The 57,671-nt window shown below is 68.2% G+C and carries 50 protein-coding genes and 1 tRNA gene (1 of these 51 cut by a window edge); 28 read left to right on the forward strand and 23 right to left on the reverse strand.

Annotated features, from left to right (window positions below; translation table 11 throughout):
* Positions 1–68 precede the first annotated feature (68 nt).
* The 4 genes from B4920_RS16560 (at position 69) to B4920_RS16575 (ending at position 2,767) form a co-directional block, all read left to right on the forward strand.
* Positions 69–710 carry a hypothetical protein gene (locus tag B4920_RS16560; protein WP_139379538.1) on the forward strand — a complete coding sequence of 214 codons (642 nt, stop codon included), beginning with the start codon at positions 69–71 and terminating at the stop codon, positions 708–710.
* 541 nt (positions 711–1,251) lie between these two features.
* Positions 1,252–1,746: a GNAT family N-acetyltransferase gene (locus B4920_RS16565; RefSeq protein WP_079435743.1), complete on the forward strand. Its 495-nt coding sequence runs from the start codon at positions 1,252–1,254 to the stop codon at positions 1,744–1,746.
* 79 nt (positions 1,747–1,825) lie between these two features.
* Positions 1,826–2,179: a hypothetical protein gene (locus tag B4920_RS16570; RefSeq protein WP_079435744.1), complete on the forward strand. Its 354-nt coding sequence runs from the start codon at positions 1,826–1,828 to the stop codon at positions 2,177–2,179.
* Between the two features lie 36 nt (positions 2,180–2,215).
* The gene (locus tag B4920_RS16575) at positions 2,216–2,767 is read left to right on the forward strand and encodes a metal-dependent hydrolase (protein WP_079435745.1); all 552 of its coding nucleotides are present in this window, start codon (positions 2,216–2,218) and stop codon (positions 2,765–2,767) included.
* A gap of 115 nt (positions 2,768–2,882) precedes the next feature.
* Here B4920_RS16575 and B4920_RS16580 read toward each other — a convergent pair whose 3' ends face one another.
* Positions 2,883–4,649, reverse strand: coding sequence for a PQQ-dependent methanol/ethanol family dehydrogenase (locus B4920_RS16580; protein WP_305847119.1), 1,767 nt, complete (start codon positions 4,647–4,649; stop codon positions 2,883–2,885).
* 594 nt (positions 4,650–5,243) lie between these two features.
* Between B4920_RS16580 and B4920_RS16585 the strand changes: the two genes are divergently transcribed.
* From B4920_RS16585 to nifM, 18 genes are all read left to right on the forward strand, one after another.
* Positions 5,244–6,035 (forward strand): quinoprotein dehydrogenase-associated SoxYZ-like carrier, encoded by a 792-nt coding sequence (locus B4920_RS16585; protein WP_079435747.1) that lies wholly within the window; start codon positions 5,244–5,246, stop codon positions 6,033–6,035.
* Complete coding sequence (locus B4920_RS16590; protein ID WP_079435748.1) at positions 6,032–6,991, forward strand: quinoprotein relay system zinc metallohydrolase 1; 960 nt, start codon at positions 6,032–6,034, stop codon at positions 6,989–6,991. Before B4920_RS16585 ends, B4920_RS16590 begins: the two co-directional genes overlap by 4 nt.
* Entirely contained in the window at positions 6,988–7,800 is an 813-nt protein-coding gene (locus tag B4920_RS16595; RefSeq protein ID WP_079435749.1) for an energy transducer TonB, read from the forward strand. Before B4920_RS16590 ends, B4920_RS16595 begins: the two co-directional genes overlap by 4 nt.
* Positions 7,797–9,254, forward strand: coding sequence for a histidine kinase (locus tag B4920_RS16600; protein WP_079435750.1), 1,458 nt, complete (start codon positions 7,797–7,799; stop codon positions 9,252–9,254). The genes B4920_RS16595 and B4920_RS16600 overlap by 4 nt, the downstream gene beginning before the upstream one ends.
* Positions 9,251–9,892 carry a response regulator transcription factor gene (locus tag B4920_RS16605; RefSeq protein WP_079435751.1) on the forward strand — a complete coding sequence of 214 codons (642 nt, stop codon included), beginning with the start codon at positions 9,251–9,253 and terminating at the stop codon, positions 9,890–9,892. Before B4920_RS16600 ends, B4920_RS16605 begins: the two co-directional genes overlap by 4 nt.
* Before the next feature lie 46 nt (positions 9,893–9,938).
* Positions 9,939–10,457 carry an SRPBCC family protein gene (locus B4920_RS16610; protein WP_079435752.1) on the forward strand — a complete coding sequence of 173 codons (519 nt, stop codon included), beginning with the start codon at positions 9,939–9,941 and terminating at the stop codon, positions 10,455–10,457.
* 8 nt (positions 10,458–10,465) lie between these two features.
* Positions 10,466–12,580 (forward strand): 4Fe-4S binding protein, encoded by a 2,115-nt coding sequence (locus B4920_RS16615; RefSeq protein ID WP_079435753.1) that lies wholly within the window; start codon positions 10,466–10,468, stop codon positions 12,578–12,580.
* A gap of 54 nt (positions 12,581–12,634) precedes the next feature.
* Positions 12,635–13,975 carry an amidohydrolase gene (locus B4920_RS16620; RefSeq protein ID WP_079435754.1) on the forward strand — a complete coding sequence of 447 codons (1,341 nt, stop codon included), beginning with the start codon at positions 12,635–12,637 and terminating at the stop codon, positions 13,973–13,975.
* A 123-nt stretch (positions 13,976–14,098) separates the two neighbouring features.
* Positions 14,099–14,902 (forward strand): peptidyl-prolyl cis-trans isomerase, encoded by an 804-nt coding sequence (locus B4920_RS16625; protein WP_079435755.1) that lies wholly within the window; start codon positions 14,099–14,101, stop codon positions 14,900–14,902.
* Between the two features lie 271 nt (positions 14,903–15,173).
* Positions 15,174–15,497 carry an iron-sulfur cluster assembly accessory protein gene (locus tag B4920_RS16630; RefSeq protein WP_079435756.1) on the forward strand — a complete coding sequence of 108 codons (324 nt, stop codon included), beginning with the start codon at positions 15,174–15,176 and terminating at the stop codon, positions 15,495–15,497.
* A gap of 15 nt (positions 15,498–15,512) precedes the next feature.
* Positions 15,513–16,427 carry a Fe-S cluster assembly protein NifU gene (gene nifU / locus B4920_RS16635; RefSeq protein WP_079435757.1) on the forward strand — a complete coding sequence of 305 codons (915 nt, stop codon included), beginning with the start codon at positions 15,513–15,515 and terminating at the stop codon, positions 16,425–16,427.
* A gap of 5 nt (positions 16,428–16,432) precedes the next feature.
* Positions 16,433–17,650, forward strand: a complete 1,218-nt coding sequence (gene nifS, locus B4920_RS16640) for a cysteine desulfurase NifS (protein ID WP_079435797.1) — start codon at positions 16,433–16,435, stop codon at positions 17,648–17,650.
* Entirely contained in the window at positions 17,643–18,836 is a 1,194-nt protein-coding gene (nifV, locus tag B4920_RS16645; RefSeq protein ID WP_079435758.1) for a homocitrate synthase, read from the forward strand. Before nifS ends, nifV begins: the two co-directional genes overlap by 8 nt.
* Before the next feature lie 73 nt (positions 18,837–18,909).
* The gene (gene cysE / locus B4920_RS16650) at positions 18,910–19,626 is read left to right on the forward strand and encodes a serine O-acetyltransferase (RefSeq protein ID WP_216819911.1); all 717 of its coding nucleotides are present in this window, start codon (positions 18,910–18,912) and stop codon (positions 19,624–19,626) included.
* 7 nt (positions 19,627–19,633) lie between these two features.
* A complete protein-coding gene (locus B4920_RS16655; protein WP_079435760.1) occupies positions 19,634–20,167 on the forward strand; it encodes a hypothetical protein in 534 nt (177 codons plus the stop codon).
* 27 nt (positions 20,168–20,194) lie between these two features.
* Positions 20,195–20,527: a nitrogenase-stabilizing/protective protein NifW gene (gene nifW / locus B4920_RS16660; protein WP_079435761.1), complete on the forward strand. Its 333-nt coding sequence runs from the start codon at positions 20,195–20,197 to the stop codon at positions 20,525–20,527.
* Between the two features lie 24 nt (positions 20,528–20,551).
* Complete coding sequence (locus B4920_RS16665; RefSeq protein ID WP_079435762.1) at positions 20,552–21,043, forward strand: nitrogen fixation protein NifZ; 492 nt, start codon at positions 20,552–20,554, stop codon at positions 21,041–21,043.
* Entirely contained in the window at positions 21,040–21,939 is a 900-nt protein-coding gene (nifM, locus tag B4920_RS16670; protein WP_079435763.1) for a nitrogen fixation protein NifM, read from the forward strand. The genes B4920_RS16665 and nifM overlap by 4 nt, the downstream gene beginning before the upstream one ends.
* Before the next feature lie 106 nt (positions 21,940–22,045).
* On the opposite strand, the gene B4920_RS16675 is transcribed toward nifM, so the two are convergent.
* Both B4920_RS16675 and B4920_RS16680 read right to left on the reverse strand, forming a co-directional pair.
* Complete coding sequence (locus tag B4920_RS16675) at positions 22,046–22,729, reverse strand: alpha/beta hydrolase (protein WP_079435764.1); 684 nt, start codon at positions 22,727–22,729, stop codon at positions 22,046–22,048.
* 41 nt (positions 22,730–22,770) lie between these two features.
* Complete coding sequence (locus B4920_RS16680) at positions 22,771–23,472, reverse strand: pirin family protein (RefSeq protein ID WP_079435765.1); 702 nt, start codon at positions 23,470–23,472, stop codon at positions 22,771–22,773.
* 104 nt (positions 23,473–23,576) lie between these two features.
* Here B4920_RS16680 and B4920_RS16685 point away from each other — a divergent pair, with 104 nt between their 5' ends.
* Positions 23,577–24,536, forward strand: coding sequence for a LysR substrate-binding domain-containing protein (locus B4920_RS16685; protein WP_079435766.1), 960 nt, complete (start codon positions 23,577–23,579; stop codon positions 24,534–24,536).
* Between the two features lie 90 nt (positions 24,537–24,626).
* Here the strand turns inward: B4920_RS16685 and B4920_RS16690 are convergent, their stop codons facing one another.
* The 14 genes from B4920_RS16690 to urtA form a co-directional block, all read right to left on the reverse strand.
* The gene (locus B4920_RS16690; RefSeq protein WP_079435767.1) at positions 24,627–25,073 is read right to left on the reverse strand and encodes a MaoC family dehydratase; all 447 of its coding nucleotides are present in this window, start codon (positions 25,071–25,073) and stop codon (positions 24,627–24,629) included.
* A 156-nt stretch (positions 25,074–25,229) separates the two neighbouring features.
* The gene (ureG, locus tag B4920_RS16695) at positions 25,230–25,844 is read right to left on the reverse strand and encodes an urease accessory protein UreG (RefSeq protein WP_079435768.1); all 615 of its coding nucleotides are present in this window, start codon (positions 25,842–25,844) and stop codon (positions 25,230–25,232) included.
* Positions 25,845–25,899: 55 nt separating this feature from the next.
* Positions 25,900–27,183: a patatin-like phospholipase family protein gene (locus tag B4920_RS16700; protein ID WP_161493322.1), complete on the reverse strand. Its 1,284-nt coding sequence runs from the start codon at positions 27,181–27,183 to the stop codon at positions 25,900–25,902.
* Between the two features lie 12 nt (positions 27,184–27,195).
* Entirely contained in the window at positions 27,196–27,864 is a 669-nt protein-coding gene (locus B4920_RS16705) for an urease accessory protein UreF (protein ID WP_079435798.1), read from the reverse strand.
* 25 nt (positions 27,865–27,889) lie between these two features.
* Positions 27,890–28,366: an urease accessory protein UreE gene (gene ureE / locus B4920_RS16710; RefSeq protein WP_079435770.1), complete on the reverse strand. Its 477-nt coding sequence runs from the start codon at positions 28,364–28,366 to the stop codon at positions 27,890–27,892.
* Between the two features lie 3 nt (positions 28,367–28,369).
* Positions 28,370–30,070 (reverse strand): urease subunit alpha, encoded by a 1,701-nt coding sequence (gene ureC, locus B4920_RS16715; protein WP_079435771.1) that lies wholly within the window; start codon positions 30,068–30,070, stop codon positions 28,370–28,372.
* Positions 30,071–30,376 carry an urease subunit beta gene (locus B4920_RS29760; RefSeq protein ID WP_079435772.1) on the reverse strand — a complete coding sequence of 102 codons (306 nt, stop codon included), beginning with the start codon at positions 30,374–30,376 and terminating at the stop codon, positions 30,071–30,073.
* 9 nt (positions 30,377–30,385) lie between these two features.
* Positions 30,386–30,688 carry an urease subunit gamma gene (ureA, locus tag B4920_RS16725; RefSeq protein WP_079435773.1) on the reverse strand — a complete coding sequence of 101 codons (303 nt, stop codon included), beginning with the start codon at positions 30,686–30,688 and terminating at the stop codon, positions 30,386–30,388.
* Between the two features lie 97 nt (positions 30,689–30,785).
* Positions 30,786–31,628, reverse strand: a complete 843-nt coding sequence (locus B4920_RS16730) for an urease accessory protein UreD (RefSeq protein WP_254050968.1) — start codon at positions 31,626–31,628, stop codon at positions 30,786–30,788.
* A 1,032-nt stretch (positions 31,629–32,660) separates the two neighbouring features.
* On the reverse strand, positions 32,661–33,353 hold the full coding sequence (urtE, locus tag B4920_RS16735; protein WP_079435775.1) for an urea ABC transporter ATP-binding subunit UrtE: 693 nt from the start codon (positions 33,351–33,353) through the stop codon (positions 32,661–32,663).
* A gap of 3 nt (positions 33,354–33,356) precedes the next feature.
* Positions 33,357–34,208, reverse strand: coding sequence for an urea ABC transporter ATP-binding protein UrtD (urtD, locus tag B4920_RS16740; protein ID WP_079435776.1), 852 nt, complete (start codon positions 34,206–34,208; stop codon positions 33,357–33,359).
* Between the two features lie 2 nt (positions 34,209–34,210).
* Positions 34,211–35,428 (reverse strand): urea ABC transporter permease subunit UrtC, encoded by a 1,218-nt coding sequence (gene urtC, locus B4920_RS16745; protein ID WP_079435777.1) that lies wholly within the window; start codon positions 35,426–35,428, stop codon positions 34,211–34,213.
* A 12-nt stretch (positions 35,429–35,440) separates the two neighbouring features.
* On the reverse strand, positions 35,441–37,045 hold the full coding sequence (gene urtB / locus B4920_RS16750; RefSeq protein WP_079435778.1) for an urea ABC transporter permease subunit UrtB: 1,605 nt from the start codon (positions 37,043–37,045) through the stop codon (positions 35,441–35,443).
* 95 nt (positions 37,046–37,140) lie between these two features.
* The gene (urtA, locus tag B4920_RS16755; protein WP_079435779.1) at positions 37,141–38,400 is read right to left on the reverse strand and encodes an urea ABC transporter substrate-binding protein; all 1,260 of its coding nucleotides are present in this window, start codon (positions 38,398–38,400) and stop codon (positions 37,141–37,143) included.
* Positions 38,401–38,610: 210 nt separating this feature from the next.
* Here urtA and B4920_RS16760 point away from each other — a divergent pair, with 210 nt between their 5' ends.
* From B4920_RS16760 to B4920_RS16770, 3 genes are all read left to right on the forward strand, one after another.
* Complete coding sequence (locus B4920_RS16760) at positions 38,611–39,180, forward strand: NADPH-dependent FMN reductase (protein WP_079435799.1); 570 nt, start codon at positions 38,611–38,613, stop codon at positions 39,178–39,180.
* Between the two features lie 91 nt (positions 39,181–39,271).
* Positions 39,272–40,771: an NAD(P)H-hydrate dehydratase gene (locus B4920_RS16765; RefSeq protein ID WP_079435780.1), complete on the forward strand. Its 1,500-nt coding sequence runs from the start codon at positions 39,272–39,274 to the stop codon at positions 40,769–40,771.
* Between the two features lie 113 nt (positions 40,772–40,884).
* Positions 40,885–41,763: a DMT family transporter gene (locus B4920_RS16770; RefSeq protein WP_088179487.1), complete on the forward strand. Its 879-nt coding sequence runs from the start codon at positions 40,885–40,887 to the stop codon at positions 41,761–41,763.
* A 116-nt stretch (positions 41,764–41,879) separates the two neighbouring features.
* On the opposite strand, the gene B4920_RS16775 is transcribed toward B4920_RS16770, so the two are convergent.
* Positions 41,880–42,722, reverse strand: a complete 843-nt coding sequence (locus B4920_RS16775; RefSeq protein ID WP_079435781.1) for a tetratricopeptide repeat protein — start codon at positions 42,720–42,722, stop codon at positions 41,880–41,882.
* Between the two features lie 147 nt (positions 42,723–42,869).
* Between B4920_RS16775 and B4920_RS16780 the strand changes: the two genes are divergently transcribed.
* Positions 42,870–42,944, forward strand: a tRNA-Val gene (locus tag B4920_RS16780).
* 144 nt (positions 42,945–43,088) lie between these two features.
* Positions 43,089–46,664, forward strand: a complete 3,576-nt coding sequence (locus B4920_RS16785) for a PAS domain S-box protein (protein ID WP_079435782.1) — start codon at positions 43,089–43,091, stop codon at positions 46,662–46,664.
* Positions 46,665–46,730: 66 nt separating this feature from the next.
* Here the strand turns inward: B4920_RS16785 and recD are convergent, their stop codons facing one another.
* The 5 genes from recD to B4920_RS16810 form a co-directional block, all read right to left on the reverse strand.
* A complete protein-coding gene (recD, locus tag B4920_RS16790) occupies positions 46,731–48,848 on the reverse strand; it encodes an exodeoxyribonuclease V subunit alpha (protein WP_079435783.1) in 2,118 nt (705 codons plus the stop codon).
* Complete coding sequence (gene recB, locus B4920_RS16795) at positions 48,845–52,510, reverse strand: exodeoxyribonuclease V subunit beta (protein WP_079435784.1); 3,666 nt, start codon at positions 52,508–52,510, stop codon at positions 48,845–48,847. The genes recD and recB overlap by 4 nt, the downstream gene beginning before the upstream one ends.
* Positions 52,507–56,058, reverse strand: coding sequence for an exodeoxyribonuclease V subunit gamma (gene recC, locus B4920_RS16800; RefSeq protein ID WP_254050969.1), 3,552 nt, complete (start codon positions 56,056–56,058; stop codon positions 52,507–52,509). Before recC ends, recB begins: the two co-directional genes overlap by 4 nt.
* A gap of 205 nt (positions 56,059–56,263) precedes the next feature.
* Positions 56,264–57,541, reverse strand: coding sequence for an NAD(P)/FAD-dependent oxidoreductase (locus B4920_RS16805; RefSeq protein ID WP_079435785.1), 1,278 nt, complete (start codon positions 57,539–57,541; stop codon positions 56,264–56,266).
* A gap of 10 nt (positions 57,542–57,551) precedes the next feature.
* On the reverse strand, positions 57,552–57,671 hold the final stretch of the coding sequence (locus tag B4920_RS16810) for a c-type cytochrome (protein ID WP_079435786.1). Its footprint extends 198 nt past the window's final position; only the last 120 of its 318 coding nucleotides appear in the window; its start codon lies beyond the right edge, outside the window; its stop codon occupies positions 57,552–57,554.

Below are 57,671 nucleotides of genomic sequence, written 5' to 3' on the forward strand. Positions count from 1 at the left end.
AGCCCCTCCGATTCGCCATTGGCATGCTCATTGCACTGGCATCGAGCATCTGCAATCGGAGGCGCATCATGCTCATCCAGCCCACCTCACGCCCTGCGTTTGCAGCAGAAATGCTGCGGACGACGTCGCTCCGGCAAACCCCGGCCGTTTCTTCGGCAAATACTGCCGATACCGTCCGCATTTCCCAGGCCGCACGGGACGCGCTTGCCGCCTCGGCCTCTTCCACGGCCAGCGATGACGATGGAGGCGTCGCAGCCCGGCTGGCGGAGATCAGGGCCCGCGGCCCGATCAACCGTTCCTCGGAAGATCAGGAATACCTGCTCACCAACGACAAGCGGCTGGCCGGGATCGTCGCCCAAGGCAAATCGCCCGACGAGCTGACCGCAGACGATCTCGATTACATGCAAAAGGCCACCGGGTTCGTCAACACCATGGCGAATCTCAGCCCGGCCGAAAAGGCGCTGTACGACAAGGCCGTGGCAAGCGGCAACAAGGCTGCCGCCGCCGGCATCGGCCAGATCGCCATGACCCGGATGATGGGGCACACGGCAGGCGGCGCCGGCGGCACCACCTACGATCCGCTCAACACGGCCATCACGGCGGCCAACATCGAGAAATACTTCAGCCACAGCATCGTCGACCCCAGCGGCAAGGCCACCTCCAACTTTCAGGCCTTGATCCGGTTCCTGCAAGCCAATCCAGCAGCCTGACGCCAGACGGTTGCGACCGCGATGCCCAGCCCCAAGCCGAGCCGCTCCGCACACGTCCTCCACGCCATCCGACACGCCCCGAAACCGATCCGACAGCCCCTGAGCCCGTCCGGGACAGACCGCCCCTATCCCGCCGATACTCCCGCCCTGTCCGAAAGCGTCTCGCGAGGAGCTCAAAGCTGCTCGCGAGGCCCACCGGGATAGGGACCGACTGTCCGGGCGCTCCTCGCGAGCAGCTCCGAGACAGCCCCGCCCTATCCCCCGCACCCAAGCGAGGGCTTCTGATATCGGACGGACCACCTCGGCGGGGGTCGCGAGGTCCTCCGGGATAGTCGGGAGTACCTCCAGGATGGTCGCGAGGCCATGCGACGGAGGGGCAATCACTTCAACCGGTATGGACGGGGGACTTGCAATCCATTCAGCATCAAAAGTACAGTCACCCAGCATTTAATCTGAGACAACAACCCGAAGTGGCGCAGCTTTGAGCCCTTGCCTCATCTGGCCCTCCCCGGGACTACACGTCAAGGCACAACGAAAACGCATGGGCATCATTACCAGAGAGGCACACGAAAGCGACGTTCCTGCAATCGCGGAACTCTTCGACCTGTATCGCCAGTTCTATGAACAACCGCCCAACATCACGCTCGCTCAGGCGTTCATCGCCGAGCGCCTCGCCAAGTCCGAGTCCGTGATCCTCGTCGCCGAAAGCGACGCGTCAGAGTTGGCGGGCTTTTGCCAGCTCTACCCGACTTTCTGCTCCGTGGAGGCGCAGCCCATCTATGCACTCTACGATCTCTTCGTGCGGCCATCCTCACGGAAGACCAGCGTGGGCCGCCTGCTCCTCCAGGCCGCCGAAGCCAAGGCGGCACAAGCAGGCAAGGCTCGCATGGACCTCACGACCGCGCGGACAAACAAACCCGCCCAGGCGCTCTACGAATCACTGGGTTGGATCCGTGATGAAGTCTTCTTCGCCTACAACCGGCGGGTTACGAAAGCACGCAACGAAAAGGAAAGAACATGCCGTCCATCGGAATAGGACTTCAACCCTGTTCTTTGCTGCTCACGCCGTGCGCATGGGCAGGCGGGCCGGAAATGTGCGGCTGCAGAGTTGATCCATGAAAAGACGGCAACCGCCTCTCGAAGCCGTCGGTCTGCCCGACCGTCTGCTCGCGGCGGTCCTCGCCCCCCTGTTCTTCAATATCTCCGTTCTTATCGTGATGCTCGTCATCTTCCGGCACAGCCCCAGACTGCCAAGGTTTCTCCTTGCAGGAGCAGACATTCCCGCGAGCCTGTTCGTCATGGGCCTGGCGCCGGCCCTGACGGGCTTCCTCGCCGGAACGGACCGGATGGTCAAGCTGCTCGGGCACTGCTTCTACACGCACCTCGAGAACGAGCAGAACATCGTCGTGACGCTCGTCATCTGGCTGGTGTTGCTCGGGTCTGCCTACGCCGTGTCGCAGTTGGTCTGATTGCCCAAGCCGTACTCATCCCCTGCACCAGACACCATGCCGACCATCATTTCCCACGCCGCAATTCCCCTCGCCATCGGCATCGGGCTCGGTCGCGGCAGGACTCCTTCCCGACTCCTGCTGGCCGGCGTAGTCGCTGCGATCGCCCCCGACCTGGACGTCGTCGCCTTCAAGCTCGGCATCGCTTATGCCGATGCATTCGGGCATCGCGGCGCAAGCCATTCGTTGATGTTCGCGCTGCTTATGGCGGTCGGCGCATCAGCCGCTGCGCCTCTGCTGCGCACGTCGAGGCTCACGTCCTTCCTGTTCGTACTGGCCGCTGCCGCATCCCATCCGCTCCTGGACATGCTCACCAATGGGGGCCTCGGCGTGGCGCTGTTCTGGCCGGTTTCGGATCTTCGATACTTCGCGCCGTGGCAGGTCATCGAGGTCTCACCCCTGTCCTTGCGGCGGGTGTTCAGCGCACAGGGGCTGGCGGTCATGCGCTCGGAACTCGCCTGGGTGTGGGCGCCGTGCGCGGTGGCGGCGGCCATCGGTGTGCTGATCCGTTGTCCCAATCCATCTGCCGGTCGAGGAAATCGCGCCTGAACGTTGCGTGACGCATCTTCGGGCGGCCATAAATAAAAACGGCACGGAGCCCCCAAGCATCCGTGCCGTTTTTCCATCCATGGCACCGCTTGCGCGGCGCCGTGGACTTGGACAATTACTTGCCGTTGTGCAGCTTGAAGACCCACACGGAACCGCCCTGTTCGAGGAAGTTCACGCGACGGGCCACGTCGCCGCCCCACAGGGGAACCGCACCGCCCCAGCCGGACACGACGGCCACGTACTGTTCGCCGCCTTCTTCCCAGGTGACCGGGGGAGCGACCACGCCGGAGCCGGTCTGGAAGGACCAGACTTCCTTGCCGGTCTTGGCATCCAGCGCCTTCAGGTAGCCTTCCGGGGTACCGTAGAAGCTCAGGTTGCCGGCGGTGGTCAGCACGCCGCCCCACAGCGGAGCGAAGTTCTTGTTCTCCCACACGATCTTGCCGGCGACCGGATCGACCGCGCGCAGCGCGCCGATGTAGTCGTCATGCAGGGCCTTGATGGTGAAGCCAGCGCCCAGGTAGGCCGCGCCGCGCTTGTAGGAGACAGGCTCGTTCCAGATGTCCATGCCCCACTCGTTGGCCGGCACGTAGAACAGGCCGGTCTTCGGGTTGTAGGCCATCTGCATCTGGTTCTTGCCGCCCAGGAAGGACGGAGCCGCGAACACGGTCTTGCCCTTCTTGCCGTCTTCGCCGGCCGCCGGGTTGCCCGGGCGGTTGTCGTCGTTGTAGATCGGACGACCGGTGGCCAGGTCGATGCCCTTGGCCCAGGTGATGTCCTTGACGAACGGGAAGGCGTTGATCAGCTTGCCGTTGGTACGGTCGATGACGAAGAAGAAGCCGTTACGGTCGGCCTTGCCGCCCGCCTTGATGATCTTGCCGGTCTTCGGATCCTTGTAGTCGAAGGACACGAATTCGTTCACACCGTCGAAGTCCCAGCCGTCATGCGGGGTGGTCTGGTAGTGCCAGACGATCTTGCCGGTATCTGGGTTGATGGCGACGGTGGCGGACGAGAACAGGTTGTCGCCGGGGCGCAGGTGGCTGTTCCACGGGGACGGGTTGCCGGTGCCCACGAAGATCAGGTTGGTTTCGGGGTCGTAGGTGGCACCGTTCCAGGTGGCGGCGCCGCCGGTCTTCCACAGGTCGCCGGTCCAGGTGGCGTTGAGGGTGCCGGAGATGCCGTTCTCGGTCTTCTGGCCGTTTTCCCACTTGTAGCCCATGTGGCCTTCGACGGTCGGGCGGATCCAGATCAGCTTGCCGGTCTTGGCATCGCGGGCTTCCAGACGGCCTTCGACGCCAAATTCGCCACCGGACACGCCGGTCACGACCATGCCCTTGACGATCAGCGGCGCGGCGGAAGCGGAGTAGCCGGCGGCGTAGTCGTCGATCTTCTCCTTCCACACGACCTTGCCGGTGTCCTTGTTCAGGGCCACGAGCTGGGCGTCGAGGGTCGCGAAGATGACCAGGTTGTCGTACAGCGCGGCGCCGCGGTTGATCACGTCACAGCAGGGCATGATGCCTTCGGGCAGGCGGTGCTCGTACTTCCACAGCTTCTTGCCGGTCTTGGCGTCCAGCGCAAAGATACGGCTGTAGGAAGCGGTCACGTACATCTTGCCGTCGAAGACGAGGGGCTGGGATTCCTGGCCGCGCTGCTTCTCACCACCAAAGGAGAAGGACCAAACGGGCACGAGGTTCTTGACGGTCTTGGTGTTGATCTTGTCCAGAGTGCTGTAGCGCTGGCCTTGCTGACCGAGGCCGAAATGGACGACGTCGCCGGTGGTCTTGGCATCGTTGGAGATGTCAGCGTCGGTGACTTCCTTGGCCTGGACGGAACCTGCAACCATCAGTGCCGCCGCGATCAGGGACAGCGCAAACGGTTTTTTCATTGTTTTGCTCCTTTGGATCATTGAGTGTCTCCTTTGAGAAGGTGCTGAAGCACGATCCGGGACGGCCACCTCCCGGCCCAACCGAAACGTGCTGCAGAGGCAAAAGCGCAAGAGCTGTGCCATTCCGTCCCGCCCGGGTCTCCATTTTTCCGGGTCGGGAAAAATTCCCGATACAAAACGGGCAGTTGGCGTCCGGGAAAACCCGCCGTCAAGACGCGACACCTGTCGCACCGTCTCATCCCGCCGATACATCTGCTTCATTCCACACCAAGTGCTCCAACTTGAAACAACCCGAAGCAGGACATGCTGCAGCGCATGAAAAACAGTCCTTCCTGCGGCGCATTCCACCACCCTGTGGGGGCGAATTCATTCGCCCTTCACCCGTTGATCAGCCTCCGCGGGCGAATGGATTCGCCCCCACGGCACTTTTCCTTCATTCAGGAAGCGCCCCACAGCCGGTGCCCCACAGCATGAACATAGAAGGCCACAGGCCGCGGCGAAAGCCCGCATTTGCTTGGCACAGCTCTTGCACCCACGCCTATACATAGAACAGAGCGTGCCGCCACGGGCGAGGCCGCCGGTCAGGAGACAAATTTGACAACGCATCGTATACGCGGCTTGGCGGCTCTGCTGCTCGCCAGCAGCCTCGCCGTTGGCGCCGTCCAGGCGGCCTCCGGCGACCGCCAGGCCGACCCCCTCGATTCGCCCCGCTGGGGCGACATGCGCAAGGAGTTCTTCCCGGCCAAGGCGCGGGTGGTCTTCGACAGCCGCGTGAAGGTCAGCGCACCGCTGACCGCCGAAAACGCCCTCAACGTGCCGGTCAGCGTGGATGCCGGCGCGCTGCCCGACGCCACCGAGGTGCTGGTCTTCGCCGACTTCAATCCGATCACCCGCATCGTCCGCTTCCGTCCGGAAGGCGCGCACCCTGGCCTCGGCTTCCGCATCAAGCTGCAGCAGTCCACGCCGGTCCGCGCCGCGGTCAAGACCCGCGACGGTGTCTGGCACGTGGGCGGCACCTGGGTGAATACCACCGGCGGCGGCTGTACCCTGCCCTCCGCCGGCAGCGCATCGCCGGAATGGCAGAAGCGCCTCGGCGAGGTCAGCAGCCGCGTGTGGGAGCGCAAGGAAGGCGGCGAACGCATCCGTCTGCGCATCATTCACCCGGAAGACACCGGCCTCGCCGCCGGCGTGCCGGCCTTCTACATTCAAGAACTGAAGCTCACCGACGAACAGGGTGCGCCGCTGCTGCACATCGAGGGCTTCGAGCCGCTGGCCGAGAACCCCGTCTTCTCGGTGGACATCCCCGCCGCCCGGACGGCCGCCGGCTACCGGGTCAGCGGCCGCGACAACAACGGCAATGCCATTTCGGCCGTGATCGAAAAATGAGCATCCTCAGCCGCGCCTCCCGTTCCGTCATCGCCCTGTTCACCCTCAGCTGGGCCCTGCTGCTCGCCGCCGCCGACATGGACTACGGCCTGCAGCCAGTGGCCATCGCCGACGGCACCTGGGTCCTCGTCGGGCGCAGCGAGGACTTCAGCACCGCCAACGGCGGCAACATCGTCAACACCGGCTTCATCGTCACCCCGGCCGGTGTGCTGGTCATCGACAGCGGCCCGTCGCGGGCCTACGGCGAACAGCTCAAGCGCGCGATCGCCCGCATCACCGACAGGCCGGTGACGCTGGTGGTGAACACCCACCATCATCCGGACCACTTCCTCGGCAACCAGGCCTTCGCACCGGAGACCCTGGCCGCCCTGCCCGGCACCATCAACGGCATCCACACCGAAGGCGGCGCATTCAACGACAACATGTACCGCCTCGCCGGCGACTGGATGGCCGGCACCGAGCCGGTCGCCCCGGCCAAACAACTGACGGCCGGCCCCCTTGATCTGGGCGGCCACCACCTCGAACTGATCGCCCTCGACGGCCACACCGGTGCCGACCTGGCGATCTTCGACCGGAGCACCGGCGTGCTGTTTGCCGGCGACTTGGTCTTCAACGACCGCGCTCCCACCACGCCCCACGCCAACCTGGCGGCCTGGCAGAAGGCCCTAGACCGCCTCGAAGGCCTCGGCTTCAAGCAGCTGGTGCCCGGCCACGGCCCGGTGGCCCGGGACACAGCACCGCTCCGCCAGACCCGCGCCTGGCTCAGCTGGCTCGACGCCAACCTGCGCCAGGCCGCCGAAGACGGCCTCGACATGACCGAAGTGCTGGCCATCCAGCCGCCCGCCGAATTCCGCCGCCTGGCGGTAGTCGAAGCGGAATACCGCCGCTCCGTGGGCCAACTCTATCCAGCCTACGAACAGCAGGCCCTGTCCCGCAGCGGGAGAAACGCCCGATGAGCACGCTGCCCTTGTTCCCCGCAACCGCGTGGCCCCGCCCCGCGGCACTGCCACGCCCGCTCAAGCTGGCCATTGGCCTGTCGGTCGGCCTGCACCTGGTGCTCCTCGCCCAGCGGGGCTGGACGCCGGAACATACCGCCGCTCTGCCGCAGCCGTTGCAGGTGATGTTGCGTACCCCGCAGCCCGTACCGGAAACACCGCCACCCGCACGCCCCGCAGTGGTCGTACCGGTCGAAACGCCGCCAGTACATCGGACGCCTCAAGCGGTGGCGGCTCAAGCGCCGAAACCGCTGCCCATCCTGACGCGCCCAGCCCACCCCGACGCACCACCGGCCCCTGTTGTCCGTGCGCCGGAGCCCATCGTCCAGGCCAGCACCCCCGCAGCGGCAGCCCCTGCGCTCATCGCCGACAGCACGCCGCGCACACCCGCACCGGCAGCAAGCCCGGCCCCGGTCGCTGCCCGCATGGATTCGATCCCCGCCATCGTGGCAGACGAGCCGCCCGACCCGGCGCTGCTCGAACGCTACGGACGCAGCCTGTCGTCCCTGTTCTCCCGCCACCAGCAGTACCCGCGCCTGGCCGCCATGCGCGGCTGGGAAGGTGAGGTCCAGCTGCGCATCACCATCGCCCGCAAGGGCAACATCGTCGCCACCCAGGTGATCCGCTCCAGCGGCTTCGAGGTGCTCGACCAGAATGCGGTGCAACTGGTCACCGGCACCGGTGCCCTGCCGCGCCCGCCGGAGGCCCTGCAGAACAAGGAAATCCAGATCGTCGTCCCGGTCCTGTTCAAGCTGGACAAGCCCACATGAACGTCTCTGCCTACCCGCTGGAGTCCGACGCAGCCACGGCCGTGGCTGCCGCCGACCAGACCCGCCGCCTGTCCCTGCGTCTGCGTGTCAGTCTGGTGCTCACCGGGCTGGCCGCCGCCTTCGTGCTGACCGGCGCAGCCCTGTGGATCCGCGACGCCCGCGTGGCCATCGCCGAGGAGATCACCGCCGCCAACCGCGTGGCAACCCAGTGGCTGACGGTCTCCGCGCAAGGCACTGCAGCCGGCGACCCGGCCTGGACCGAGGCCCGCCTGATCGCCCACCTGAACGCCGTCGGCCGCATCCGCGCCCATCAGCTGGAAGCCCGTGGAGCCGACGGCAAGCTGCTGTACCGCTCGCCCCCATCCGCCTACAAGGCCGGCCGCGATGCTCCCGGCTGGTTCTTCGACTGGCTGAAGCCCGAGCTCCCCGCCCTCAGCCTGCAGGCTGGCCAGCTGAGCCTGAGCCTGCAACCGGACGCCTCCCGCTCAGTGCTCGACCTGTGGGACGACCTCACCGCCGCAGCAACCCGTGCGCTGCTGGCGCTGGTCGGGCTGTTCGTCGGCTGTTGGTTCGCCATCGACCGCGCCCTCAAGCCCCTCGGCACCGTAATGGCCGCCCTCGAACGGACCGGCGACGGCAACTTCGACACCCGCCTGCCGGTGGATGGCCCCATCGAACTGGCCCACCTGGCCGAAGCCTTCAACGCCATGGCCCTGCGTCTCGACCGGGCGGTGGCGGAGAACGTCCGCCTGAGCCAGGAACAGGCCATGGCACGGACCATCACCGAAAGGCTGGAGGCCGACCGCAAGGCCATCGCCCGCGATCTCCACGACGAACTGGGCCAAAGCATCACCGCAGTCGCAGCGCTGGCCGGCGCCATCGTCCAGCGCACGACCGACAATCCCTCCATCCGCCAGAGTGCCGAGGTGATCCGCGACGTCACCTCGCGCATGCAGGGCGATGTACGCGCCCTGCTGACCCGCCTGCGCCCGCCCCGCAGTGGCCCGCAGGAAACCCTCGACGACGCGGTGCGCAGCTACCTGGCCGCCTGGAGCCAGCGCCACAGCGATATCGAACTCAGCGCCGAACTGTTTGCCGGCCCCAGCCCGCTGCCCGACGACGTAACCCTGACCGCCCTGCGGGTGGTGCAGGAATCGTGCACCAACATCGTCCGCCACGCCCTGGCCAGCAAGGCACGCATCCGCCTGCTGCGGGAGGGCGACGCGCTGACCGTCGAAGTCGGCGACAACGGCCGCGGCATCATGCCGGCCCCCGGCCAGGCCGGCTTCGGCCTCACCGGCATGCGCGAACGGGTCACCGAACTCGGCGGCAGCCTCGACATCTCCAGCCCGTCGGCGGGCGGCACGCGCATCCGCGCCCGCCTGCCGGTCACCCAGCCGGCCGCCCCGGCCGAGCACACATCCGCCCCCAGCACGGAGACCGCCGCATCATGAGCGCGAACCTCAGCCACCTCCGGATCATCCTCGCCGACGATCACGCCATCGTGCGCATGGGCTTCCGCCTGCTCCTCGAAGGGGTCGGCGCCCAGGTCATCGCCGAGGCCGACAGCGGCGAAGCCGCCCAGCAGCTGATGGCCACCCAGGATCCGGACGTGCTGGTGATGGATCTGTCGATGCCCGGCTGCGGCGGGCTTGCCGCACTGGAACGGATCATGGCCAGGAAGCCGCAGGCCCGGGTAGTGATCGCCTCCGCCCATGCCGACGCAATCACCGCCGAACGGGCACTCAAGCTCGGCGCCGCCGGCTACCTGTGCAAGCGCAGCCCACCGGACGAACTGCTGCGCGCCGTCGAGCTGGTTGCCGCCGGCCAGCGCTACATCGACCCCGAGATCGCCAGCGCGCTACGCCGTGCCGACCGCCCGGAACACCCGGCCGAGGCCCTCACCGACAAGGAATTCAACGTCTTCCTGCTGCTCGCCCAGGGCCGCTCGGTGGCCGAAGTGGCCAGCGACTTCCACCTCAGCCCCAACACCGTCGGCACCCACCTGTACCACATCAAGCAGAAACTCGGCGTGCAGAACATGGCCGAACTGGCCATGGCCGCCGTGCGCTCCGGTCTGATCCAGGTGTAGGCCCTTCCCTATCCCTCTTTCTTTTCCCTCAACCAGCGAGACCTCCATGACCTATCGCAGCAAGCTCCTCGTCGCCGCCCTTGCCGTTGCCGCCGCCGCGCCGGCCCTCGCCGCCCGCCCCGAACTGAAGGTAAAGGAACAAATCGATATCGCCGCGCCGCCGGCCAAGGTCTGGGAGACCATCAGCAGCTTCGACAACCTGGGCTGGCACCCGGCCGTCGGCAGCACCAGCCTCGACAAGGGCAAGAACAACACCAAGGGCGCGGTGCGCACCGTCACCACCAAGGACGGCGCCAAGCTGGTCGAGGAACTGGTCACCTACAAGGCCGCCGCCCACAGCTACACCTACCGCATCATCGACTCCCCGCTGCCGGTCAGCGGCTACGTGTCCACCCTGACCATCAAGCCGGCCAAGGGCGGCAGCCACGTGGAATGGTCGTCCACCTTCCGCCGCAAGGACGAGAAGCCGGCCGAAGGCGCCGACGACGCCGGCGCCCGCAAGGCCGTGAGCGGCATCTACACCAGCGGCCTCGACGCCCTCAAGAAGCAGCTCGAAGCCCACTGAGCGCCGCCATGCCCACGGGGATTGCGCGCCACCTGTTCTGCCGCATCCTCGCGGGCCTGTTCGCCCTCCTGCTCGCCGGGCTGGCCTGCCAGGCCACTGCCGGCGAACTGAACCACGCCGACATCGCCCGCCGTTTTCCGCCGCCGCTGCACGTGGGGGAGAAGCTGCGCGACATCCCGGCCTGGCCGATCACGTCGGAGCTGGAGCCCGAGGCCGGCCCGGTCGCCTACGCCTTCGAATCCATCGACCTGGCGCCGATTCCCGGCTTCGAGGGCACGCCGCTGAACCTGCTGGTCAGCCTCGACCGCAAGGGCGGCTTCATGGACGTGGAGCTGATCCGCCAGCACGAGCCGGTCTTCCTGTCCGGCCTCGGCGAAGGCCCGCTGCGCGACTTCCTGCTCCAGTACCGCAACAAGAGCCTCAAGCAGGAGATCACCGTCTCCAGCCTGTACGGCAACACCCGCAGCGGCGCCGGCAGCAAGCGCGTGGTGCTGGACGGGGTCAGCAAGGCCACCGCCTCGGTACGCATCGTCAACCAGACTGTACTGACCTCGGCCCTCGCCGTGGCCCGCGCCCGCCTCGGCTTTGCCGCGCCGGCCAGCGACAAGGGGCCCGTCGCCGAAGTGCGCACCGACGTCTATGAACACCGCAGCTTTGCCGAACTGGTGAAGTCCGGCGCCATCGGCCGCCTGCACCTCAGCAACGCCGACGTGGAAAAGCAGTTCGCCGGCACAGACGGCGCCGGCTTGGATGCCGACGCACTGGCCCGGCCGGACGACACCTTCACCGACCTCTACGTCGCCTACCTCAACGCACCAACCATCGGCCGGGCGATCCTCGGCGACGCCGGCCACGCCGATCTGCTACGCCGCCTGGAACCTGGCCAGCAGGCCTACTGGGTGGCCAGCGCGGGGCGCGATGCCTTCATCGACGACGGCTTCACCCGCGGTACCGTGCCAGCCCGGCTGGCCTTCAGCCAGGCCGGCGGCCCGGTGGAGCTGCGCGATCTGGACATCTCACCGCGCCCGCCGGCCGGCGCCCCGCCCCTCAACGCCGCGCTGGTGCTGCGCGTACCGCCGATGTCCGGCGTCGATCCAGCCGCACCGGTGCGTTTCGAACTGACCATCACCCGCGCCAAGGGCTCGATGCTGCCGATCCTCACCCAGCGCAGCGTGAACCTCGACTACCAGGCCCCGGAGGAACTGTTCTCGCGCCCGCCCGCGCCGCTGCCCGACTGGCTGATCGCCTGGAAGGACCGGGCCGTGGAACTGGCCATCATCGCCGCCGCGCTGATCCTGCTGTCCGTGGTGCTGGCCCGCCCGCGCTGGATCTCCGTGTCGGCCCGCCGGTTGAGAATCTTCCGGCTGGCCTTCCTGGCCTTCACCCTCGGCTACATCGGCTGGTACGCGCAAGGGCAGCTGTCCATCGTGCAGATCACCGGCGCAATCAAATCGGTGTCCGCCGGCGCCGGCCTCAAGAGCTTCCTGTACGACCCGGTGAGCTTGCTGCTGATCGGCTTCACCGCGATCAGCTTCGTGGTGTGGGGTCGCGGCACCTTCTGCGGCTGGCTGTGCCCCTTCGGTGCGCTGCAGGAGTTCGCCGCGCTGCTGGCCCGCGCGCTGCGCCTGCCGCGGCTGCGTCTGCCGGCATCCGTCGCCCGTATTCTCGACCGCGGGCGCTACGCGATCCTCGCCGCACTGGTGGCTGCCGCCGCCTTCGCCCCACGGCTGGCCGAGACCGGCGTCGAGGTCGAGCCCTTCAAGACCGCCATCACCGTCGGCTTCGACCGCTCCTGGCCCTACGTGATGTACGCGGTACTGCTGCTCGTCCTCGGCGGGCTGTACTACAAGTTCTTCTGCCGCTACCTGTGCCCCCTCGGCGCGGCGATGACCCTCGGCGGCAAGCTGCGTCTCCTCGACTGGCTGCCGCGCCGCCAGGAATGCGGCCAGCCCTGCCAGACCTGCCGCCACCGCTGCGCCTACGACGCCATCGAAAAGAGCGGCGCGATCCGCTACGACGACTGTTTCCAGTGCCTCGACTGCGTCGGCATCTACCACGACGACAACCGCTGCGCGCCGATCATGCTGTACCGGAAGAAAGGCCGCCAGCCACAATCGGCTTGATTTCACCCCGGCGGCGCATACAGTCAAGACATCGGCATCGACAGGGCATTGACCATGCGGCGGATTCTCGGCGGACTGGCGGTTTTCCTCGGCACCCTCACCTGCACCCAAGCCGATATGGGCGAGCGGCAACGGGTCGACCAGCTGGCCGACACGCTGGAACCCCGGCTCATCGCCTGGCGGCGCGACATCCATCAGCACCCCGAGTTGGGCAACCGGGAGTTCCGCACTGCCGCGCTGGTCGCGGAGCACCTCAAGCGCCTCGGCCTCGATGTGAAGACCGGTGTCGGCCGCACCGGCGTCGTGGCCATCCTGCGCGGCGGCCTGCCCGGCCCCGTCGTAGCCCTGCGCGCCGACATGGACGCCCTGCCCGTCACCGAACAGAGTGGCCTGCCCTTCGCCTCGCAGGCCCGCGCCAACTGGATGGGCGAGGAGGTCGGCGTCGCCCACGTGTGTGGCCACGACGGCCACACGGCGATCCTGATGGGCGTCGCCGAAGTGCTGACCACAATGCGGGCGCAACTGCCCGGCACGGTGAAGTTCATCTTCCAGCCCGCCGAGGAAGGCCCGCCCCCTGGCGAGGACGGCGGTGCGACGCTGATGATCCGCGACGGCGCACTGCGCGACCCGGTGCCGGCGGCGATCTTCGGGCTGCACCTCAACAGCCGCACGCCCCTCGGCAAGGCCGGCGTGCGGGCCGGCCCGCTGATGGCCAGCGGCGACACCTTCAGCATCGTCGTCAAAGGCAGCCAGACTCACGCCGCACTGCCCTGGCTGGGCGTCGATCCGGTCGTGCTGGCGTCCCAGGTGGTGCTCGGCATCCAGACCATCCAGAGCCGCCAGGTAAACGTGCTGCAGGAGCCGTCGGTCGTCACCATCGCGACGATCCACGGCGGCAACCGGCCCAACATCATTCCCGACACCGTCGCGATGAGCGGGATGATCCGCGCACTCGACGAGGACATGCGCCGCGACATCCAGCGCCGCGTGGCAACGACGGCGGACGCCATCGCCAGGAGCGCCGGCGGCAGCGCGGAGGTGTCGATCAGCCCCAATTACGACGTGACGGTCAACGACGCCCGGCTGGCCGAGCTGGGCGCCCGTTCGCTGCGCGCGACGCTGGGCAGCGGACAGGTCTTCGAGAATCCCAAGGTCACCGTCTCGGAGGACTTCTCGGCCTACCAGAAAGTCATCCCCGGCTTTTTCTTCTTCCTCGGCGTCGTTCCGGACGGCACCCCGCCGGAGAAAGTCTTTCCCAACCACTCGCCGCGCTTCTGGATCGACGAGCGCGTGCTGAAAATCGGCGTCAGATCCCTTGCGAATGTCACCCTGGACTACCTCCACGAGACGGCCGCCAAGCTGTCACCGGCCTTGCAGCCGGCTTCAGCGCGTTGACGGGGAATGCTCCCCTTCGGAATACTGCGGGACGCGACTCCAAACATTCATTCATCGCGCGCGTTCCGGACGCAGCCGCTGCCGGCCTCGCCGCACCAGACAGCCCAAAACCAAGGAATCCTCATGAAGTTTCTCCGGCCCCTTCTCCCCCTCACCCTGATCGCCGGCCTGCTGGCCCAGCCCGCGTTCGCTGCCGAGCCGGCCAAGGCCGCTGGCAAGAACGTGGCCACGGTCAATGGCGTGGGCATTCCCCAGGGCGCCTACGACCTGCTCGCCAGCCGCGCCTTGTCCCAGGGGGCCACCGAAGGCCCGCAGCTCACCAACGAGATCCGCGGCCGCCTGATCCAGACCGAGCTGCTCATCCAGGCCGCCAAGAAGAAGGGCCTCGACCGCAAGCCCGAGATCACCCTTCAGGCCGACCTGGCCCGCCAGCAGATCATCGCCAACGCCTACGTGGCCGACTACGTGCAGAGCCACCCGGTCACCGATGCGGCCGCCAAGACCGAGTACGACCGCCTTGTAGCCCAGACCGGCAACAAGGAATTCAAGTCCCGCCACATCCTCGTGAAGGAAGAGAAGGAAGCCAAGGACATCATCGAGCGCCTCAAGATGGGCGAGAAGTTCGACAAGCTGGCCAGCCTGTCCACCGACCCGGGCACCAAGGACAAGGGCGGCGATCTGGGCTGGAGCGTGCCGGGCAACTTCGTGGAGCCCTTCGGCAAGGCCCTCGCCGGCCTGACCCCCGGCAGCTACACCCAGGCACCGGTGCAAACCCCGTTCGGCTACCACGTGATCCAGCTGGACGAAGTCCGCGACCTCAAGCTGCCCAGCTTCGAGGAAGCCAAGCCCCAGATCACCCAGCGCCTGCAGGCCCAGACGGTGGAACAACACCTCCAGGAACTGGCCAAGGCCGCCAAGATCAACTGAGCACCGATCATCCAGCCAGTACGACAACGGGAGCCTGCGGGCTCCCGTTTTGCTTTTCCGGGATCGGCCCTGCGGAAGCCCCCGCACAGGAGGCTCCATCCTGTAACGAACACGACAATCCCCTTGTCGCGTCGCCTATCCCACACCGCGACGTACGCTACAGCGCACAAAACAATCCTTTGTTTTCAATGAATTGAATGGATTTTTCGGCCTGGCACACGGGTTGCAACACTGAGTTGCGCTCAACCCAATCACCCCCCAGGAGAAAACCATGATCACCCTCACCCCCAATGCGTGTAAGGCTGTGTCCCGCTTCATCTCGACGGCTACCGATCCGGTGGCGGGACTGCGCATCGTGGTGTCGGGCGGCGGCTGCGCCGGCCTGCAATACAACATGAAGCTCGAAGCCGAAAAGCAGGACGACGACAACGTGCTCGTCATCGACGGCGTCACCGTGCTGATCGACCCCTACTCCGCGCCGCTGATCGAAGGCACCACCATCGACTTCGTCGATTCCCTGTCCGGCAGCGGCTTCAAGTTCGAAAACCCCAAGGCGGCCAAGTCCTGCGAATGCGGCCAGTCCTTCGCAGCCTGATCGAAGGAGACTGCCATGTGGGATTACACCGAAAAAGTCAAAGAGCACTTCTACAACCCGCGTAACACGGGTCCGCTGGACGGCGCCAATGCCACCGGCGACGTCGGCTCGATTTCCTGCGGCGACGCGCTGCGCCTGATGCTCAAGGTCGACCCGGTCACCGAGATCATCCAGGACGCCCACTTCCAGACCTTCGGCTGCGGCTCCGCCATCGCCTCCTCCTCGGCGCTGACCGAGATGGTCAAGGGCAAGACCCTCGACGAAGCGAAGCAGATCAGCAACCAGGACATCGCCGACTTCCTCGACGGCCTGCCTCCGGAAAAGATGCACTGCTCCGTGATGGGCCGCGAAGCCCTGCACGCCGCCATCGCCAACTACCGCGGCGAAGAGTGGAGCGACGACCACGAAGAAGGTGCGCTGGTCTGCAAGTGCTTCGCCGTCGATAGCCAGATGATCGAAGACACCATCCGCGCCAACAAGCTGTCCACGGTGGAAGAAGTCACCAACTACACCAAGGCCGGCGGCGGCTGCTCCACCTGCCACGAGCCGATCGAGGAAATCCTCACCAAGGTGATGGCCGAACGCGGCGAGACCTTCGTCCCCGCCGGCGCCAAGAAGGCCAAGCCGGCCGTGGCCGAAGCAGCGCCCGCCAAGCTCGGCACCCTGGCCCGCATCCGCAAGATCGAGGAAGTCATCGCCGCGGTGCGCCCGACCCTGCTGGCCGACCGGGGCGACATCGAACTGGTGGACATCGAAGGCAAGAACATCCTGGTCAATCTCACCGGCGCCTGCTCCGGTTGCCAGATGGAAGCTGCCACGCTGGCCGGCATCCAGACCAAGATGATCGAAGCCCTCGGCGAGTTCGTCCGCGTCGTACCCGCCGCCAAGGCCCAGGCCCACGCCTGCGCGTCCCACGCTCACGGAGGCTGATGAAAATGAGCACCCCCACCCCGATCTATCTCGACAACAACGCCACGACCGCCTGCGATCCCAAGGTCGTCGAAGCAATGCTGCCCTATTTCACGGAGCAGTTCGGCAACGCATCCAGCATGCACAGTTTCGGTAACAAGGTCGGTGTGGCGCTCAAGGCTGCCCGTGCCAAGGTGCAGAAGCTGCTGGGCGCGGAACACGACTCCGAGATCGTGTTCACCTCCTGCGGCACCGAATCCGACAGCACGGCCATCCTGTCCGCCCTCAAGGCCCAGCCGGAACGCAAGGAAGTCATCACCACCGTGGTCGAACACCCGGCCGTCCTGAGCCTGTGCGAGCAGCTCGAGAAAGAGGGCTACACCATCCACCGCCTGAAGGTGGACGACAAGGGCCGCCTCAACCTCGACGACTACGCCAAGGTCCTCAGCGACAAGGTCGCCGTCGTCTCGGTGATGTGGGCCAACAACGAAACCGGCACCTACTTCCCGGTGGTCGAGATGGCCGAAATGGCCAACGCGGTCGGCGTACTGTTCCACACCGACGCCGTGCAGGCGGTCGGCAAGATCGACATCAACCTGGCAGCCACCAAGATCGACATGCTGTCGGTGTCCGGCCACAAGCTGCACGCGCCCAAGGGCATCGGCGTGCTCTACGTGCGCCGCGGCGTGCGCTTCCGCCCGCTGCTGCGCGGCGGCCACCAGGAGCGCGGCCGCCGGGCCGGCACCGAGAACGCGCCGAGCATCATCGGCCTGGGCGTCGCCGCCGAGCTGGCGATGGAAGCCATGGAGCACGAACGCACCTATGTGAAGGCACTGCGCGACAAGCTCGAGGCCGGCATCCTGGCCGTGGTGCCCCACGCCTTCGTCACCGGCAACCCGGAAAACCGCCTGCCCAACACCGCCAACATCGCCTTCGAGTACATCGAGGGCGAGGCGATCCTGATGCTGCTGAACAAGCAGGGCATCGCCGCCTCCAGCGGTTCGGCCTGCACCTCCGGCAGCCTGGAGCCGTCCCACGTGATGCGGGCGATGGGCATTCCCTACACCGCCGCCCACGGCACGGTGCGTTTCTCCCTCAGCCGCTACACCACCGAGGAGGAAATCGAGCGGGTCATCGCCGCGGTACCGCCGATCGTCGCCCAGCTGCGGAAGCTGTCGCCCTACTGGGGCGAGAACGGCCCGGTCGCCGATCCGGCAAAAGCCTTCGACCCCGCATATGCTTGATTTCATCCAGCCCTCCGCCCCCGCCAGCGCGCCGCGTGTCGTGATCAACGACACCACGCTGCGCGACGGCGAGCAATCCGCCGGGGTGGCCTTCACCCTGGCCGAGAAGCTCGCCATCGCCCGCGGCCTCAGCGACATCGGCGTGCCGGAGCTCGAAGTCGGCATCCCGGCGATGGGCGCCGTCGAGCGGGAGAGCATCCAGGCCTGCGCCCGCGCCGGCCTCGCCTCCCGTCTGGTGGTGTGGTGCCGGATGCGGCTGGATGATCTGGCGGCCTGTAGCGGCCTTGATGCCTGGATGGTGGATCTGTCCATCTCCGTTTCCGACCAGCAGATCCGCCACAAGCTGCGGCGCGACCGGGAATGGGTGCTGGAACAGATCGCCAGCCTGGTGCCGCGGGCCCGCGACATGGGCTTTGAAGTACTGGTCGGTTGCGAGGACGCCTCCCGCGCCGACCCCGAATTCCTGCTGCAGGTTGCCGAGGCCGCCCAACAGGCCGGCGCGCGCCGCCTGCGTTTTGCCGACACCCTCGGCGTGATGGAGCCCTTCGGCACCTTCCAGCGCTTCGCCGAGCTGCGCGCCAGCTGCGACCTCGAGCTGGAGATGCACGCCCACGACGACCTCGGCCTGGCCACCGCCAACACCCTGGCTGCAGTGCGCGCCGGCGCCACCCACGTCAATACCACCGTCAATGGCCTCGGCGAACGGGCCGGCAATGCGGCGCTGGAAGAAGTCGCCCTCGGGCTGATCAAGCTGTACGGCTTCTCCACCGGACTCGACCTGGCCGGTTTGCAGGCCCTGTCCCACCAGGTGGCCCGCGCCGCCGGCCGGCCGGTGGGCTGGCAGAAGAGCGTGGTCGGCGAAGGGGTGTTCACCCACGAAGCCGGTATCCACGTGGATGGGCTGCTGAAGGACCCGGCCAACTACCAGGCCATCGACCCGGCCGAAGTGGGCCGCGAACACCGCATGGTGCTCGGCAAGCATTCCGGCAGCGCCGGAGTCGTCGCCGCCTACGCCCGCATGGGCGTGCCGATCGGCGACACCGAGGCCGCCGACCTGTTGCCGCGCATCCGCGGCTTCGTCGAGCGTACCAAGCGCACGCCGGGCCCGGCCGACCTGCGCCGCTTCATCGCCGAACTGCATTCTCTGTCGTCCGACCGTCCGCACCATGTCCGCACCCCTTCGTAAGGATCCGAACATGCCCCCCGCCGCCAATGTCTCCCTGCCCACCGCTCCGGCCATCAGCGAAGCGCCCCAGGGCCTGTTCTCCCTGCTCAAGGAAGACATCGACTCGGTGATGAGCCGCGACCCGGCCGCCCGCAGCCGCTGGGAAGTGCTGACCACCTACCCCGGCGTGCACGCCATCATGGCCTACCGCGTCGGCCATGCCCTGTGGAGCCGCGGCCTGCGTTATCCGGCCCGGGTCCTCCAGTTCTTTTCCCGGATGTTGACCAATGTGGATATCCACCCGGCCGCGACAATCGGCCGCCGCCTCTTCATCGACCACGGCGCCGGGGTCGTCATCGGCGAAACCGCCGAAATCGGCCACGACGTCACGCTTTACCACGGGGTCACCCTCGGCGGCACCTCCTGGCGCAAAGGCAAGCGCCACCCCACCCTCTCGAGCGGTGTCGTGGTGGGAGCCGGCGCCAAGATCCTCGGCCCGATCACCATCGGCGAACGGGTCCGCGTCGGCGCCAATTCAGTGGTTGTGAAGGACGTGCCGGCCGACCGCACGGTGGTCGGCATCCCCGGCCGCATCGTGCGCAGCGAAGGCCGCCGCGGCCCCGACGGGCTGGACCTGGATCATCACCTGGTGCCCGATCCGGTCGGCAAGGCGCTGGCCTGTCTGCTCGACCGGGTCAAGGTGCTCGAGTCGCGCATGGCCGCCGCCGGGCTCGACCCGGAAGAGTGTGGCGAATGCACCGACAACTGCGACTGCAGTTCGATGATCCAGTCCGCCAAGGAAGAACACTGAGGCCATCATGGATCTGCTCGACTTCGACGCCGGCCCGCTGTACTTCGACGACCCGATCGCCCCCGAGGTGACGGCGCTGATCAACGAGGCCTCCAACCTGTACCCGGAGCCCGAGGCCGAGGCGCTGCTGCTGCGCGCCGAGGAGCTGGCGCCACGCCACCTGGAAGTCATCGTCGCCCTGTACCGCTACTACTTCTACCAGACCCGCCTCGACGCCGCCGACATCATCGCCGACAAGGCGCTGGCGATCTCCGGCGACGGCATCGGCTACCCGGCGGACTGGCGCGAACTGACCGTCGAGCAGGTCAAGGCCGGCCTGGAAAGCGCCGCCACCGCGGCCCGCTTCTGGCTGCTGTCCCTCAAGGCCAAGGCCGTGCTGGCCCTGCGCCAGCAGCGCATCGCCGATGCCCTGGCGATGCTCGGCAAGCTCGCCGACGTGGATGAGCGCGACCGCCTCGGCGTGCGTCCCCTCATCGAGGTCGCCCAGATCCGCGCCAGCGGCAACATCGTGGTCGTCGATTTCGCGGCCCATTCAATCTGAACCCCAACCGTAGCCTAGGAGCCCATCATGAGTGACGTTGATCTCACCCTGGAAGAAGCCCTCGAAGACCTTTCGTCGGCCGAGGAGTTTCTCGACTACTTCGGCGTGGAGTACGACGCCAAGACGGTACAGGTGAACCGCCTGCACATCCTCCAGCGCTACCACAACTACATCAAAGCCCAGGGCCCCGCCCCTGCCGACGAAACGTCGGCACGCGCCTTCTACACCCAGTGGCTGACCCAGGCCTACCTGGACTTCGTGCAGTCGGACGCCCTCACCGAGCGCGTCTTCGTGGTCCTTCAGAAGGCCGCCGGCACCTCCTTCGTGCCGCTGGAAAGCCTGAGTAGTCCCAAGGTCTGACGCCGACCGTCCAGGAGAACCATCATGCTTCCCCGCTTCGAGTACGGCCAGACTGTCCGCGTCACGCGCAACGTGCGCAACGACGGCACTTTTCCCGGCAAGGAAGTCGGTGACTTCCTCATTCGCCGCGGCTCGATGGGCATCGTCCGCGACGTGGGCAGCTATCTGCAGGACCAACTCATCTACTCGGTGTACTTCCTGCAGGAAGACATGATCGTCGGCTGCCGGGAGGAAGAACTCCTCGGCGAGGACGAGCACTGGGTGGACAGCAAGTTCGAAGTCCGCGAGAAGGTGCGCTGCGCAATCACCCTCGCGGTCGGCGGCGAGATCCGCGCCGAGCCCGGTACCAAGGGCGAGATCCTGCGCGTGCTGCGCGACCTGCCCGGCGGCGTCCAGTACCACCTGCACGTACCCGGCTGGGTACTGCAGGTGCCGGAAAGCGCCCTCGAAACCCTGCCGCTGGAAGAACAGGGCAGCGAGATCGACGCGGAAGAGAGCAAGGAGGACGTGTCATGAGCACGCTGGCCGGCGTCCCCGACACCACCCTGCCCTACCTGGTCTTCAAGACGGCCCACGGCATCTACGAGAAGATGCCGGGCGAGCTGTCCGAGCGGGAACTGCGCCATGTGCGCCAGGTTGCGAAGAAGCAGCTCGACATCGAGACCCTGGTGCTCACCGCGCCGGAAGCCCAGGGCGTCGTGGTGCCCCAGCGCACGCTGGACGACGCGTTCCAGGAGATCCGCGGACGCTACGAATCCGAACAGGATTTTGTCGACGCACTGGCCGCACAGAACCTCGACGAGGCCCTGCTGACCTCTGCGCTGCAGCGGGAGCTGAAGGTGGAAGCGGTCCTCGACCGGGTGTCGGCCAAGTCCGCCAAGGTGGCCGAACTGGACGTGCAGATCTTCTACCACATGCATCGCGAGCAGTTCATGCGCACCGAGAGGCGTGGCGCCTCGCACATCCTCGTCACGATCAACCCGGACCTGCCGGAGAACACCCCCGCGCTGGCCCTGAAGAAGATCAACGAGATCCGCAAGCGCCTGCTGAAGGACCCGAAGCGCTTCGCGGAACAGGCCCTGAAGCATTCGGAATGCCCGACCGCGATGAACGGCGGCACGATCGGCGAGGTGGACCGCGGCAAGCTCTACCCGGCGCTCGACGCCGCGCTGTTCGCCGCCAAGGCGGTGGGGGAACTGTCGGAGGTCGTGGAGTCCGAGCTGGGCTATCACATCGTCCGCTGCGACAGCATCCGCGCGGAGGGCGTGGCGCCCTACGCCGAGGTGGCACCGCGCATCCGCCTGGTCATGGAACAGAACCGCCGCAAGCTGTGCCAGCACGGCTGGTTGAAGGAATTGCAGGAGGCGGCTACCGCCAAAGCCAGGGAGGCGGAAGCCCTGCAGGAGCACTGAAACGAATGTAGGAATCGGAGGGGATGAGTGGCGGCACTCATCTTCTCCAGGCTTGGAGCGCACTTTTGGGGACCCTCGGGTCCCCACTTTTTTTGTGGCGTGCCGATCAGACGGCCGGCAGCACGCGCGCCACCCAGCCGACGAAGTCCCGCGCCATGTCCGGCGTGATCTCGTGGCCCGCCGGGTAGCGATGGGATTCGAGTTTCACCCCAAGTTCGCCCAGCCATTGATCGCTGCGCTCGGCCCAGGCCACAGGCAGCGTGTTGTCGAAGCTGCCGTGGGTCACCAGCGCCTGCAGGCCGGCCAGTTCGGTGGCCGGGGCGAGCAGTGGGGCAATCTCCGGCAGGATGCGCCCGGACAAAATGGCAAAGCCGGCCACGCTGTCCGGATGGGTCAGCGCCAGGCTCGCCGACATGATGCCGCCTTGGCTGAAGCCGGCCACCACGCTGCGGGTGGCCGGGATGCCGAGGCGTGCCTGCAGGTCGGCGACAAAAACCACTAGCTTGCCGCGGCTCACTTCTGCCGCCTCCACGTCGATCACTGGGCCGTTGGCAGTAAAGCTGACCTGGAAGGCACAGAACGCCGACGGACCGAGGGCGATCGGCGAGCGCACCAGCGCCACCGCCAGCGACGCCGGCAGCAAGGCCGCCAGGCCGGCCATGGAGGCCTCGTTGCTGCCAACGCCGTGCAGCAGGATCACCAGGCCCTGCGCCGGGCCATCGGCCGGGCGCAGGCGGTAGGACAGGCTCAGGTCGTCGATCAGCGGCGGAAGGGTGAGAGCTGCGTTCATGCGTGTCGTTCCTGTTTGATGTTGTTGAGGGTTGTCAGCCGTTACGGCGCCAGATCGAAGACCAGCACTTCGGCATCGCGTCCCGCCGTCAGCGCCACCACGTCTTCATTGGCCAGCAGCGCCGCATCGCCGGCCTCCAGACGCTGGCCATTGACGCTCAGCGCGCCTCGGATGAGGAACACGTAGGCCTTGCGGGCCGGGTCCAGCGTCAACGTCGCCGCTTCGGCGCCATCCAGCAGGCCGGCGTAGAGCCGCGCATCGGCGTGGATCAGCACCGAACCGTCGGCACCGTCGGGCGAGGCCACCAGGCGCAGGCGACCGCGCTTCTCGGCGTCCGCAAAGGTCTTCTGCTCGTAGCCCGGCGCGATGCCCAGCTGGTTCGGCTCGATCCAGATCTGCAGGAAGTGCGTCACCGAATCCGTCGCGTGGTTGAACTCGCTGTGGCGCACGCCGCTGCCGGCGCTCATCCGCTGCACGTCGCCCGGCGGAATCACCGTGCCATTGCCCATGCTGTCCTTGTGGGCCAGCGAGCCGGACATCACGTAGCTGACAATCTCCATGTTCTGGTGGCCGTGGGTGCCGAAGCCGGTGCCCGGCGCGATGCGATCCTCGTTGATGACCAGCAGGTTGCCCCAGCCCACGTGGGCGGGATCGTAGTAGCCGGCGAAGGAGAAGGAATGCTGGCTCTTCAGCCAACCGTGGTCGGCGTGGCCGCGATCCTGGGATTTGCGCAGGGTAAGCATGGAGACCTCCTTGGTTGATGGCTCCACTGTAGCGCCCGGCAGACCGGGAACAGCTGATGCCATTTGATGTCATCATTCAAACCGTTTGAACGATGAGCGCACTCATGCCCCAAAACCGCCCAACCCCGCGGGATCTTCTGACGCCCGACGCACTGGCCATGCTGCAGGCCATCGCCGATGCCGGCAGCTTCGCCGCCGCGGCGCGCGCCTGCGGGCTGGTACCGAGCGCCCTCACCTACCGGGTACGACGCATCGAGGATGCGCTGGACGTGCTGCTGTTCGACCGCAGCTCGCGCCAGGCCAGGCTCACCGAGGCCGGCCGCGAACTGCTGCGCGAAGGCGGCCGTCTGCTCGCCGAGATCGATGCCATTGCCAACCGGGTGCGCCGCGTGGCCACCGGCTGGGAGGCCAGCTTCACGCTCGCCGTGGACAGCATCATCAACCGCACGACGCTGTTGGAACTGTGTCAGGACTTCCTCGCCCTCGATCCACCGACCCGCCTGCGTCTGCGCGACGAGACCCTGTCCGGCACGCTGGAGGCCCTCAGCTCCGGCCAGGCCGACCTGGCCCTCGGCGTGGTCACCGAATCACCGGTCGGGCCGGGTTTCCAGAGCCAGCCGCTGGGCAGCCAGCGCTTCATCTTCGTGGTGGCGCCCCACCATCCGCTGGCCCGCGAAACCGAGCCCCTCAGCGACGCGACGATCCATCGCCACCGGGCCGTGGCGGTCGCCGACTCGGTGCGCCACGGCGATGGGCTCACCGTCGGCCTGCTCGGCGGCCAGGACGTGTTCACCGTGGCCAGCATGCCGGCCAAGCTGGAAGCCCAGCTACGCGGCCTCGGCGTTGGCTTCCTGCCCGAATGCCTGGCCCGCCCCTACGTGGACACCGGCCGCCTGGTGGCCTTGCGGGTCGAGCGTGACGAGCGCCGCATCCACGTGAGCTACGCCTGGCGCAAGACACCCGCCAACCGCATGGGCAAAGCCCTGGTCTGGTGGCTGGAACGTCTCGGCCAGCCGCTGACCCGCCAGGCCCTGCTCGACGGCCCAGCCGCCTCCCGCAGCTGACTCACCACCGGCAGCCCGACAAGGCAGCCCCTAAAACGAAACGGGCCGGCCCAAGGCCAGCCCGCTTGCTCAAGTCAGCTCAGCTTCCGCTCAGCGGGCCGGCACCATGATGTCCGCCTCGCCTTCGAGCACGACCTTGCCCTTCACCGTGGCGACGGTGTCGAACTTGGCCTTGCGCTTCTCGGGGGTGAGTTCCTTGATCGTGCAGCGCACCGTGACGGTGTCGCCGATCTTCACCGGCGCCTTGAACTTCAGGCTCTGGGACAGGTAGATGCAGCCCGGCCCCGGCAGCTTCATGCCGAACACGGTGGAGATGAAGCCGGCCGACAGCATGCCGTGGGCGATACGGCCGCCGAACATGGTGGACGCCGCCAGTTCCTCATTGACGTGCACAGGGTTGAAGTCGCCGGTCACGCCCGCGAAAGCCAGGATGTCGGCCTCGGTGACGGTGCGCGCATACACGGCGCTCTGCCCGACGAACAACTCCTCGTACTTGTAGCCGTAGTATTCCTCGAAGTTCTGCTTTTCTTCGCTCATCGACTGTTCCCTTCTGTGTGTTTTGGTCTTGATTGTGGGTATGCGAACCGTTGGAAAATCGTGGGCGGCCTGGCTCCTCCCCAGGCCGCCCACGTGGTTTCCAGCATACTCCAATCGTGTTACGGAATCCGCACGCAATAAGGGTTTCAGCCGCTTTCAGGCGTCTTTCAACAATCCTTGACGTTCGATGAAGGCGATGATGTCGGCAAGCCCCTGACCGGTCTTCAAATTGCTGAAAATGAAGGGCCGCTCACCGCGCATCTTCCTGGCATCCCGGTCCATCACTTCCAGCGACGCACCGACCAGCGGCGCCAGGTCGATCTTGTTGATCACCAGCAGATCGCTCTTGGTGATGCCCGGCCCGCCCTTGCGCGGAATCTTGTCGCCGGCGGACACGTCGATGACGTAGATCGTCAGGTCGGACAGTTCCGGCGAGAAGGTCGCCGCCAGGTTGTCGCCGCCGGACTCGACGAAGATCAGCTCCACATCCGGGAACAGGCGGATCAGGCGATCCACCGCCTCAAGGTTGATCGAAGCATCCTCGCGGATCGCCGTATGCGGGCAGCCGCCGGTTTCCACGCCGATGATGCGCTCGGGCGTGAGGGCCTCGTTGCGCACCAGGAACTGGGCGTCCTCGGCGGTGTAAATGTCGTTGGTCACCACACACAGGTCGTACTTGTCGCGCAGGGCCTGGCACAGGGCCAGGGTCAGGGCGGTCTTGCCGGAGCCGACGGGGCCGCCGATGCCGACGCGGAGGGGTTGGCCTTTCATGGAGCGTTTTCCTTCTTTTTGAGTTCTGGAGATGGGGTTCGGAGCCCGGCCGGGTTCAGGCCGACGCGGCCAGTACCGCCCACTGGCGGGCCAGGGCCGGATCGTCGGCCAGGAAGGCCGCCAGGTCGCGGGGGTCGGGCCAGTCCGGGTTGGAGAAATCGCAGCGGCAGTGCTGCCGGCTCATGCTCGGGTGGGGCTGCAGCAGCTGTCCGCCGCAGGCCGCCTCGGCCGCCGCGGCAATGCCTTCGGCGATCAGCGCGTCGATGAAAGCGGGGTCCCGGTTGAGTTTGGACGCGTAGTCGAGGCGCACACCGGCAAAGTCCTTGCGCGGCCGCTCGCCGAGGCCTACGACGCTGACGGTAACCCGCTTGTAGTCGGCCAGGTCCGCCGGCAGCTTGCGCAGCCCGGACAGCTGGGTGGCGATCTTGTTCACCACGTCGATGCTGCGCAGCTCCTGGCCGAGGGACAGGTTGCCGGACAGCTCGTTGCGCCGGTCGATCTGCTCGGACGGGGTCACCGGGCCGCAGGCGCTGCCCCCGTACTGGTTGGGGTTGATCTGCACCACCCACAGCAGGTCGGGCTTGTCGTCCCGCGGGCGGTTGATGAAAAAATCGTTGATCGGCGGGTTCTGGGAGTACAGCCCGTCCCAGAAGAAGCGCGCCTCGCGGTGGCCCGGCCGGCTGCGGCTGTCCACCTCCAGCGGCCCGGCGACGAAGAGTTCGGGGATGCACGCGCTGGCGAGGAGCTCGTCGAGGCGGATGCCGGCGCCCGGCCGCTCCGGAAAAGTGCGGAAGGCGCTCTGGGGATGGTCGGGGTAGCCGAGCACATCCACCGCGCCGACGAAGAGATCCAGCCCATCCCGGCCGAAGAAGCGTTCCGCCCCCGCCGACAGCCCGACGGTGGCGCGCAGGTCGTCCTTCATGCGGGCCTGCAACAAGGCCGACACGTACGGCGACGGTGGCACGCTCACGTCCGGCAGCCAGTCCTGCAGCGACAGCGCGAACTGCGCGGCCTTGTTGGTGAAGTATTCGCCCCACCACAGGGGCGCCTTGCCGGCCAGCTCGAGGCTGGCCTTGTTGCGGTTCCAGTAATGCAGCACCCGGCGGGCACCAGTGGCCCAACTGTCGGCCTGGCTCCACGCCAGCGCCGCGGTGAGCGCCCCGCCCGAGGTGCCGGACAGGCCCTGCAGGCGGAACCAGCGGTTCTCCTGGCCTTCCCGGCGGAAATGCTCGAAGGACAGGAACAGGTAGGCCAGCACCCCCGCCGTGAAGGCGGTGTGGGCGCCGCCGCCCTGGCAGGCGATGGCGAGACGGGGAACGTCGTCGGCACGGGCAGTCACGATGCAGGACTCTCAGGAACGGAACAGACGGGAATACTGCGTCTCGTGGCGGCAACTGGCAATCGCCAGTCCCGGCTGGAAGTTGGACCAGGCCTCCGGCGGCCGCTGCAGCGCGTCGGCGACCCGCTCCGGCACCTGTGCCGCCAGGGAAGACAGCAGGCGCTGGCCGGCGGCCTGGCCGAGGGGCACGGCCTTCACCGCCGCCATCACCATGTTCTCCAGCCAGGCCCAGGCGTAGCCGCCCAGCGCATCCGCCGCCGGCACCTGCCAGGCCACCGCGGCGGCGGCCCAGGCGGTCGGGAAGGCCGGCTCGTCCACCGCCTTCAGCCGCGCCACCCAGCCGGGCTGCTCGGCGAAGGCCGGCAGATCCACCAGCAGGCGGACCAGCGAGTAGCCCATCTGCACCGTCTCGGCGCGCAGCTCGGAAGTCTCGCGGCTGGCCAGGCAGCGGGCGTTGAGCGCCGCCACCTGGCCGTCGTCACCGGCCCGCCAGGCGTCCTGTAGGCGGGCCAGCAGCGGCAGCTCATAGCCGCCGAAGGCGCCGGCCAGCGCGTCGCCGATCCACTCGCCGACCTGGGCCTCGCTCTTCACCGCGCCGCAATCGACGACCCACTCCAAGCCCTGCGAATAGGTGTAGGCGCCCACCGGCAGCGCGGGGCTGACCAGCTGCAACAGGCGCATCAGCGGCAGGCTCACCCGTGCTCTCCTACTTGTACTGGTGGATCCTGGCTTCCGTCGCCCCGCGCTCGGCGTGGTGATGGCCGTGGGCGTAGGCGCCGGCTTCCGGCTCGAAGGCGGCGGACAGGCTGCTGACCTCGGCGCCGAGGCCGACCAGCATGGTTTTCAGCACGTGATCGGTCTGGATGCGCAACCAGCCGTCGCCGACCTGCACCGCCACGTGGCGGTTGCCCAGGTGGTAGGCGACGCGGGCCAGCGCCGAGGCGTCGGCGCAGCGCGCCTCCAGCAGTTCCTCCGGCGCCGACACCACCTCGACGATGCGCCCGTCCTGGGCCTGCAGGCGGTTGCCGCCGCGCAGGATGGTGCCGCGGGGCAGGAACAGGCCGACCTCCTCGCCGTCCGCCAGGCGCGTGCGCAGGCGGCTCTTGGTGCGGGCGTCGAAGTCGAGTTGCAGGCGCGCGGTGGGCGCGGCGTCGCCGGTGTAGATGTTTTCGATCAGCAGCATGGTTCAGAACAGGAAGTAACGTTGGGCCATCGGCAGCACCGAGGCCGGTTCGCAGGTGAGCAGTTCGCCGGCGGCGCGGACCTCGTAGGTTTCCGGATCGACGGTGATGTCGCCCTGCCAGTTGTTGTGGATCATCGCCGCCTTGGTGACGCTACGGATGCCGCGTACGGCCTCCAGCGGCTTGGCGAGACCGAGGCCCTCCAGCGCGCCGTTGGCCAGCGCGGCCTGGGACACGAAGGTCAGCGCCGTCTTGAGGCCGCCGCCGAAGGCGCCGAACATCGGCTTGTAATGCACCGGCTGCGGCGTCGGGATGGACGCGTTGGCGTCGCCCATGGCCGCCGCGGCGATCATGCCACCCTTCAGGATCAGGCTCGGCTTGACGCCGAAGAAGGCCGGCTTCCAGATCACCAGGTCGGCCAGCTTGCCCGGCTCGATGGAGCCGACGACGTGGCTGATGCCGTGGGTGATGGCCGGGTTGATGGTGTATTTGGCGATGTAGCGCTTGGCGCGGAAGTTGTCGCTGCGCGCCGTGTCCTCGGCCAGCGCGCCGCGCTGGACCTTCATCTTGTGCGCCGTCTGCCACGTGCGGATGATCACCTCGCCGACCCGGCCCATGGCCTGGGAGTCGGACGAGAACATAGACAGCGCGCCGATGTCGTGCAGGATGTCCTCGGCGGCGATGGTCTCGCGGCGGATGCGGCTCTCGGCGAAGGCCACGTCCTCGGCAATCGCCGGATCGAGGTGGTGGCACACCATCAGCATGTCCAGGTGCTCGTCGATGGTATTGACGGTGTAGGGCCGGGTCGGATTGGTGGAGCTGGGCAGCACGTTCGACAGCCCGGCCAGCTTGACGATGTCCGGCGCGTGGCCGCCGCCCGCCCCTTCGGTATGGAAAGTATGGATGCTGCGCCCCTTGAAGGCCGCCGCGGTGGTCTCGACGAAGCCGGATTCATTCAGCGTGTCGGTGTGGATCGCCACCTGGATATCCATTTCCTCGGCCACCGACAGGCAGTTGTCGATGGCGGCCGGCGTGGTGCCCCAGTCCTCGTGCAGCTTGAGGCCGATGACGCCGGCCTCGACCTGCTCGCGCAGCGGATCGGGCAGGCTGACGTTGCCCTTGCCCAGAAAACCGAGGTTCATCGGGAAGGCGTCCGCCGCCTGCAGCATGCGCGCGATGTGCCACGGCCCCGGCGTGCAGGTGGTGGCATAGGTGCCGGTGGCCGGCCCGGTGCCGCCGCCGATCATCGTGGTGACGCCGCTCATCAGCGCCTCCTCGATCTGCTGCGGGCAGATGAAATGGATGTGGGTGTCGATGCCGCCGGCGGTGACGATCATCCCCTCGCCGGCGATCACCTCGGTGGCCGCGCCGATGGCGATGGTGACGCCCGGCTGAATGTCCGGGTTGCCGGCCTTGCCGATGGCGCTGATGCGCCCGTTCTTGAGGCCGATGTCGGCCTTGACGATGCCCCAGTGGTCGAGGATCAGCGCGTTAGTGATGACGGTGTCGGCCACTTCGGCCGCCAGGCGCTGGCCCTGGCCCATGCCGTCGCGGATCACCTTGCCGCCGCCGAACTTCACCTCCTCGCCGTAGATCGTGTAGTCCTTCTCCACCTCGATCCACAGCTCGGTGTCGGCCAGGCGCACCCGGTCGCCCACCGTCGGGCCGAACATTTCCGCGTAAGCGCGGCGCGAGATCTTGGCCATTTACAGGGCTCCCATCACGTGAGCGTTGAAACCGAAGACCTTGCGGTCGCCATCCAGCGCCACCAGCTCGACGGTGCGGGTCTGGCCCGGCTCGAAGCGCACCGCGGTGCCGGCCGCGATGTTGAGGCGGAAGCCCCGCGCGGCGGCGCGGTCGAAGTCCAGCGCCGCGTTGGTCTCGGCGAAGTGGTAGTGGGAACCGACCTGGATCGGCCGGTCGCCGGTATTGGCGACCACGAGAGTCAGCGTGGCGCGGCCGACGTTGAGCGCCAGCTCGCCGTCTAGGGTGTCGATTTCACCGGGGATCATGAGCGGACCTCAGACGATGGGTTGGTGGACGGTGACGAGCTTGGTGCCGTCGGGAAAGGTGGCTTCCACCTGGATCTCGGGGATCAGCTCGGGCACCCCCTCCATCACGTCGGCGCGGGTCAGCAGCGTGGTGCCGTAGTTCATCAGCTCGGCCACCGTGCGACCGTCGCGGGCACCTTCGAGGAGGGCGGCGCTGATGTAGGCCACCGCCTCCGGGTAGTTGAGCTTGAGGCCGCGGGCCTTGCGCCGCTCGGCCAGCAGGCCGGCGGTGAAGATCAGCAGCTTGTCTTTTTCGCGGGGGGTCAGTTCCATTCGGGAGCCCTTTCTCTTTCGGTCGGCGCGGCCCGCTGGCCGGCGCCGGAAATGATAGTTGCACGGCCGCGGCGGCGGCCATTGCCAAAAACCGATATCACGTATGCCAGATCCGTGGCACCTCGGCAGGACGGCCGGCCAGCACCGGGCGCAGCGCCGCCCACAGGGCCACGAACCAGGCCCGCGCCGGCTCGGCGGCCGGCCCCAGGTAGCGCGCCACCAGCAGGCCCGGCAGGCGCGTCACGCCGCCCTCGCCCACCGTCGGCACTACCGCCCGGCAGGTCTCCAGCAGCGCGGTGTCGATGCCCTCCGCCGCCACCAGCAACGTGCCGGTGACCGGCTGGCCACGCAGGCCGACCGGCGAGTCGAGCAGACGCGAACCGCCTTCGATGACGCCCTGCTCGCTCCAGATCAACCGCCCGTCCCGCTCGATGCGCGAGGCCAGGCGCAGGCTGCCGGCGGTCAGCCGCTCGCCGGACGCGGTGCGCCCGAGGCACAGCAAGTCCAGCCCGACGAACACTGCATCGCCGTGCAGGCGCACCGTGGTCTCGGTGAAGCCGCGCACCCGGTCGAAGACGATGCTCTCCTGCGGCAGCCATTCGAACACGCCCCCCGCCGCCACCGCGAAGTTCAGCCGCTGCGTGGCCAGCGGCCCCTGGCTGCGATACCACTTGCCGGCGCCCGGCGTGGTGACCAGCGCATGAGCGCCCGCACCCACCCTCACCTGCACGGTAAGCGCGTCCCCGCCGGCGATGCCGGCCGGCGGATGCAGCATCAAGGCATGGCACACCGCCGGCCCTTCCGGGTAGAGCGCCTTCTGCACCCGCAGCGGGCCTTCGTGCAGGCGGTGGGCCAGCACCGTGCGGCCGTCGGGCGTGGCGTCGAAGCCCAGCTCGAGGCGCGCGCGCCAGCTCAGGTGGTGGCCGGCGTCGGGGCGCAATGACGCTTTCGATTCGGCGGGAGGGCAGGGAGCGAGCAACATGGTCTTGAGATTAGCAAACGCTATGCCGGAGAACCGCATGAATACAGGGTTTCGGGGTGAATGCCCAGTTTATGGCGCCAAACCCGGCACCCGTGGGCCGCAACGCGGGGCGCGGACTATGCACCAAAATGGTTGGCGTGTGGGGTCGCAGGCTTGGACCATGGGTTCGGAGGACGGCCTGCGCACCAAACCGGGGCACTGGTGGCGCTTGGCGCTGCGGGTGTGAGGGTTTTCTGGGCGGATTTCCATTGTTTTGCTTTACGTTGGCCGGGTCTCGCCCCGGCGGGCGACATCCTTTCTTGTCACACGACAAGAAAGGACGCAAAGAAACGTGCCCCGCTGCCGCGCCCCCTGCGGGGGTGCCCTCGCTCCGGGCGTGCCTGGCGGGGTCTGCGCAAACTCGCCCTGCGGGCTCAAACATGCGCAGCCCTGATCCGCGTGGGCGCCTCTGGCTCGGCTGTAGTGGGCGTGAATTCAGGTCTCACTTGAACTTTTTCAGCGCCAAAGGCAGTGGTCTCGATGCCGGAAGAAGCTGGCTCATCTCAGACGGGAGCGGGTCCAGTACAAAGGTAAGCGAACCTCCCTCGGACTTGAGCCAGCTCAGCCCCAGCCTCAGCAAACGCTCGGTGCATCCTCAACGCCCGTCCTGAACCTTTGATCCGCACAGCAGCAGACGGGGATGTCCGGCGCGGCTGTCTGAGGAGGCAAAGCCGACGAGTTCCGCGCCGGCCGCCTGCTGCGAGCAGCACAGGGAAGTCGTCCGCATAGCGGACGACCGGTGAGGCACGGGTCGCCTTTCTTGCCTTCTTCTTTGGCGACGCAAAGAAGAAGGTCGCCCGCCGGGGCGAGTCCCGGCCAATCCAGGACCATAAAAAGGAAAGCCGCCCAGCAAAGCACCAACATGCAGCCGGCAAGGCGCTGAAAGCATCGAGGTCGAATGAATTCGACCCCACGGGGGGCAGCCCTCCAGTAGCGGTAGAACAGCGGCCGTCAAACCGACAACATCTCCCTCACCTTATTCACCTCCATCTCCTCCCCCCTACCCGCACTAATAATCTCCCCCCGCTCCATCAACAGATAGTGATCCGCCAACGAGCGCGCAAAGTCGTAGTACTGCTCCACCAGCAGGATCGCCATCTCCCCGGTCTCGGCCAGCGCCCGGATCGCCCGTTCGATGTCCTTGATGATGGACGGCTGGATGCCCTCGGTGGGTTCGTCGAGGATCAGCAGCTTGGGCCCCGGAGCCAGCGCGCGGCCGATGGCGAGCTGTTGCTGCTGGCCGCCGGAGAGGTCGCCACCGCGCCGCCGCATCATCTGCTTGAGCACCGGGAACATCTCGAAGATGCGGGTCGGCACCTCGGCGCTGGCGGGCCGGGTGGCGAGGCCCATCAGCAGGTTCTCCTCCACCGTCAGGCGCGGGAAGATCTCGCGGCCCTGGGGCACGTAGCCGATGCCGGCGCGCACGCGGCCGTAGCTGGGGGCCTTGGTGATGTCGGCGCCGTCGAGGGCGATGCTGCCGGTGGCGGCGGGCACCAGGCCCATCAGGGTCTTGAGCAGCGTGGTCTTGCCCACCCCGTTGCGCCCGAGCAGGGTGGTGACCTTGCCCATCGGCACCTCGAAGCTGAGGTTGCGCAGGATGTGGGAGCCGCCGTAGTACTGGTTGAGGTTGGTGACGGTCAGCATGGTTCAACGCCCCAGATAGACTTCGATGACGCGCGGATCGGCCTGGACGGTGGCGAGGTCGCCCTCCGCCAGCACCGAGCCTTCGCACAGTACGGTGACCTTGCCGCCAAGGGCTTCGACGAAGGCCATGTCGTGTTCGACGACCACCAGCGAGTGCTTGCCCTTGAGGCTGACGAACAGCTCTGCGGTGCGCTCGGTCTCGTCGTCGGTCATGCCGGCGACGGGCTCGTCGAGGAGCAGCAGCCTGGGGTCCTGCACCAGCAGCATGCCGATCTCCAGCCACTGCTTCTGGCCGTGGGACAGCAGCCCGGCAGGCCGGTCGGCCTGGTCGTCTAGGCGGATCAGGCGCAGGGTGTCGGCGATCTTGTCGAGGTCGTCGCCGAACAGCCGCGCGAAGAGGCTCTTCTTGACCCGCTTGTCGGTCTTGAGGGCCAGCTCCAGGTTCTCGAAGACGGTGTGGTGCTCGAAGATGGTCGGCTTCTGGAACTTGCGGCCGATGCCGGCGTGGGCGATCTGCGGCTCGGTCAGGCGGGTCAGGTCGATGGTCTGGCCGAAGAAGGCCTTGCCCGAATCGGGCCGGGTCTTGCCGGTGATGACGTCCATCATCGTGGTCTTGCCCGCCCCGTTGGGGCCGATGATGCAGCGCAGCTCGCCGGCATCGATCTGCAGGGACAGCTTGTTGAGGGCGCGGAAGCCGTCGAAGCTGACCGTGATGTCGTCCAGGTAGAGCATGACCTTGTGGGACAGGTCGAGCGCGCCCGGCGTCAGCACGTGGCCGGTGTTGGCGGCGCCGTCCCAGCCTTCCTTCTGGCCGTCGGCGGGGGCGTTGCGGGAGATGGAGGATTCGACGCGCATCGTCAGGCTCCTTTTGCGGCAGTGCCGTTGGGCAGCTTGGATTCAGGGGCAGCCGGCGTGCGCGGTGCGGCCGGCACAGCGGCGGCTTCGGTGCGGGCCGCCGCCAGCGCGGCCTTCTCGGCGCGGCGGGCCTTGATCCTGGCCCACAGGCCGGCCACGCCTTCCGGCAGGTAGAGGGTCACCAGGATGAACAGCAGGCCGAGGAAGAACAGCCAGTATTCGGGGAAGCTGGTGGTGAACCAGGTCTTCGACAGATTGACGATGCCGGCCCCGAAGATCGGCCCGACCAGCGTGCCGCGCCCGCCCACCGCGACCCAGATGGCGATCTCGATGGAGTTGGCAACGGACATTTCCGACGGGTTGATGATGCCCACCTGCGGCACGTAGAGCGCCCCGGCCAGGCCGCACAGCATGGCCGACACGGTCCAGATGAAGAGCTTGTAGTGCAGCGGGTTGTAGCCGATGAACATGACGCGGTTCTCGGCGTCGCGGATGGCGGTGAGAACGCGGCCGAACTTGGAGGCGATCAGCGCCTTGCCGAGGATCAGCGTGCCGAGCAGCAGCGTCACCGACAGGCCGAACAGCACCACGCGGGTCTCCGGCGCGGTGATCGAGTAGCCGAGGATGCGCTTGAAGTCGGTGAAGCCGTTGTTGCCGCCGAAGCCGGTCTCGTTGCGGAAGAAGAACAGCATCGCGGCATAGGTCATGGCCTGGGTGATGATCGAGAAATACACCCCCTTGATGCGCGAGCGGAACGCGAAGTAGCCGAAGATCCAGGCGATCACGCCGGGCACTGCCACCGCCAGCAGCAGGCACCACAGGAAGCTGTCGGTGCCGGACCAGTACCAGGGCAGTTCCTTCCAGTCGAGGAAGACCATGAAGTCCGGGATGTCGGCGCCGTAGCTGCCGTCGCGGCCGATCTGGCGCATCAGGTACATGCCGAAGCTGTAGCCGCCGAGGGCGAAGAACAGCCCGTGGCCGAGGGACAGGATGCCGCCGAAGCCCCAGATCAGGTCCATCGCCACCGCCACCACGGCGTAGCACAGGATCTTGCCGATCAGGGTGATGGCATAGGTGGAGATGTGCAGCGGATGGCCCTCGGGCAGCATCAGGTGGGCCAGCGGCACCAGCACCCAGGCCGCAACAAAGACCGCCGACACCGCCAGCCAGCCCCGCGGACCGAGGCCGGCAACAAGTTTCACGCTTACAGGTGTGCGCATCGCAGCCCCCGCTCAGTCGACGAACCGGCCCTTGAGGGCGAACAGCCCCTGGGGTCGCTTCTGGATGAAGATGATGATGAAGACCAGCACCAGGATCTTGGCGATGACCGCCCCGGCCCAGCCTTCGAGGAACTTGGTGACCACGCCGAGGCCCAGCGCAGCCCACACCGCACCGGCCAGCTGGCCGACGCCGCCGAGCACGACGACCATGAAGGAATCGACGATGTAGCCCTGCCCCATGTCCGGCCCGACGTTGGCGATCTGCGACAGGGCGACGCCGCCGAGGCCGGCGATGCCGGAGCCGATGCCGAAGGCCAGGGTGTCGATGCGCGCCGTCGGCACGCCGACGCAGCCGGCCATCGGGCGGTTCTGCGTCACGGCGCGGACGAACATGCCGAGGCGGGTCTTGTTCATCAGCAGCCACACCACCAGCAGCACGAAGCCCGAGAAGGCCACGATCACCAGGCGGTTCCACGGCAGCGACAGGTTCTCGGCCAGTTGCACGCCGCCGGACATCCACGCCGGGTTGGCCACTTCCACGTTCTGGGCGCCGAACAGCAGGCGCGCTGCCTGGATCAGCACCAGGGACAGGCCCCAGGTGGCGAGCAGGGTTTCCAGCGGGCGGCCGTAGAGGTGGCGGATCACCGTGCGCTCCATCAGCATGCCCACCGCCGCGGCGACGAAGAAGGCCACCGGCACCGCGGCGACCACGTAGTAATCGACGAAATCCGGGAAGCGGCTGCGGAACAGGGCCTGCATCGCATAGGCGGAATAGGCACCGACCATCAGCAGCTCGCCGTGGGCCATGTTGATGACGCCCATCACCCCGTAGGTGATGGCCAGGCCCAGCGCGGCCAGCAGCAGGATGGAGCCGAGGGAGAGACCGGTGAACACCTGCCCGGCCATGTCGCTCCACACCAGGCGGCCGTCGATGGCCTTGATCGCGGTCTGGGCGGCCAGGCGCACCTTCTCGTCCGGCTCGGCAAAAGTGTCGCCCTGCTTCTCGATCAGCGGCAGCAGCAGCGCCTTGACTGCCGGGCTGGACGACTGGCCGAGGGTCTGCACGGCCTGCAGGCGGGCCGCGGCGTCGGGGCTGGCGAGGCTGGCCTGGGCCTGCAGTTGCACCAGGATCGGCTTGATCTCGCCGTCCTGCTCCTGCTTCAAGGCCTTGTCGAAGAGCGGCAGCAGCGCCGCGCCGTCGCCCATGTCGGCCAGCAGGGCCTTGGCGGCGGCCAGGCGTTCGGCCTTGTCGGTGGACAGCAGGCGCAGCGCCGCGAGGGCGCCATCCACCTGCTGGCGCAGGCTGTTGTTGAGGCTGATGGAATCCGGGCTGGCCGGCGCCGGCTTCAGCAGCTTGCCGTTGGCGGCGTCCAGCACTTGGTCGCCGGCGACGATCACCAGCTTGTCACCGGCCACCGCCACCGCGTCGTCGGAGAGGGCCTTGAGCAGGCGCGCCGTGTCGGCATCGCCGACCTCGGCCAGCGCCGCCACGGCGCCCTGCTTGGCGTCGAAGTCTTCCGACGCGAGGCCCTTGAGCACCTCAGGGGCTACGTCGGCGCGCACCGCGCCGACGCCCAGGCCGAGGGCCAGGCTCAGGATGAATATGAGTCGTTTCATGCTTGCTCCCTGAATCGGAGGGCGAAAAAATGGCCGGCTCCGGGCCCGGAGCCCACCGCCGGCCAAACTGCCCTCTTGAGGAGGTTGGGGATCTCTTACAGCTTCTGCTTGCTCTCGTTGCCGGGGATATACGGGCTCCACGGCTGGGCGCGGATCGGGCCCTTGGTCTTCCACACCACGTTGAACTGGCCATCGGCCTTGATCTCGCCGATGAAGACCGGCTTGTGCAGGTGGTGGTTGGTCTCGTCCATCTTCAGCGTGAAGCCGGACGGGGCCTTGAAGGTCTGGCCGCCCATCGCCGCGATGACCTTGTCGGTGTCGGTGGACTTGGCCTTCTCGACGGCCTGGGCCCACATGTGAATGCCGACGTAGGTGGCTTCCATCGGGTCGTTGGTGACCACGGTGTCGGCCTTCGGCAGCTTGGCCTTCTTGGCCCAGTCGCGGTACATCTTGATGAACTTGTCGTTGTCGGGGTTCTTCACCGACATGAAGTAGTTCCACGCCGCCAGGTGGCCGACCAACGGCTTGGCATCGACGCCGCGCAGCTCTTCCTCACCCACCGAGAAGGCCACCACTGGCACGTCCTTGGCCTTCAGGCCGGCGTTGCCCAGTTCCTTGTAGAACGGCACGTTGGAGTCGCCGTTGATCGTCGAGATCACCGCGGTCTTCTTGCCCTCGCCGGCGAACTTCTTGATCTTGGCGATGATGGTCTGGTAGTCGGAATGGCCGAAGGGGGTGTACTCCTCCATGATGTCCGACTCGGCGACGCCCTTGCTCTTGAGGAAGGCGCGCAGGATCTTGTTGGTGGTGCGCGGATACACGTAGTCGGTGCCGAGCAGCACGAAGCGCTTGGCCGAGCCGCCTTCCTTGCTCATCAGGTATTCCACCGCCGGAATGGCCTGCTGGTTGGGCGCCGCGCCGGTGTAGAAGACGTTCTTCTCGAGCTCCTCGCCCTCGTACTGCACCGGGTAGAACAGCAGGCCGTTGAGTTCCTTGTAGACCGGCAGCACCGACTTGCGGGACACCGAGGTCCAACAGCCGAAGGTCACCGCGACCTTGTCCTGGGACAGCAGCTGGCGGGCCTTCTCGGCAAACTTCGGCCAATCGGAGGCCGGATCGACAACCACCGGCTCGAGCTTCTTGCCGAGCACGCCGCCCTTGGCGTTGATTTCCTCGATGGTCATCAGCGCGGTTTCCTTGAGTGCGGTCTCGGAGATCGCCATCGTGCCGGACAGGGAGTGCAGGATGCCGACCTTGATGGTGTCGGCCGCATAGGCGCTGGACGCGATGCCGCCCATCGCGGCGATGGAGGCGGAGATGACGGCAGCCTTGAGGAAGGAACGACGGTTTTGCATCGATGACTCCTTGGTATCAGTTGGGTTTGGCTAATGCGGTGCAGCAATGGAACGCAGATTACGGAGCCCACCCCATACCCGGAATACGTCAGATTGCGTAGGTCCTGCGCAGTCCTCCGCCAAACCCGTAGAGGCTCACCGTTGCTGGCGCTGCGGCGAATGCCCTCCTATAACGCATGCATGGCCCCGACCAATCCCCAGGAGTCCTTCATGCCGCGCATCCTCGTCTTCTCCGGCAGCAGCCGCCGGGAATCCCTCAACCGCAAGCTGGTCAAGGTGGCCGCGCAAGCCCTGACTGACCTGGGTGGAGACGTCACGCTGATCGAACTGGCCGACTACCCGCTGCCGATCTACAACGGCGACCTGGAAGCGGCCGAGGGCATCCCGCCCGCCGCCCGCAAGCTGAAGGCCTTGTTCAAGGAACACCATGCGCTGGTGATCGCCTCGCCGGAGAACAACTCGTCGGTGAGTTCGCTGCTCAAGAACACCCTCGACTGGATCTCCCGCCCCGATGGCGACGAGAGCGGCCTCGTGCCCTACCGGGACAAGATCGCCCTGCTGCTCGCCGCCTCGCCGGGCGCGCTCGGTGGCATGCGCGGGCTGAAGCACCTGCGCGATTCGCTGGAAGGCCTCGGCGTGCTGGTGCTGCCGCAGACCCTGGCGGTCAGCCACGCCGACCAGGCCTTCGACAAGGACGGGCAACTGGACGAAGCCCGCAGCAAGACCTTGCGCAATCTGGCCGGCAAGCTGCTGATCGTCAGCGGCGCGCTGGAAGGCTGACGGCGGGCCGGCCGGGCTCGGCTAGAATCGGGGCAACTCATTCAGGATTGCCCGGCGCACCGCCATCAACGGGCGCCGGCACGCGCACGCCATGTTTGCTCCGTCCCGCCCGATCTATCCCGTCGCCGGCATCCGTGCCATCGAGGCGCTGGCCATCCCCGACGCCGAACCCCCGTTGATGGAACGCGCCGGCGCGGCCGCCGCCCTGCTGGCCGCCCGCCTCGCCACCGGCGCCGGGCCGGTGCTGGTCGCCTGCGGGCCGGGCAACAACGGTGGCGACGGTTTCGTGATGGCCCGCCTGCTGCATGCGGCCGGGCAGCGCGTGGAAGTCGCCTTCGCCGGCGACCCGGCCCGCCTGCCCGCCGATGCCGCCGCCGCCCACGCCGCATGGCTGGCCGCCGGCGGCACGACCCACACCGAGCTACCGCCCGCCCCGCCGGAAGGCTGGGCGCTGGTGGTGGACGCGCTGTTCGGCATCGGCCTGCAGCGCCCTCTCGAAGGCCGCTACGCCGACTGGATCGATACCCTCAACGCCCAGCCCTGCCCGCGCCTGGCGGTGGACATCCCCAGCGGACTCGATGCCGACAGCGGGCGCCGCCTGGGCCCCTGCTTTGCGGCGACCCACACGATCACTTTCATCGCCCTCAAGCCCGGCCTGCTGACGCTGGACGGGCCCGACCAGTGCGGTGAGGTCCACCTCGCCCCCATCGACGTCGCGGCGGAAGTACTGGCCCCAGCGCCCGGCCGCGAGATCTCGCCGGCCCTGTTCGCAGCCCGCCTGCAGCCGCGCCTGCGCAACAGCCACAAGGGCAGCTACGGCGACGCCGCGCTGATCGGCGGCGCGCCGGGCATGGTCGGTGCCGCCGTGCTGGCCGGGCGGGCGGCCGCCCACCTGGGCGCCGGCCGGGTGCTGCTCGGCCTGCTCGACCCGGGCGCGCTGGCGGTGGACATCCTGCGCCCGGAGCTGATGTTCCGCGCTGCCGCGGAGCTGCTGGCCGACCCCGCCATCGGCGCCTTCGCAGTCGGCCCCGGCCTGGGCCAGTCCGATGCGGCCCGCGCCCTCGTGCACGACGCGGTGCGACTGGCCGTACCGCTGGTCCTCGACGCCGACGCCCTCAACCTGGTGGCCCGCGACGCCGAACTGCAACAGGCCGTCGCCCGCCGCAGCGCGCCGACGCTGCTGACGCCCCACCCCGCCGAAGCCGCCCGCCTGCTGGCATGCACGACACCCGAGGTGCAGGCCAACCGGCTCGCCGCCACCATCCGGATGGCTGCACAGCTCAATGCGTGGGTCGTGCTGAAAGGCTGCGGCAGCGTGGTCGCCAGCCCCGACGGCGCCTGGTGGATCAACACCAGCGGCAACCCGGCGATGGCTACCGCCGGCATGGGCGACGTGCTGAGCGGCATCCTCGCCGCGCTGCTGGCGCGCGGCTGGCACGCCCGCGATGCGTTGCTCGCCGGCGTGCATCTGCACGGCCTGGCCGGCGACGCGTGCTGCGCGGAACTGGACCTGGACTGCGGCCTGCTCGCCGACGAAGTCGCCCCCGCCGCACGGCGCTGCTTCAACCGCTGGATCCGCGGCGAGGCCTGATCCACCGCATTTCCACGCCAGCCTGACAACAGGATCCGTCAGCCCGACGGAACCTCGGCGCGCCAACGTACACCAATGCCGTTCCATCTGCTTCCGCCAATCCGCCCAACTCTGTGACTCACCCTCCTCAACGCCCCCTGCTTGGCATCGGCCTGGCCCTGCTGGCCGTCGTGCTGTTCTCGACGCTCGACGTGTTCACCAAGTACCTCAGCCAGCGCTTCCCGGTACCGCTGCTGGTGTGGGCCCGCTACACCGTACACCTGTTGCTGATGGTGGTCTTCCTCGGCCCGCGGCTGCGCAGCCGCCTGTTCGTCACCCGCCATCCGATGCAGCACGTGCTGCGCTCGGTGCTGCTGCTGATCACCAGCCTGGGCGGCGTGGCCGCCTTCCAGCGCATGCCACTGGCCGAAACCACGGCGATCATCTTCGCCTCGCCGGTGATCGTCGTGCTGCTGGCCCGCCCGCTCCTTGGCGAGCGCATCGGCGCGCTGCGCTGGCTGGCGGTGCTGCTCGGCTTCGGCGGCGTACTGATGGTGGCCCGGCCAGGCAGCGGACTGGTGGCCGACGGCGTGATCTACGCGCTGGTGGCGGCCGGCGCGTATGCGCTGTATCAACTGCTGACCCGCCGCATGGCCGCCACCGAGAGCCCGGTGACGCTGCTGTTCTACACCGCGCTGATCGGCTGCGGCGCGATGAGCCTGGCAATCCCATGGCTGGACCACGGCCCCACGCCGTCCGGCACCGATTACACCCTGATGGCGCTGATGGGCCTGCTCGCCGGCAGCGGCCACTTCCTGCTCACCCGCGCCTTCCGCGAAGCCCCCGCGTCGCTGCTGTCGCCGATGCTGTACGGCCAGCTGCTGTGGTCCACGCTGTTCGGCTGGCTGGTGTTCACCCACTTGCCCGACGCCGTCGCGCTGGCCGGCATGCTGGTCATCGGCACCGCCGGCGTACTGATCGCCGTGGACAGCCGGCGCCGTAGCAGCACCTAGACTTGCCAGCGCCGATGCCAGTAGGGGCGAATTCATTCGCCCGCAGAGCATGCTGAACCGACTGAGGGCGAATGAATTCGCCCCTACGGCGTGGGCCAGCGCCCCCAAACGAGGCCTCAGCGCGCCTTGAGCGCCTCGACGGCCGGCGGATAGCGGCCGGCGGCGGAAGCCTTCAGCCAGCGCAGGGCCTCGTCCGGGTTGCGGGCCTGGCCGGCGCCGGTGTCGAGCATCACCGACAGCGCGTACTGCCCTTCCGCGTCGCCGGCCTCCGCCGCCTGGCGGAACAGGCGCGCGGCCTCGTCGAGATTGCGCGGCACGCCGCGGCCAGCCTCATGCAGCCAGGCCAGGCGGGTCAGCCCGCGGGGGTCGCCGGCGTCGGCAATCGCCCGGTAGGCAGTCACCGCATCCGGCAGGCTGCCGTCCGCCTCCAGCCGGCGGGCCTGGGCCAGCCGCTTGTCCGCGGCACTCACCGGACGAGCCGCCGGGCCGTCGAGCACGGCAAGCTGCGCGGCCGCCTCGTCGTCCCCCAGGTCGACCGCAACCTGCAGCCAGTGCCGCGCGCCCACCCGGTCCGGCGCACCAAGCCGGCTGGTCTGCAGGGACGTGCCCAAGCGCAGCGCCGCATTGCGACTGCCGGCCAGGGCGGCCTTCTCGTAACGCCGCCGCGCCTCGGCGCCATCCTTCGGCTCGCCGAGCCCGTCCTCGGCCAGGATGCCCAGGTTGAACCAGGCCTCGCCCATCCCCTTGTTGGCCAGTGCCGTCCAGATCTGGCGGGCTTCGATGTAATGGGCCATCTTGAACTCGGCGTAGCCCTTGTAGAGACCGATGGCCGGCTTGCGCACGATCTCGGCCAGTTCATCCTCGTCGAGGAGTTCCGCGTGGACCATGTGCGGGCCTGCCGTTACGCACAGGCAAAGGGCCAGCAGAGGCCGGCGGATGGCGGCTGAAAATTGGGGCATTGTTGTCTCCGTTGATTGTTGTAATGGCGCCACCGCATTGTGCATGAAACAGGCAAAACTCACGGACACCCGGATTTAAGCCAGAAAAACACAAAAAGCGCTTGACGAGTCTTAAGCTCATTCCTATAATGCGCTCCTCAACTCACCGGGCGGTTAACTCAGCGGTAGAGTGCCACCTTCACACGGTGGAAGCCACTGGTTCGATCCCAGTACCGCCCACCAGAATTCAGCAAACCAGGCGCCTCCGGGCGCCTGGTTTCGTTTACGTCGGTGAATGCTTCGTGATCTACACGCAAGCGCCAATATCCTCACACCGGGCAGGGACTAAGCCAGGTCACGGGGCGGGAAAAATCCGATACTCCGGCCATGTATTCCCCTCTCCTGTCGCCCCCGCAGCGGGTGTCGCCAGCGGCCCGGTTCGTCACCTGCATCCTGGGTCTGCTGGCCTTGTGCCTGCTCCTCCACTGTCCGCCGAGCCTCGCGGAAGGCGGGCTCACGCGCTTCCAGCTCGGGACCGACCTGGGCTACGCCGCCTTCGTAGACGACAGCGGCGCCAAGACCATCGAAGACATCGCGAAGTTGCCCGACAGCGCATTCACGCCGGTAGCCGGCGGGCTGGCCCTGAGCTACACGCGCAACACGGTGTGGTTGCGCTTCGCGCGCCCGCCGGGGAACGGCCCCTGGTGGCTCGAACTGCAGCCCGCGGTGCTCGACTCCGTACGACTCTACGAGAAGGACTCCGGACGCTGGAAGATGCGCCAGGCCGGCGACCGCCTGCCCTACGGCGACCGGGAACTCGCCCATCGCCTGTTCGCCTTCCAACTGGCGCCGGCTGCCATACCGCAGACCTATGTATTCCTGCGCATCGAGACAACGAGCTCCCTGTACCTGATCGCCAGCCTGCGCACACCGGAAGCCTTCATCGAGGACGCCGAAAACGGCGGGCTGTACTGGGGCCTGTACTTCGGCGCGCTGATCATCGCGCTGCTGTTCATGCTGGCGATGGTGGCCATCAACCGCAGCCGCCCCTACCTGGCCCTGAGCGTGGCGCTACTGCTGAACGGGCTCCACGTCGCCAATTCCCAGGGTTTTCTGGCGGGCTCCCTGTGGCGTGAGCACCCGCAGTGGGGCGATACCAGCATCGGCATCCTGGCGCCGTTGGCTGTTGCCAGCATGCTGTGGACCCTGCGCGAATTCGTCATCCGCATCAGCGCACCGCGCTGGCTCGACCGTCTCTACGTCCTGGCCACCGTCTACTGCGCACTGATTCCGGCAAGCCTGCTGATCGAACACTACGGCCCGCTGATCCGCATCGCGCTGTTCCTCAACCTGGCGGCCAGCATCGCGGCCCTGACGCTGCAGCTGCGTCGCGTCGTCGCGTCCCGCAGCCGCGCCGACGGGGTGCTGGCGCTGGCCCTGTTCCTCTACCTGTGCGGCCTGCTCAGCGGTGTGCTGCCGCTGCTCGGTCTGATCCCGGCATCGCCACAGCTGCTGGTGCTGCGCAACGGCCTGTTCGTCCTGTTCGCGCTGCTGGCCGGCGGCGCCCTGCTGCATGAAGTCCGCCACACCTACTGGAATCTGCTCGCCGAAAAGACCCGCGCCCTCGAAACCGCCAACCAGACCGAGAGACTGCTGGAATCCTGCGTGGCCGACCGCACGCGGGCCCTCGCCGTGGCCAACGACAACCTGGCCAACCGGCAAGCCCTGCTGCAGCAGATCCTCGACACCTCCTTCGTGGCGATCTTCCTGGTAGGCCGGGACGGTCGCATTGCGCTCGCCAACCGGCGCATGGCCGAGATGTTCCAGCGACCGATGGAAACCTTGGTCGGCAGCGACTATGCGGACCTGGTGCTGGCCTCCGAACGGGAGCCGGCCCGCCAGCGGGTGCAGGCCATGCTCGCCAACGAGATCCCGGTGGTGGACTTCGACCGCCGGTACCAGCGCGCCGACGGCAGCGTGTTCTGGGGTCATCTCACCTGCCGGCCCTTCGACAAGGCCACCGACGCCGGCGTGATCGGGGTGATCGCCGACATCAGTCAGCGCAAGGAGACCGAGGACCACGAACGCTTCCGCAGCCAGATCCTCGAGATGCTGGCCGGCGGCGCCCCGCTGCAGCAGATCCTGACCGTCATGGTCACCGGCATCGAAAGGCTGCACCCCGGCGTGCGCAGCAGCATCCAGCTGCTCGACGGCGAAGGCCGGCGCTTCCACAAGGGCATCGGCCCCAGCCTGCCGGACTTCTTCAACGCCTCCTGCGACGGCCTGGAGATCGGCATCGGCGTCGGCTCCTGCGGCACCTCCGCCTTCACCGGCGAACGCGTCATCGTCGAGGACATCGCCAACCATCCCTACTGGGCGCCATACCTTGATCTGGCGGCGCGGGCCGAACTGGGGGCCTGCTGGTCCCAACCGATCCGCTCGTCTTCCCACCGCGTCCTTGGCACCCTGGCGATCTACCATCGCACGGCGCATTCGCCGACAGGCGCCGACATCGCGCTGATCGAACAGATGGCCCGCCTGGCCAGCATCGCCATCGAAAAAAGCCAGGCCGAGACCCGCCTGCGGGAAAGCGAAGAGCGCTACCGCCTGCTCATCGAATCGAGCGCCGAAGGCATCTGCGTGGCCCAGGACGGCTTCATCCGCTTCTGCAACCCGGCCTTCGCCGGGCAGCTCGGCTACAGCGAGAAGGAACTGCAGACGCAGCCCTTCGGCGACTTCGTCGTCGCCACCGACGACGGGGCCCGGGTCTTCCGCCCCGACGCGGGCGAAGCCGGCAACGGCAGTCCGGACCACCGCCACTCGATCCGGATTCGCACCCGCCACCGGGGCGTGCGCTGGTTCGACGTGGGCAGTGCCGGCATCCACTGGAACGAGCAGGCCGCCACCCTCAATTTCTTCATCGACATCACCGAGCGCAAAGAGGCCGAAGATGCGCTGCGCGAGAGCCGGGTGTTCATGCAGCACATCCTCGACTCGGTACCCAACGAGATCGCCGTGCTCGATCACGCCGGCATCATCGTGATGGTCAATGAAGCCTGGCGGCAATTCGCCACCCAGAACAGCGCCCAACCCGGCCATTGCGACGCCAGTACCGGTGTCGGCGCCAGCTACCTGGACGTCTGCGGCAGCAGCCCCGACCCCCTCACCGACGCCACTGCCGGCACCGCCCACGACGGCATCCGCGGTGTGCTCGACGGCCGCCTGCCGACCTTCAGCCTGGAATACGCGTGCCATGCGCCGCAGCAGGAGCGCTGGTTCACGATGACCGCCACCCCCCTCGGCGGTGGCCGCCGCGGCGCGGTGATCGTTCATAGCGACATCTCGGAGCGCAAGCGCATCGAGGAGCAGATCCGCAAGCTCGCCTACTACGACAGCCTGACCCAGCTCGCCAACCGGCGCCTGCTCCACGACCGCCTGGCCCAAGCCCAGGCCGCCAGCAAGCGCAACGGCGAATACGGTGCGTTGATCCTCCTCGACCTGGACAATTTCAAGCCCCTCAACGACGAGCACGGGCATGCGGTCGGCGACCTGCTATTGATCGAGGTGGCGCGCCGCCTGAGCCGCAGCGTGCGGGCAGTGGACACCGTGGCCCGCCTCGGCGGCGACGAGTTCGTGATCGTCCTCGGTGGCCTGGATGCCGACCAGGACGTGTCCCGCCTCGAAGCCATGGCCATCGCCGAGAAGATCCGCCAGGCCCTGGCCCGCCCCTATCTGCTGCCCCTGCAGGACGACGGCGGTTCGATCACCATTGAACACCGCTGCTCGTCGAGCATCGGCGTGGCCCTGTTCCAGGGCCTGAGCAGCAGCCAGAACGAGATCCTCAAGTCCGCCGACATCGCCATGTACCGCGCCAAGCTGTCCGGACGCAACGCGGTCCACCTGTACGAAGCCATTCCGCTGCCGGCCGAGAACCTCACGGGTGGCAGTGGCAGCGCCGGCTAAGCGGCCTCCACGGACGGGTGGACAGCCCCTCCGCTGGGGCGAATTCATTCGCCCGCGGACTTCGGACTACCGGCTGAGGGCGAATGAATTCGCCCCAACGACCTCTCCCTTCCCGTCCCCCATCCCGTCCAGCAGCCCCGACACCCGCAGCACGCGCCGCTCGACGGCGCGTTCCAGCACCTTCGAGGCCGGCGCATCGGCCAGCGTGAACCAGCGCCTGGCGCGGGTGATGCCGGTGTAGACCAGCTCGCGGGTCAGGATCGGGTTGAGCCCGTCTGGCAGCACCAGCGCCGCGTGGGTGAATTCCGAGCCCTGGGATTTGTGCACCGTCAGTGCATACACCGTCTCGACGGCCTGCAGGCGGCTCGGCAGCACCCATTTGACGCCCTGGCTGCCGTCGCCGCTGGGGAAGGCCACCCGCAGCTGGGTGCCGCCGCCTTCCAGCGGCAGCGCCAGCGTGATGCCGATATCGCCGTTCATCAGGCCGAGGCCGTAGTCGTTGCGCGTCACCAGCACCGGCCGGCCCCCGTACCAGCCTTCCTCGGCCGGGATCAGCCCGGCCTCGTGCAGCCAGCCGGCGATGCGCCGGTTGAGGCCTTCGACGCCCCACTGGCCGCGGCGCAGCGCGCACAGCAACTGGAACTGGCCGTGGGCCGCGAGCACCTGCAGCGCCCAGGCGTCCAGCTCCGACTGGGATGCGTCGGCAGCCGGGCGCCCATCCGCCATCTGGCGCAGGAAGTGCCGGTAGCCGCGGGGCCGCTCGCCATCCGCCGCGGCCGGCGCGCCGTTGTCGCCATCCACCACCAGCCGGCGCAGCGCGGCCTCGCCTTCGCCGCCGAGCGCGATGCGCGCCAAGTCGGCGTAACCCTGCGCGAACACACCGGCGACACGGTCCACCGCGCCGTCGTTCACCGCCGCCGCCAGCTGGCCGATGCCGCTGTCGCCGCTGAAGCGGTGGCTGTGGCGCAGCATCGCCACGGCCTGGTCCAGCGGCGTGCCGGCGGCGTCGATCAGTTCCGCGCCCATCGACTCGCAGGTGGCCGCCTCCAGCCAGGCGCGGCTGTCCGGCGTGTAGTGGCCTTCGCGGGCACGCCGGCACAGCTCGCCGAGCACCGCACCGGCCTCCACCGAGGCCAGCTGGTCCTTGTCGCCGAGCAACACCAGTCGTGCCGACGACGGCAGCGCGGCAAGCACGGCGGCCATCATCTCCAAGTCCACCATCGACGCCTCGTCCACCACCAGCACCTCGAGGGGCAGCGGATTGCCGGCGTGGTGACGGAAATGGCGGGTGTCCGGCCGGCTGCCGAGCAGGCGATGCAAGGTCGTCACCGCCACCGGGATCGCCGCCCTCACCTGCTCGCCGGCCGGCAGCCCATCCAGCTTGAGCTTGGCCACCGCGCCGGCGATGGACTCGTTGAGGCGCGCTGCCGCCTTGCCGGTCGGCGCCGCCAGGCGGATGCGCAGCGGGCGCTCCGGCCGCTCGGCCAGCGCCAGCGCCTGCAGCACCGCCAGCAGGCGCACCACCGTCGTCGTCTTGCCGGTGCCGGGGCCACCGGTGACGATCGCGAAGGCGCTACGCGCCGCCAGCGCGCAGGCCAGCTTCTGCCAGTCCGGCCCGGCCACGCCCGACGACGGCGGGAACAGCACGTCCAGCGCCGCACGCAAGGCATCCAGCGGCAAGTCGTGCTGGCGCCCGGCCATGGCGGCCAGGCGCTGGCGGATGCCGTCCTGCACGTCCCGCTCGTACTGCCAGTAGCGGCGCAAATAGATGCGCTGGCCGACGCGCACGAGCGGCGTATTGCCCACCTCACCGCCAGGCCCGCCGCCAACGAGCAGCGGAAAATCCAGCGCCACCAGCCACTGCGCCACAGTCAGGCCGTCGAGCACATCGGCGGGCAGCGGCGGCAGCTCGGCCCCGTCCGCCTCGCCGGCCCCTTCGGGTGGCAGGGACAGCGCGAAGCCCGGATCGTGCAGCGTGTCGCCCAGGTCCAGGCAGGCATGGCCGCGGCCGAGCTGGTGGCTGGCCAGTGCGGCGGCGAGGATCAACAGCGGCGGCGCAGTCGGCGCCTCGCGCTGCAGGAAGTCGGCGAAGGCCGCATCCAGCGCCCGCAGCCAGCCCTGCTCGGCCCAGCGCGCCAGCAGCGCCTTCATGGCGGCCGGATCGTCGTAGGTGCGGAAAGTCATGCGGCCTCCTGGCGGCGGGCGCCGGCGAACAGTGCGTCGAGGGTTTCGATCAATGCCCGCGGCGGACGCTCGGCGTGGATGCCGCGGCTGGGGGCGCGGCTGCCGCGCAGGAACAGGTAGAGCGCGCCGCCCACGTGGCAGTCGTAGTCGTAGTCCGGCAGGCGCAGCTTGAGCAGACGGTGCAGGGCCAGCAGGTAGAGCACGTACTGCAGCTCGTAGCGCTCGGCCAGCACCGCGTCGCGCATGGCCTCCGGCGTGTAGGCCGCGTCGTCGTCGCCGAGGCGGTTGGACTTGTAATCCACCACGTAGTAGCGCCCATCGTGCTCCACCAGCAGGTCGATGAAGCCCTTCAGCATGCCGTTGAGCTGGCCCTTGTCGAGCACCGGCCGCGCCGCGCCGCCGAGGGTATGGCTGCGCACCAGGGCATCCAGCGCCGGCAGGTCCACGTCATGCACGGCAATCCAGAACTCCATCTCGGCAACGCAGTTGGCGAGGCCGGCCAGGGTCAGCGGGGACGCAGCGCCGTCGCCATCGACCAGCGGCAACTGCAGGTAAGCCAGCATCCAGTCGGTGAGCCGGTCGATCCAGCGTTCCCAGCCGCGCGCCGCGCAACGCCGGGCGATGGCGTCGCGCAGCAGGGCCGGCGTTGCGACAATGCGGGCGAAACCCTGCCCGGCCGCCCATTCGAACAGATCATGCAGGAAGGTGCCGACCGCCGCGCCGCGCGGGAAATCGTGCAGCCCACCCCCGGCGGCCTTGCCGGCCGCCGGCACCGGCGCATCGGCGCGGGCCGTGGCGGCCTCGTGGAAGACGTCCTCCGCCGGCGTGTCCGGCCCCTGCCCGGCGGCGCTGTGCAGCGCCGAGTAGCTGGCGATCCACCAGCGCTCGCGCACCGCGCGTAGCGGCTGACGCGCGGCCCCTTCGACGAGTGCCGTGTCGCGGGCCTGATAACGCTCGTCGCTGGCTTCCGGATCGTCGAGCAGTGCAATGCCGTCGGCTGCAGCCAGCTCGGCCAGCCCTGTATCGAGCCCACCGCCGAGCAGATAGCCGAGGGCGCTGCGCTCCAGCCCGTCCAGCGCCGCGGTACCGACCCAGGTGGCGTAACGGGCGCGGGTCAGCGCCACGTAGAGCTTGCGCAGGTCTTCACCGAGGCGCTCCCGGTCGGCCAGCGCCAGCTGCGCCGGGTCGTCGCCCTGCAGGGCCAGTTGCAGCTGGCCGTCGGCGTCGTGCCACTTGAGCGGCAGGTCGGTGGATTTGGTGGCGCGGAAGCTGCACGCGAAGGGCAGGAAGACCAACGGGTATTCGAGGCCCTTGGACTTGTGGATGGTCACCACCTTCACCAAGTCGGCATCGCTTTCCAGGCGCACCTGGCGGGTGTCGCCGCCGACCTTGTCCTCCCGGCGCTGTTCGGCCAGGTGGCGGATCAGTGCGTGCTCGCCGTCGAGCAGCAAGCTGGCCTGCTGCAGGAGTTCGGCCAGGTGCAGCAGGTCGGTGAGGCTGCGCTCCCCCGCCCCGCCGCCGGCCAGCAGGCGCGCCGGCACGCGGAAGTCGTTGAGCAGGCGGCGCAGCATCGGCAGCACGCCCTGGCGCCGCCAGCATTCCCGGTAGGCGCGGAACTGGTCGATACGTTCGTCCCACGCGGTCTCGTCCCGATTGAGGCCGTCCAGCTCGGCCCAGTCCAGGCCCAGCGTCGGCGTGGCCAGCGCGGCGCGCAGCAGGCGGCCGTCGTCCGGCTCGGCGCAGGCGGACAGCCAGAGCTGCAGCTCCACCGCCTCCGGGCGCCGGAACACCGACTCCTTCTCCGACAGGTACACGCTGCGCACACCGCGTGCCGCCAGCGCGTCGCGGATCGCCGTGGCCTCGCTGCCGCTGCTGACCAGCACTGCCATGTCGGCCGGACGCAGCCCACGCCCTTCGCCCTTACCGAAGAAACCGGCCTGGCCCTGCTGGCCGAGCTTGAGCAGACGCACCATCTCGCTGGCGCAGACCGCCGCCATCGCGGACACGTAGTCGCTCTTCGACAGCGCCTTGCCATCCGCCTTGGGCGGCAGCCGCCACAGGTTCAGCGCCGGCAGTTCGGCGCCTTCCGCCTGCAGCACGTCGTCGCGGCCATTGGCCTCGGCGGGCAGGAAGGGCACCGGGTTGCCGGCGTCGCTACGGAACAGGAAGGCGCCGGCCCCGCCGTCGCGCTCCTCGGCCAGCGCGAAGCAGCGGTTGGTCGCCGCCACCATCGCGTGGGTCGAGCGGAAATTGCGCCGCAGCGTGTAATGCCGGCCGGCGGTGGCGGCGCGGGCCGACAGGTAGGTGTAGATGTCGGCGCCACGGAAGGCGTAGATGGCCTGCTTGGGGTCGCCGATGAGGATCAGCGCGGTGCTGTCGTCGTTGGCCGCGACGCGATAGACCGCGTCGAAGATGCGGTACTGCACCGCGTCGGTATCCTGGAATTCGTCGATCAGCGCCACCGGAAACTGCTCGCGGATCACCTGGGCCAGGCGCGGGCCGTTGGCGCCAGTCAGCGCCGCGTCGAGGCGGGTCAGCAGGTCGTTGAAACCCATCTTGGCGTGGCGGGCCTGCTCCGCAGCAAAGCGCTGCGCAACCCAGCCAGCGGCATGGCGCAGCACGTCGTCGCGGGCGTCGGGCAGCGCGGCGAGCTGGGCCTGAAGGCCGGCGATGGCCGCCAACGCCGGATGCCCGGGCACCGGCGCCTTGTCCGTCTTCCACACCTCCGCCATGCCGTCGGGCGTCAGGCGCGTCCAGCCGGTGTTGAGCACCGGGCCGAGCTGGGCCGGATCGTCCCGCCAGGCGGCCAGCGCATCCAGCCAAGTGTCGTAGTTGTTCTTCTTGAGCCTGGTTCCGTTGATGTGCCTGGCATCGCGGGCAGCGTCGAGCACGGCGCGCAGCTCCTCCACCCAGTCGCGCCACGGCGCTTTCAGCAACGCCAGCTGGCGCCGCTTCTCCGCCTCGGCAGCCGCCACACAGGCCGCCGGCGCCGCCGCCTCGCCCAGCAGGTCGGCGTGCAGCAGGAGCTGCTTCACCTCACCCTGCAGCGCCTCCGGCGACACCCACCATCCATTCACCGCGCGGGCCGCCTCCACCTCCAGCGGGTACATGAAGCTGCGCCAGTAGTCGCGCACCACCTCGGCCAGCAGCTCGTCCTGGTTGGTTTCGAGGGTCTGCGTAAACAGGCTGTCGCTGTCGAAGGCGTGCTCGCGCAGCATGCGGTTGCACCAGCCGTGGATGGTGGACACCGCCGCCTCGTCCATCCACTCGGCGGCCAGCTGCAGCTTGCGTGCGCAGCCGGGCCAGACTTCCGGCGGATAGTCGGCGCGCAGGTCGTGGAGCAGGTCCTTGCCGGGCTCCTTGTCTTCCACCGTGGCCGGATCGGCGAGGAAGTAGCCGGCCGCCTCGGCCAGGCGGGCGCGGATGCGGTCGCGCAGCTCCTTGGTGGCCGCGTCCGTGAAGGTGACGACGAGGATCTCCGGCGGCGTCAGCGGGCGCCCGAAGGCGGCGCCGTCGCCACCGTGGCCGAGCACCAGGCGCACGTACAGCGCGGCGATCGTGAAGGTCTTGCCGGTGCCGGCGCTGGCCTCGATGAGGCGGCTGCCGGACAGCGGAAAGCGCAGCGGCGCGAGGTCCGCGGGGGTCGAGGAAATCGGGCTCATGCTTGCTCTCCGCCGGCGGCGGCCTTGTCTTTCTTCTTCACAAAGGTGGCGAGGTAGAGCGGACGCAGCAGGCTGGTCGCCAGCCGCGCGAAGTCGCCATCCTCCACCAGCGCCGCAAAGCTGGGCCAAGCCCGCTGCAGGTAGGGGCTGGAGCCCAGTTCGCCGTCGCTCTGGTAACCGTCACCCTCGTAGGCCGTAGTGGCGTCCTTGCGGGCCTTGTCCATGGCTTCCGTATCCTCGCTGGGGGCGTGCTTCAGCCACGCGAAGGCGGTCTTCACCGCCAGCGGCAGCGGGCGGCCCTGACCGTCGAGCCACGCGGCCAGCAGGTTCTCCAGGTGATGGCCGGCCTCCTTCGGGTCCAGCGGCTCCAGCTCCACGCTGCCGGCCTTGCTGACCACCAGCGTGGTCAGCGGCCCGCCAGTAACCGTCACGTGGGCCGCCAGGTGGGCGACCCAGTGGCGGACCAGGTGGTGACGCTGGTACTGGCCCTTCTTCACCACGTCGCTGCTCTCCAGCACCACGCGACCACGCTTGCCGTCGGCGTCCGTGCGGATGCCGGCCAGCCAATCCTCCACGCGCAAACCGGTGTCCTTGCTCTCGTAACGCAACTCCTCGTCTTCGTCCGACTCGTCCGGCCAGCGGGCCAAGCCGTCTTCGTAACGCTCGAACAAGTCTTCCATCGGCTTCGCCAGGTCGGCGGCCATCAGCTCGGCGAAAGCCGCGGCGGGCAATTCGCCGCGCCGGCGCAGACGGGCCAGTCCGTCCTCCAGCGCCTGGGCCCGGTCCTCGCCGGCATGCACGGCGGCGGCCTGCAGGCCGATCAGCTCGTTCCACAGGCTCCAGCGCTGCAGGCCGTCCAGGTCGAAGGGTTCCTGGTCGTCGCTGGCCGGGTCGTCCATGTCGAAATCCACATGCAGGCGCTGGCGGAAGAACTGCTTCACCGGATCGCGCAGAAAGCCGCCCAGGTCGGCCAGGCGCAGCGGCTCGTCGCGCTGAAGCGGCGGCAGTTCGCCACCCGCCGTGGGCCGGTCGTCGGCGATGCGCCACTCGTTGGCGTAGGTGAACAGCGGCCCGTGCTGCGGGTCGGCCGGGAAGTAATCCGGGCTGAAAGGCTGCAGGCGGTGCTCGACGGTCAGCGCTTTCAGCAGCGCGTCCTTGTCGCCCTGCTCCGCCCCGGCCAGCCGCCAACCGGCGGCAAGGTGGTCGCGCAGCTGGCCGACCAGTACGGACGGAGGACGCACGGTGTTGTCGTTGATGCTGCGCCCGACCCACGAGATCAGCAGGCGCTCCCGCGCCGACAGCAGGGCTTCGAGGAACAGGTAGCGGTCGTCCTCGCGGCGGGAACGGTCGCCGGGGCGGTAGTCGCGCCCCATCAGGTCGAAGTCCATCGGCACGCGGGTGCGCGGATAGTCGCCGTCGTTGAGGCCGAGCAGGCAGACCTGGCGGAAGGGGATCGCGCGCATCGGCATCAGGGTCGCGAAGGTCACCGAGCCGGCGAAGAAGCGCTGGGACAGGCTGCCATCGTCGAGCTGGGCCAGCCAGTGCTCGCCGACCACCGCCAGCGGCAGCGGATCGTCCAGGCGGGCCTGCTCGCAGGCCTGCTGCCAGGTTTCCAGCGCCGCATCGAGTTGCTGCAGTGTGAAAGCATCACCGCTGTCCTCGGCGTCGAAGAAGTCGGCCAGCAGCTGGCGCAGGCGCTGGCACCAGTCGGGCACGGTGGCCGGGCTGGCGAGTACGCGCCAGCTCGCCTCCAGGCGGTCGAGCAGCGTGGCCAGCGGCCCGAGCAGCGCAGCATCAAGGCCGCCGATCTCGTCGTAGGGCTCGATGTCCTGCCACGCGCCGCCGGTGCCGCCCACCGCGTAGCCGAGCAGCATGCGGCGCAGGCCGAACAGCCAGCTGTTGCCGTCCAGGGCGACCGGCAGTTCGAGGCTCTGCCGGTGCTCGGCGTGCAGGCCCCAGCGTACGCGGGCGCCGTGGATCCAGCGGTGCAGCAGCGGCAGGTCGTCCTCGGCGATGGCGAAGCGGCGGCGCAGGGCCGGCACTTCCAGCAGGTCCAATACGTCGCTGACCGCCACCCGCGAAGTCGGCAGCCCCAGCAGCTTGTCGATGGCATTGACCAGCGGATCGTGCTGGCGCCGCCCCTGGTCGGCGATGCTGAACGGGATGAAACGCGGATCGCTGGCGTCCATCAGCCCGAACACCGCCTGGATGTGCGGCGCGTAGGCGTCGATGTCCGGCACCATCACGATCACGTCGCGCGGGCGCAGCGTGGCGTCGGCGTTGAAGGCGGCGAGCAGCTGATCGTGAAGGATTTCCACTTCCCGCTGCGGGCTGTGGACGATGTGGAAACGGATCGAGTCGTCGTCCGGGGCCACCGCCGGCCAGCGGGCCTGCGTCTCGGCCAGCGGGCGCAGGTCGCGGACGTCGTCCTGCAGCTGGTTGAGCAGGCGCGCCTGGCCGTGGGGCGCGAACAGGTCGATGCGCTGGCGGATGTCCACGAAGTGCTGCAGGTAGCCTTCGCGCGCGGAATCGCTGTCGTGTTCGTCGAGCAGGCCGATGAAGTCGCGCCCCTGCTTGCCCCACGCTGCCAGCAGCGGATGGGCGTGCAGGTGCAGGTTGTCCTCCGACACCTCGGCGGGCATGCCGGCACGGCGGCGCTGGCGATTGTGGGTGGCGCGCAGCAGGTCCTTGTCGGCGACGATATCGGCCCAGAAGTGCTCGCAGGGGTTATGCACGCACATCAGCACCTGGGTCCACCGGGACAGTGCGGCCAGCACTTCGAGGGACTGGCGCGGCATCGCCGAGATGCCGAAGATCATCACCCGGCGCGGCAGCCCGACAGGCCGGCCGGCGTCCTCCGGCCACGCCTCGACGCGGCGCAGGAAGGCCTCATGCACCGCCGCCCGCCCCTGCCCGGCCAGCGCCCCGCCGTCGCCGGCGGCCGCCACGTCATCGAGCAGCGCGCGCCACAGGCTGGCCTGCCAGCGCTGCTCGTCGGGCAGCGGCGGACGCTCGCCGTTGGCGCGGATCAACACGTCCTCGCCGTCCGCCCAGGCGGCCAGCCAGTCGGCGCGATACACCTGGTACTGGTCGAACAGGTCGGCCAGCCGCTCGGCGAGCTGGAAGCGCTTGCGCAGGTCGGCGTCGGAAGCCAGGAAGCGGCGCAGCGGCGCGTAGTCCGGCGCCGCCATCACGCCCGGCAGCAGGCGCATCAGCCGCCACACCAGTAGCGGCTTGTCGAAAGGCGAACTCTCCGGCACCGCATCGAAGCCCAGCACGGCCCGGTAGGCCTGCCACAGGAAGCGCGACGGCAGCGACATGTCCAGCCCCGCGGCAATGCCGCAACCGCCGCCGAACTCCCCGTCGGCATCCTCGGCCAACGCCAGGCGCAGCCACTGGGCGATGCCGTTGCTATGCACCAGCAGGGTCTCGGTTTCCAGCGGCGCCAGCGGATAGCGCCGGCTCCACGTGACCAGCAGGTCACGCAGCGCTTCGGGGTGGTTGCCATGGACCAGCATCAGGCCGGTGGGCAGCGGATTGGCGGTCAAGGAGGTCTCCGGGGGATTGATTCGACTGCGAGCTTGCGCTTGGGCTGTGACACGGTGGGGTTATCAACCTGTAGGGGCGAATTCATTCGCCCGCGGACTTCGATCAAGCGACTGCGGGCGAATGAATTCGCCCCTACAGCTATGGCGCCGATTGAAGCACAGGCGTACGACACGCACTGTCGCACGTCCGAAACACCTGCCGCCCTCAGGCCAGCATGTCGGCCCAGATGTTGCGGGCCCAGGCCAGCGCGTAGCGCCCTTCCTGTTCGCTCGCCTCGGTAGACACGCCACCGGCGCCGGCCACCGGCAGCACGGTGCGCTGGGCCGCGTCGTACTGGTGCACCGAGCTGACGTGGATCACGTGGCTGGCATCGACGAAGCTGTAGCAGGTGTTCATCACCACCGGCGCCGGGTTGGGCGCCTCACCGGCGAGCAGGCGGAGGATCGCCGCCGCCGCCACCTTGGCGTGCTGGTTGGCCATGTGGCCGGACTTGGGCATGGTCGGTGCAGGGAAGATCGCGTCGCCGAGCACATGCACGCCGGGCGTATTCACCGACTCGAAGGTCAGCCAGTCGATGTCCACCCAGCGGCCGTTGAGCAGCTTGAGGCCGGCCTGGGTAGCGATGGCGCCGGCGCGCTGCGGCGGCACCACGTTGAGCACGTCGGCCTGCACGTTCTCGAAGTCCAGCAGCGCCGTGCGGCTCGCCGCATCCACCTCGCGCAGCGCGCTGTTGGGGCGGTATTCGAGGATGCCTTTGTAGCGGGCGAAGGCCTGCGTGAACAGCGCCTTCTTGGAGATGATTTCGGCGTTGGCGTCGAGCACCAGCACCTTGGACTTCGGCTTGGCACGGCGGAAGTAGTCGGCCACCACGCAGGCCCGCTCGTAGGGCCCCGGCGGGCAGCGGTACGGCGCCAGCGGGATGGTCAGCGCATACACGCCGCCGTCGGGCATGGCTTCCAGCTGCGCGCGCAGCGCGACGGTCTGGGCGCCGGCCTTCCAGGCATGCAGGATGCGCGCGCGGGCGGCTTCGGAGTCCAAGCCCGGCACCTGATCGAACTGGAAATCGACGCCCGGCGACAGCACCAGACGGTCCCACGACAGTGTGCCGCCGTCCGCCAGGCGTAGCGTGCGCGCCGCCGGGTCGATGGCGGTCACTTCATCCTTCACCACCTTCACGCCCCAGGTGTCGCGCAGGCCCTCGTAGCCCAGAGTAATGTCGGCGAGAGTCTTCACGCCGCCGAGCACCAGGTTGGAGATCGGGCAGGAGATGAACTGGGGATCGCGCTCCACCAGGGTCACATCCACCGCCCCGCCGCTCCACATGCGCAGATACTTGGCGGCCGTCGCGCCGCCGTAGCCGCCGCCGACCACCACCACGTGGGCGCGGGGCTTGGCCGCCAGCGCCTGGCCGGACAGGCCCGGCAACAGCAGCGCACCACCGGCCAGCCCGGCGGACTTAAGGAAATCGCGTCGCTTCAGCATGCCCGGCCCCCTACTTGCGGGCGGCGAAATACGCCGCGATCAGTTCGAGCTGGGCTTCGCTGTAGCCCTTGGCGATCTGCGGCATGATCGTCGCCGGCCGCGTGCCGCTGCGGAACTCGCGCAGCTTCTG

The sequence above is a fragment of the Zoogloea sp. LCSB751 genome (assembly GCF_002028455.1).
Taxonomy (GTDB): domain Bacteria; phylum Pseudomonadota; class Gammaproteobacteria; order Burkholderiales; family Rhodocyclaceae; genus Zoogloea.

Coding starts and splice junctions, on each gene's coding strand:
- B4920_RS16560 (WP_139379538.1), top strand. CDS start 69: ATGCTCATCCAGCCCACCTCACGCCCTGCGTTTGCAGCAGAAATGCTG.
- B4920_RS16565 (WP_079435743.1), top strand. CDS start 1,252: ATGGGCATCATTACCAGAGAGGCACACGAAAGCGACGTTCCTGCAATC.
- B4920_RS16570 (WP_079435744.1), top strand. CDS start 1,826: ATGAAAAGACGGCAACCGCCTCTCGAAGCCGTCGGTCTGCCCGACCGT.
- B4920_RS16575 (WP_079435745.1), top strand. CDS start 2,216: ATGCCGACCATCATTTCCCACGCCGCAATTCCCCTCGCCATCGGCATC.
- B4920_RS16580 (WP_305847119.1), bottom strand. CDS start 4,649: ATGAAAAAACCGTTTGCGCTGTCCCTGATCGCGGCGGCACTGATGGTT.
- B4920_RS16590 (WP_079435748.1), top strand. CDS start 6,032: ATGAGCATCCTCAGCCGCGCCTCCCGTTCCGTCATCGCCCTGTTCACC.
- B4920_RS16595 (WP_079435749.1), top strand. CDS start 6,988: ATGAGCACGCTGCCCTTGTTCCCCGCAACCGCGTGGCCCCGCCCCGCG.
- B4920_RS16600 (WP_079435750.1), top strand. CDS start 7,797: ATGAACGTCTCTGCCTACCCGCTGGAGTCCGACGCAGCCACGGCCGTG.
- B4920_RS16605 (WP_079435751.1), top strand. CDS start 9,251: ATGAGCGCGAACCTCAGCCACCTCCGGATCATCCTCGCCGACGATCAC.
- B4920_RS16610 (WP_079435752.1), top strand. CDS start 9,939: ATGACCTATCGCAGCAAGCTCCTCGTCGCCGCCCTTGCCGTTGCCGCC.
- B4920_RS16615 (WP_079435753.1), top strand. CDS start 10,466: ATGCCCACGGGGATTGCGCGCCACCTGTTCTGCCGCATCCTCGCGGGC.
- B4920_RS16620 (WP_079435754.1), top strand. CDS start 12,635: ATGCGGCGGATTCTCGGCGGACTGGCGGTTTTCCTCGGCACCCTCACC.
- B4920_RS16625 (WP_079435755.1), top strand. CDS start 14,099: ATGAAGTTTCTCCGGCCCCTTCTCCCCCTCACCCTGATCGCCGGCCTG.
- B4920_RS16630 (WP_079435756.1), top strand. CDS start 15,174: ATGATCACCCTCACCCCCAATGCGTGTAAGGCTGTGTCCCGCTTCATC.
- nifU (WP_079435757.1), top strand. CDS start 15,513: ATGTGGGATTACACCGAAAAAGTCAAAGAGCACTTCTACAACCCGCGT.
- nifS (WP_079435797.1), top strand. CDS start 16,433: ATGAGCACCCCCACCCCGATCTATCTCGACAACAACGCCACGACCGCC.
- nifV (WP_079435758.1), top strand. CDS start 17,643: ATGCTTGATTTCATCCAGCCCTCCGCCCCCGCCAGCGCGCCGCGTGTC.
- B4920_RS16655 (WP_079435760.1), top strand. CDS start 19,634: ATGGATCTGCTCGACTTCGACGCCGGCCCGCTGTACTTCGACGACCCG.
- nifW (WP_079435761.1), top strand. CDS start 20,195: ATGAGTGACGTTGATCTCACCCTGGAAGAAGCCCTCGAAGACCTTTCG.
- B4920_RS16665 (WP_079435762.1), top strand. CDS start 20,552: ATGCTTCCCCGCTTCGAGTACGGCCAGACTGTCCGCGTCACGCGCAAC.
- nifM (WP_079435763.1), top strand. CDS start 21,040: ATGAGCACGCTGGCCGGCGTCCCCGACACCACCCTGCCCTACCTGGTC.
- B4920_RS16675 (WP_079435764.1), bottom strand. CDS start 22,729: ATGAACGCAGCTCTCACCCTTCCGCCGCTGATCGACGACCTGAGCCTG.
- B4920_RS16680 (WP_079435765.1), bottom strand. CDS start 23,472: ATGCTTACCCTGCGCAAATCCCAGGATCGCGGCCACGCCGACCACGGT.
- B4920_RS16685 (WP_079435766.1), top strand. CDS start 23,577: ATGCCCCAAAACCGCCCAACCCCGCGGGATCTTCTGACGCCCGACGCA.
- B4920_RS16690 (WP_079435767.1), bottom strand. CDS start 25,073: ATGAGCGAAGAAAAGCAGAACTTCGAGGAATACTACGGCTACAAGTAC.
- ureG (WP_079435768.1), bottom strand. CDS start 25,844: ATGAAAGGCCAACCCCTCCGCGTCGGCATCGGCGGCCCCGTCGGCTCC.
- B4920_RS16705 (WP_079435798.1), bottom strand. CDS start 27,864: ATGCGCCTGTTGCAGCTGGTCAGCCCCGCGCTGCCGGTGGGCGCCTAC.
- ureE (WP_079435770.1), bottom strand. CDS start 28,366: ATGCTGCTGATCGAAAACATCTACACCGGCGACGCCGCGCCCACCGCG.
- ureC (WP_079435771.1), bottom strand. CDS start 30,070: ATGGCCAAGATCTCGCGCCGCGCTTACGCGGAAATGTTCGGCCCGACG.
- B4920_RS29760 (WP_079435772.1), bottom strand. CDS start 30,376: ATGATCCCCGGTGAAATCGACACCCTAGACGGCGAGCTGGCGCTCAAC.
- ureA (WP_079435773.1), bottom strand. CDS start 30,688: ATGGAACTGACCCCCCGCGAAAAAGACAAGCTGCTGATCTTCACCGCC.
- urtE (WP_079435775.1), bottom strand. CDS start 33,353: ATGCTGACCGTCACCAACCTCAACCAGTACTACGGCGGCTCCCACATC.
- urtD (WP_079435776.1), bottom strand. CDS start 34,208: ATGCGCGTCGAATCCTCCATCTCCCGCAACGCCCCCGCCGACGGCCAG.
- urtC (WP_079435777.1), bottom strand. CDS start 35,428: ATGCGCACACCTGTAAGCGTGAAACTTGTTGCCGGCCTCGGTCCGCGG.
- urtB (WP_079435778.1), bottom strand. CDS start 37,045: ATGAAACGACTCATATTCATCCTGAGCCTGGCCCTCGGCCTGGGCGTC.
- urtA (WP_079435779.1), bottom strand. CDS start 38,400: ATGCAAAACCGTCGTTCCTTCCTCAAGGCTGCCGTCATCTCCGCCTCC.
- B4920_RS16760 (WP_079435799.1), top strand. CDS start 38,611: ATGCCGCGCATCCTCGTCTTCTCCGGCAGCAGCCGCCGGGAATCCCTC.
- B4920_RS16765 (WP_079435780.1), top strand. CDS start 39,272: ATGTTTGCTCCGTCCCGCCCGATCTATCCCGTCGCCGGCATCCGTGCC.
- B4920_RS16775 (WP_079435781.1), bottom strand. CDS start 42,722: ATGCCCCAATTTTCAGCCGCCATCCGCCGGCCTCTGCTGGCCCTTTGC.
- B4920_RS16785 (WP_079435782.1), top strand. CDS start 43,089: ATGTATTCCCCTCTCCTGTCGCCCCCGCAGCGGGTGTCGCCAGCGGCC.
- recD (WP_079435783.1), bottom strand. CDS start 48,848: ATGACTTTCCGCACCTACGACGATCCGGCCGCCATGAAGGCGCTGCTG.
- recB (WP_079435784.1), bottom strand. CDS start 52,510: ATGAGCCCGATTTCCTCGACCCCCGCGGACCTCGCGCCGCTGCGCTTT.
- B4920_RS16805 (WP_079435785.1), bottom strand. CDS start 57,541: ATGCTGAAGCGACGCGATTTCCTTAAGTCCGCCGGGCTGGCCGGTGGT.